Below are 56,571 nucleotides of genomic sequence, written 5' to 3'. Positions count from 1 at the left end.
TCGGGCCGTGCTTGAGTTCACCTGCGGCGAATCCCTCGGCGTGCATGTACGCCAGTTCCTTGAGTTTGAGCGCACCTTCGAGCGCCACCGGGTAGCCCACATGACGTCCCAGGAACAGCACGGCCGAGGAATCGGCGAACCGGCGCGCCAACTCGGTGACCGAGTCCATGCACGTCAGCACGCGGGCGACCTGCTCGGGCATCGCCTCCAGGTCGTGATATTCGCGGGCCACCTCGTCGGCGTACTTCGTGCCGCGCGCCTGTGCCAGGGCCAGCCCCACCAGGTAATTGGCGGTCAGCTGCGCCAGGAACGTCTTGGTCGACGCCACCCCGATCTCGGGTCCGGCACGGGTGTAGAGCACCGCATCGGCCTCGCGCGGGATCTGGCTGCCGTTGGTGTTGCAGATGGCCAACACTTTGGCCTTCTGCTCCTTGGCATGCCGCACCGCCTCCAGGGTGTCGGCGGTCTCGCCGGACTGCGAGATCGCGATCACCAGGGTGCTGCGATCCAATACCGGGTCGCGATAACGGAATTCGCTGGCCAGTTCCACCTCGACGGGCAGCCGGGTCCAGTGCTCGATGGCGTACTTGGCCAACATGCCGGAGTGGTAGGCGGTGCCGCAGGCGACGATGAAGACCTTGTCGACCTCGCGAAGCTCCTGATCCGACAGCCGCTGCTCGTCGAGCACGATGCGACCGTCCTCGAAGTGCCCCAGCAGCGTCTCGGCGACGGCGGTGGGCTGCTCGGCGATCTCCTTGAGCATGAAGAACTCGTAGCCGCCCTTCTCGGCGGCACTGAGGTCCCAGTCGATATGAAAGTGCCGGGCAGGTGCGTCGTTCCCGGCGAAGTCGGTGACCCGGTAGCCGTCGGCGGTAATCACCACGGCCTGGTCCTGGCCCAGTTCCACGGCCTCGCGGGTGTGCTCGATGAACGCGGCGACATCCGAGCCGATGAACATCTCGCCGTCGCCGACGCCGACCACCAGCGGTGTCGAGCGGCGCGCCGCGACGATGGTGCCGGGCTCGTCGGCGAAGGCGAACACCAGCGTGAAGTGACCCTCCAGGCGGCGCAGCACCGCCAGCACCGAGGCCACGAAGTCACCGGCGGTCGCGCCGTGGGCATGGGCGTGCGCCACCAGGTGGACGGCCACCTCGGTGTCGGTGTCGCTGGCGAACTCGACGCCTGCGGCCTCCAGCTCGGCGCGCAGGACCGCGAAGTTCTCGATGATCCCGTTGTGCACGACGGCGAACTTGCCGCTGTTGTCGCGGTGCGGGTGAGCGTTGCGGTCGGTGGGCCGGCCGTGGGTGGCCCAGCGAGTGTGTCCCATCCCGGTGGTGCCGCCGAGCACATCGTCACCGGCCTCGTCGAGCGCCGCCTCCAGATTGGCCAGCCGGCCGGCCTTGCGCTGCACGGTCAGCCCACCGGAGCCGTCGAGCAGGGCGACGCCCGATGAGTCGTATCCGCGGTACTCCATCCGGCGCAACGCATCGACGACGATCTCGCAGGCAGGGCGCTGCCCGACGTAGCCGACGATTCCACACATAGCGTCCCAGGGTAGTGCAGTGCCGACGCCGCGCTCATCGACGCGCGTCGACTAGGGTCTATGCGTGGCCAAGACGAAGAAACTCTTCGCTGCTCTGACGCGGCGCGGCCCGCATCGCGTCCTGCGCGGAGACCTTGCCTTCGCCGGTCAACCCGGCGTCGTCTACACCCCGGAAACGGGGTTCAACCTGCCCGGTATCGCGTTCGGCCATGACTGGCTGACCGGCACCGATCGGTATGCAGGCACGCTGGAGCACCTGGCGTCCTGGGGCATCGTCGCGGCGGCGCCGAATACCGAGAAGTCGATCGCCCCGTCGGTGCTGAACCTGGCCGTCGACCTGGGCACCACGCTGGACATCATCGCCGGGGTGCGCCTGGGTCCGGGCAAGATCAGCGTCCATCCCGGCAAGCTCGGGGTGGTCGGCCACGGTTTCGGTGGCTCGGCGGCGGTGTTCACGGCCGCCGGCATGGGATCGAAGCTGAAAGCGGCCGCGGCCCTGTTCCCCGCGGTGTCCAGCCCGCCCGCCGAACAACCGGCCGCCGCGCTACAGCTGCCGGGATTGATCCTGCGCACGCAGTCGGACGCCAGCTCCATCCGGTCCAATGCCGATGCGCTGGCTCGAGTCTGGTCGGCGGCGGATCTGCGGATAGTCGCCAAGGCCGAACCGGGTGGCCTGGTCGAGGGCCGCCGGCTGGCCAAGGCCTTCGGTCTGCCCGGCGCGGACAAGAAGACCCAGAAGACGGTGCGCGCCCTACTGACCGGCTATCTGCTGTTCACGCTCGCCGGCGACAAGGCCTACCGCGATTTCGCCGATCCCGAGGTGACGCTGCCCCGGACGGTGCCCCTGGACCCGGAGGCCGAGCAACCGAGCCTGGAGGACAAGATCGTCGCTCTGCTCAAGGGCTGAGCCGCTCGACTGTCCCAACCAACCGGTTGGTGATATAAACGCTGCCATGCGGACAGGGATCTTTCTCAGCTATGCGGGCGGCTTCAAGGAGGCGGCCGACCAGGTCGCCCGGATGGAGAAGGTCGGCGTCGACATCGCGCTGGTGGCCGAGGCCTATTCCTACGACGCCATCAGCCAGCTCGGCTATCTGGCGGCCAAGACCTCGACGATCGAGCTCGGTACCGGCGTCGTCCCGATCTACGTGCGCACCCCCACCCTGCTGGCGATGACGGCCGCGGGCCTGGATTACGTCTCCGACGGCCGCTTCCGGCTCGGCATCGGCACCTCCGGCCCGCAGGTGATGGAGGGTTTCCACGGTGTGCCGTTCGAGGCGCCGATGGGCCGCACCCGCGAGGTCGTCGACATCTGCCGCCAGGTATGGCGCCGCGAGAAGGTCAACTACGACGGCAAGCACTACCAGATCCCGCTGCCCGCCGACCGCGGCACCGGCCTCGGCAAACCGCTGCGCTTGATCAATCACCCTGTGCGCGACAGCATTCCGATCACCATCGCGGCACTCGGCCCGAAGAACGTCGAGCTGACCGCGGAAATCGCGCAGGGTTGGCAGCCGGTGTTCTTCTACCCGGAGAAGGCCGACGACGTATGGGGCGACTCGCTGCGCGCGGGCTTCGCGAAGCGCGACCCGGGACTGGGCCCGCTGGACATCATGGTCAGCGCCAGCCTGGCCATCGGCGATGACGTCGAGGACCGGTTGGCCTGGGCCAAACCCCAACTGGCGCTCTACATCGGCGGAATGGGCGCGCGCGGCCAGAACTTCTATCACAAGCTGGCCACCCGATACGGCTTCGGCGAGGTGGCCGACCACATCCAGGATCTGTTCCTGGCCGGCAAGAAGGAAGAAGCCATCGCCGCGGTGCCCGACGAACTGGTGCGCCATGTATCGCTGGTCGGCCCGCGCGGTTTCGTCAAGGAACGACTGGCCGCCTACGCCGAGGCCGGTGCGACGACGATGCTGGTGCATCCGCTGGCGGTCGACGACGCCGAGGCGTTGCGGTTCACCGAGGAACTGGTGACGCTCGCCTCATAAACCGGGGATGACTTGGGGCCGCGACGCCCCATTGGGTAGGCTGTGTAACAGCGGCATCGTCTGTTCTGCCTTTTGCCGCTTCGCCAGGGCGACTTCTACGCCCTGCTCGATCGTCACACCGAGCGCCGCGGGAACTCCCGCGCCGGGCAGGACGACCGCACCCTATTCACTGGAGCTTTCACGTGCCCACCTTTGCCGACCTCGGGCTGCCCGAGGCCGTCGTCACCACGCTCGCTGCCAACGGCATCGAGTCCCCCTTCCCCATTCAGGCTGCGACGCTGCCCGATTCACTGGCCGGCCGCGATGTCCTCGGCCGCGGTAAGACCGGATCGGGTAAGACCTACGCGTTCCTGCTGCCCGTCGTCGGGCGGCTGTCCGCCGATCCGGCGCCGCGGCGCTCCGGGCGATTCCGCGCCCTGATCCTGGCCCCGACCCGCGAACTGGCCACCCAGATCGACGCCTCGCTGGCGCCGCTGGCCAAGGCCACCGGCCTGAAGTCGGTGACCGTGTTCGGCGGCGTCGGCGCCCAGCCGCAGATCCAGAAGCTGCGCGACGGTGTCGATATCGTCATCGCCTGCCCGGGCCGGTTGGAAGACCACGTCAAGTCGGGCCACGCCGACCTGTCCGGCGTGCAGATCACCGTGCTCGACGAGGCCGACCACATGGCCGACCTCGGCTTCCTGCCGCCGGTGAAGCGCCTGCTGGACCGCACCCCGCGTGACGGCCAGCGGCTGCTGTTCTCGGCGACCCTGGACAACGGAATCGACGTGCTCGTCGACCGCTACCTGCATGATCCCGTCGTGCACAGCGTGGACTCCGAGCAATCCCCGGTGTCGGCGATGGTGCACCATGTGCTGCACGTCGACGCAGCCGCCCGGTTCGAGGTGCTGGCCGACCTGGCGGCCTCGCCGGGACGCACCATCGTCTTCGCCCGCACCAAGTACGGCGCCAAAGGTCTTGCCCGCAAACTCAATTCGCGTGGCGTGCCGGCGGTCGAGCTGCACGGCAACCTCTCGCAGAACGCTCGCACCCGCAACCTCGGTGCCTTCTCCGACGGTGCGGCCACCGTGCTGGTCGCCACCGACATCGCCGCCCGCGGTATCCACGTCGACGATGTGAACCTCGTCGTGCACGCCGATCCGCCGGTCGAGCACAAGGCCTATCTACACCGGTCCGGCCGGACCGCACGCGCCGGCAGCGAGGGCACCGTGGTGACCCTGATGCTGGACAGCCAGGTGTCCGACGTTCGGGTGCTGACCCGCAAGGCCGGCGTCAAACCGACGGTGACCAAGTTCAGCGGCGCGAATCACCCGGTGCTGCAGGAGATCGCCCCCGGCGAGCGCAACTTCACCGGGCCGATCGTGCTGGAGACCCCGGAGCAGCCCGCGGCACGTCCGGCCGGCCAATCCACCCGTCGGCGTAAGCCGCAGCGGCACAACGGTTCCAGTGGCTCGGGCAATACCGGGTCGGCCGGTGGAGGTAACCCGCGCGCCCGCCGCGGCCGTCCGCGCCGCAGCGGTGCCGGTTCGCCGCGCTGATATTGCACCCAGACCCGCGAAATGGTTGCGTCTGACTCATGACGGCAACCATTTCGCGGGTTTCGGCCATTCTGCTGGTTCTCGGATTCCTGTCCGCTCCGGCAGCATCGGCCGAGCCCGACATCACCGTGACGCTGGTGCGCCACGCCCAATCCGCGGGCAACGCGTCCGGCCTGATCGACACCTCCACCCCCGGCCCGGCGGTCACCGAGCTGGGACAACGGCAGGCCGAAGCGGTGACCGCGCTGCTACGCGGCAAGGGCACCGTCTTCGACGGGATCTACGCCTCGACCATGATCCGCACCAAGCAGACGGCGCGACCGATGGCCGATGTGCTGGCCGAACCCATCGTGGTGCTGCCCGGTCTGCGGGAGATCGAGGCCGGCGTCTACGAGGGCAGGCCCGAGACCGACGCCGGCACCACCTACTTCCAGGCGCCGTTGCAGTGGTTGCGGGGCGATCGGGCCGCGCGCATCCCGGGTTCGGTCGACGGCAACGAGTTCGACGCCCGGTTCGACGAAGCCATGCGCGCGATCTACGACAGCGGCGACCACAATGCCGTCGCGTACTCCCATGGCGCGGCCATCATGACCTGGGTGGCATTGAACGTGCGCGGGATCGATCCCGCTGCCCTGGCGACCGAGCCGCTGCAGAACACCGGATACTTCGTGGTGCGCGGTAATCCCGCCGACGGCTGGATGTTGGTCGCCGAGCACAACGGCGCCTGATCACGGTCCGGCCTGCGGCAGTTCGTCGGCGGCGATCTCGCACGGCGTAGCCGCGGGTTCTGCGGTCACGGGTTCCGCGGGTGGCGGTACCGGGGCCGGTGCGGCGACGGGTTCGGGAACCGGAGTCGGTGCGGGTGCCGACTCCGCCGGCGGTGCTTCGGCGGCGCCGAAGGGGATCTCGGCGTCGACGGGCTCGGCGTCGGGCTCCTCGTCCTCGGGGGCCCCGCTCTCGAGGTCCTTGCTCTCGTCGGGTTCCTCACCCTCGACCTTCTCGTCGTCGGCTTCCTCGTCATCGGACCCGGGCTCATCCTCCGGGGGTTGGTCGCGCACCGGTTCGTCGAGCACCGGTTCGTCGAGGCCGTCCGGCGTGACGCCGCCAGCCGCACCCAGCAGCCCGCCGAGCATGTCCGCGAACGACTGACCGAGCCCGGAGACACCGGACATCCCCGAGCCCATCGACGGCAGGCCGCCGAAACCGCCACCACCCGGCAGCGACGGGACGCCCTCGGCGGCAACGGGTCCGGCAGGTCCGGCCGGCATCTCGAAGGCGGGCGCAGGTGGTGCAGCCGTCGCCGCCGCACCGGAATAGGCATTGCGGATCGCGTCCTCGGTCGCGCGCATCGACGACATCCAGTCGACACCCACATCGGCGGTCACGAACGGCGCCACCCGCTGGTCGACCAGTTCACTGGCCCCGGATTGATCGCCGGCACCCGTGGTCACAATGCGCGCCGCACTCAGCCATTCGCCCCGCATGGCGCGGGCCTCGACATCGAGGGTGGCGGCCACCTTGGCCTCGACCAACCGGCGCAGCTGATCGCGCAGATCCACCAAAGCATCGGTGGCACAACGCAACCCGTCGACAGTCTGAGACGAGGCCGCGGTGTGCCGGTCCAGGAAGTCGCCGGCCCCGTCGGCACCGACCCCCTGCCACGCCTCGGTGACGGCACGGCGGGCACCGTCCTGCAACAGCAGTGCCTCGTCAGCCGCGGAAACCAGCGCGGCCAGCGCCTGGCAGTCGGATTCCAGCACCGCCAGATCCATCGACTCCTCGGCGGTGTAGGCGGCCACCAATCCCGTCGGGTCGGGGGCGGCATGCCCGAGCTGTCGGCATGCCTGCGCGTATTCGGCGATCACCTCGACGGCCGGCCGGCCCTCGTCGAGCATCATCACCCGATCCGTCGCGCCGCACGCGCATCGACATCGGTGTACCGGCCCGCCGAGAACCGCAGCGCCGATGCGATATCGCGGTTGGCCGCGGCCCAGGACTGCAGCCGCCCCACGGTCGCGGCCACCGCGTGACGGACCTGGTCACCGCCGTCGCCGTAGTCGCGGCCGGCGCAGCCGGCACCGAAGGCCAACGACGTCTGGCAGCGGTGCACCGCGCTGTCGATGAGTCCGGCCACCCAGTCGTAACGATGCGCCGCTTCCAACAAGGCGGCAATGTCCACCCGGGCCGAGTCGATGTGTCCCATACCTGGATTGGACGCAGCAGCGGCCCGTTCGGTTCCGCCGATCTGGAAAAAACTAGCCGAGCTCGCTCACCGATTCGGCCACCCGCGCGGCCAACTGGCGTGCGGTATCAGCATCGGCGGCCTCCACCATGACGCGCACCACCTGCTCGGTTCCGGACGGGCGCAACAGGATTCGGCCGGTGTCCCCCAGCACTGCCTCGGCTTCGGCGACCGCGTTGCGCACCGAATCCGCACCCGCGACGGTGGCCTTGTCGGCGACCGCGACGTTGATCAACACCTGCGGCAGGGTCTGCATGGGGGCGCAGAGGCCGGCCAGCGCGGTCCTGGTCTGCGCCATTCGCGACATCAGCCGCAGACCGGTGACGATGCCGTCGCCGGTGGTGCCGAACGAGGGCAGCACGATATGACCGGACTGCTCGCCGCCCAGGGAGAACTCCCCGGCGCGCAACTCCTCCAGGACATAACGATCGCCGACGGCCGTGGTGCGCACCTCGATACCGGCCGCGCGCATCGCGATGTGCAGTCCGAGATTGCTCATGACCGTGGTGACCAGGGTGTTGGACGCAAGTTCCTGCGCCTCGTGCATGGCGAGTGCGAGCATCACCATGATGGCGTCACCGTCGATGACGTTCCCGTCGGCGTCGACCGCCAGGCACCGGTCGGCATCACCGTCGTGCGCGAGGCCCAGATCCGCACCGTGCGCGACGACGGCCTGCTGCAGCACCTCCATGTGCGTCGACCCGCAGTGGTCGTTGATGTTGAGACCGTTCGGCTCGGCATGCAGCGTGATGACCTCGGCGCCCGCCGCCCGATAGGCCATCGGCGCGGCGGCGTGGGCGGCGCCGTTGGCGCAGTCCACCACCACCTTGATGCCGTCCAGCCGGGTGGTGACGGCCTTGGCGACGTGCCGCAGGTAGCGGTCCAGGGCGTCTTCGGCGTCGACCACCCGGCCGATCCCGGCGCCGACCGGGCGCTCCCCCGGACCGGAGCTGACCAACTCCTCGATGCGGTCCTCGGTGGCGTCGTCGAGCTTGTGCCCACCGGGACCGAAGATCTTGATGCCGTTATCGGGCATGGGATTGTGCGAGGCGGAGATCATGATGCCGAAATCGGCGTCATACGCGCTGGTCAGGTAGGCCACCGCCGGAGTGGGCAGCACCCCGACGCGCAGCGCGTCGACCCCTTCGCTGGCCAGCCCGGCGATCACGGCCGCCTCCAGCATCTCGCCGCTGGCCCGCGGATCGCGTCCCACGACGGCCACCCGGCGCCCCGCCGACGATGTCGAGCTCAGCCTGCGCGCCGCCGCCGAACCCAGCGCCAGCGCCAGTTCAGCGGTCAGGTCGCGGTTGGCGACCCCGCGCACGCCGTCGGTGCCGAACAGTCGAGCCATGCCGACAAACTTCTCACATGACAGGGCCCCAGAGCCAACTGACAAGCCCCGCGGCCGGGTCGGTATGAAATCGATACACCACAGCCCGCGTCGAGGGACGCGGGCTGTGGCGGTATCAGCTGGTGGTTACCCGGCCGGGGCACCCTCGGGGACCGTGGTCGTGGTGGTCACCGGGGCCTCACCGGTGGTCCCGTCCTCGACGGTCTCATCGGTCGGCTCGGCAGGCTCCTCGGAGAACGAGGCACCCTCGGCGGTGCCGGGCTCTTCGGTCATGCCCTGCTGCTCCATGCCGTTCTGACGGAAGTCGACAGCGCCCAGTGCATTGGTGCACGCGCTCTGCTGCGCTCCGGCCGTGTCCACGCTCTCCGCGGTCACGGTCAGCTCGCCGAGGTCACCCTTGCAGACATCCGCGGCGATCTGCGAGGCCGCGTCGATGGGCACATCGGTCAGCACACCTGCGGTGCCGATCGCCAGGTCCACCCGGCCGTCACCCGGCTGCGCGCTCGCAACGGCGGCGCCACCGAACAGCAGCAGGGCCCCGCTCATGGCGGCGCCGGCGGTCATACGCATCACAGTGTTGTTCTTCATCCATCATCCTTTCAGTCAGTGGAAGCGGTCCGGTCCCCCAACGAGCTGACTGACTCGCACCGACGGCAGATTCGGTCTGCCTGGACGCGCGAAAACGCCCCCGCTCCTCCACCTCCAAGGTTCACCAAACCCCGCCGAGATCAAACCCGGCCCAGCCGGATCGTGCGGTTCGGCCGGACATGGCAACGGGTCGGATTCGGGCCTCACCAGTGCCGGCGCGGAAGTCGGCAAAGAACATCACAATAAAAAGAGACCGCCGGGTGTGGATTGCTCCACACCCGGCGGCCGAGAAGACGAACAGATCAGCGCTTGCTGTACTGAGGCGCCTTACGGGCCTTCTTGAGGCCGTACTTCTTGCGCTCGATGGCACGCGGGTCGCGGGTCAGGAACCCGGCCTTCTTCAGCGCCGGACGATCCTCGGGCTGCACCAGGATCAGTGCGCGCGCGATCGCCAGACGCAGTGCGCCGGCCTGCCCGGACGGGCCGCCACCATCGAGGTGGGCGTAGATGTCGAAGCTCTCCAGCCGGTCGACGGTCACCAGCGGAGCCTTGATCAGCTGCTGGTGCACCTTGTTGGGGAAGTAGTCCTCCAACGAGCGACCGTCGAGGTTGAACTTGCCGGTGCCGGGCACCAGGCGCACCCGCACCACGGCCTCCTTGCGGCGGCCGACGGTCTGGATCGGGCGGTCGATGTAGACCGGCTCGCGCGGAGCGGCTTCCTCGACGAAGGTCTCCTCGTAGGTGACCTCACCCTCGGGGGTCTCGACGACGTCGTCGATCACTTCAGTCACTTCAGACTCGGTCACTGCGCCACCTGCTTGATCTCGAACGGAATCGGCTGCTGCGCGGCGTGCGGATGCTCGGGGCCCGCGTACACCTTCAGCTTCTTCTGCACCTGACGGCTCAGCTTGTTGTGCGGCAGCATCCCGACGATGGCGTTCTCGACGACACGGGTGGGGTGCTTCTCCAGCAGCTCGCCGATGGTGCGCTTGCGCAGGCCACCGGGGTAACCCGAGTGACGGTAAGCGAACTTCTTGGTGAGCTTGTCGCCGCTGAGGGAGACCTTCTCGGCGTTGATGACGATGACGAAGTCGCCACCGTCGACGTTGGGGGTGAATGTCGGCTTGTGCTTGCCGCGCAGCAGCTTGGCTGCTTCCACGGCGAGCCGGCCGAGCACCACGTCTTGGGCATCGATGACGTACCACGAACGCGTGGTGTCACCCGCCTTCGGCGTGTAAGTAGGCATGTTGCTTACCTTCTTCTCTCGGGTTGAATGCCGGTCAGGCGGATGCGGATGAGGATTCCCGGCGACCGACGTTGACCCGGGACCCGTATGCCCCGAAGGACAGCACACGCCAGCGAGGGAGCTTACCGGGCGGTGTCCGTGCAGGTCAAAACGCCCGAAGCGCGGCCAGGGTGGCCGTGGTTTCACACCTGGTCGAGGTGCGCACCAGACTGAGGTGAGGCAGGTCCAAGCACCCGCTAGGAGATCTCACGATCCGCGCGTGGCGCGCCGAGTTGCAACCGCGAGGTGTCCTTGAGGTCCACCCCGGAACGGCCGAGCGCCACCGCGCCGTCCACCAGCCCGGCGGCCACCCGCGCGGCCTGCTCATACCCCAGGCCGTCGGGCGGATGGATATTGGAGATGCAGTTGCGGTCGGCGTCGGTGCGGCCCACCCGCGGCAGATGCGTCAGGTAGATACCCAGGCTGTCGGCGACGCTCAGGCCGGGCCGCTCCCCGATGATCACCAGCAATGTGCGCACGCCTTGAGCAGCGGCGATGTGGTCACCCAGGGCGACGCGAGCCTGGGTCGCGATCACCGGCGGGGCCAGCGTGTGACGCTCGCCGAGGACCTCGGCCAGGGCGGCCAGCAGCTTGGCGCCGTGGTGGCTCAGCGCCGTCGGCGAGAGCCCGTCGGCCAGCACGAAGCCGATATCGGCCGGCGTCCGCGCGACGGCCGGCGACTCCGCCGGGATGCGGCCCAAATCGGGGCGGCGCAGATACTCGTCGCGGGAACCGGCCCGGCTGGTCACCACGACCGGTTCACCGATCCCCACCGCGCGAACGGCACGGCCGAGGTCGTCGACATCGAGCGGGATGTGCACCGCATCGCGGGCGGCGGCATGCGCGGCGGCCAGTTCCAGCACCTGCCGGGTGGGCAACGCGGTGCCGGCGCGGCCCAGCCCGATGCGGGCCTGGGTGGTCTTGCGGAGGTCGGCCCAGAACTCCTGGACCGCGGGGTCACTGCTCAAAGCGCTCCTCATGGTGCGGAGGTGAGCGCACGCAACGGTGAGTGCGTCAGGTCGAACGGGGTCAGCCGCCCGGCGTCGTCGACCATGCCGACGCGCTGCAGCCAGGCCTCGAATTCCGGTGCCGGGTGCAGCCCCAGGGTGCGGCGGGTGGTCAGCACGTCGTGGAACGACAGGCTCTGGTAGCCGAGCATGACGTCATCGGCGCCGGGCACCGTGATGACGAAGGCCGCACCGGCCGCCGCCAACAACGTCAGCAGCGTGTCCATGTCGTTCTGGTCGGCTTCGGCGTGGTTGGTGTAGCAGACGTCGACGCCCATCGGCAGGCCCAGCAGCTTGCCGCAGAAGTGGTCTTCCAGACCGGCGCGGATGATCTGCTTGCCGTCATAGAGATACTCCGGTCCGATGAAACCCACCACGGTGTTCACCAGCAGCGGATCCAGATCACGCGCGACGGCGTAGGCGCGGGTCTCCAGCGTCTGCTGATCGACCGGCTTACCGCCCACCCCCAGATGGGTGTGCGAGCTGAGCGCCGAGCCCTGCCCGGTCTCCAGATACATGACGTTGGTGCCGACGGTGCCGCGCTGCAGGCTCAGAGCCGCCTCGCGCCCCTCGCGCAGCAACGAGATGTCAACGCCGAACGCCGAATTGGCACCCTCGGTGCCGGCGATGGACTGGAACACCAGATCCACCGGGGCGCCGGTTTCGATCAGCCCGATGGTGGTGGTGATGTGCGACAGCACGCACGACTGCACCGGGATGTCGTAGCGGGTGCGGATCGAGTCCAGCAGCGCCAGCAGGTCGGCGGTGGCCTGCGGTGAATCGGTCGCGGGGTTGATCCCGATGACGGCGTCCCCACACCCCAGCAGTAGCCCGTCCAGCACCGCCGCGGCGATACCGCGCGGGTCGTCGGTGGGATGGTTGGGCTGCAGCCGGGTCGCCAGGGTGCCGGGTAGGCCGACGGTGGTGCGGAACGCCGCGGTGACGGTGCACGCCGCCGCCACCGCGATCAGATCCTGGTTGCGCATGATCTTGCTGACCGCGGCGACCATCTCCGGGGTGAGCCCCGACGAGATCGCCGCGATCCGTGCCGCGCTGTCGGCATGCGACGACGTCTCCAGCAGCCAGTCCCGCAGGCCGCCCACCGTCAGACCCGACAGGGGCGAAAAGGCCTGCCGGTCATGGCTGTCCATGATCAGCCGGGTGACCTCGTCGGTGTCGTAGTCGACGATGTCGGTGTGCAGGAAGGTTTCCAGCGGCAGGTCGGCGAGCACCCACGCGGCGGCCGCGCGTTCGGCGTCGTGTTCGGCGGCACACCCGGCGAGTTGGTCGCCCGAGCGCAGCGGCGTGGCCTTGGCCATCACCTCCACGAGTCCGTCGAAGGCGTAGTTCACGCCCGAGACCTGCTGCCGGTAGATCACCGCAGTTCGCTCTCCGCCTTCGCCAGCATGGCGAATTCCTCGTCGGGCGAGTTGGCCACCAGCTTGTGCCGGCTGTAGACGGCGAAGTACAGCATGAACAACGCGAACACGCCCAGGCACCAGCCGGCGGCGACCGGGTCGACCAGGAACGTCGCGATGACCGCGAACACGCCGATGACCAGGGCGAAGCCGGTGGTCGCGACGCCGCCCGGGGTGCGGTACGGACGCGGCATGTCCGGTTCCCGGCGGCGCAGCACGATGTGGCTGACCATCATCAGCACGTAGCTCAACGCCGCGCCGAAGACCGCCATGTTCAGCAGCGTGGCGCCCTGCCCGGTCAGCGACAGCGCGAAGCCGATGAGTCCCGGCACGATCAGCGCCAGGGTGGGCGCCTTGCGGGAGTTGGTCACCGACAGGGTCTTGGGCAGGTAACCAGCGCGCGACAGCGCGAACAGCTGACGCGAGTAGGCGTAGATGATGGAGAAGAAGCTCGCGATCAGACCGGCCAGGCCGATGTAGTTGACCACGGTGGCCGCGGTGCTGTCACCGAGTGCTTCCACCAACGGGTTGCCCGAGGCCTTCATCTCGTCCGCGCCACCGGCTCCGGTGGTCAGGATCAGCACCGCCGCGCAGGTCACCAGCAGCACGCCCATGCCGGCGATGATGCCGCGCGGGACGTTGCGCTCAGGGTTGGCGGTTTCCTCGGCCGCCAGCGGCACACCCTCGATGGCCAGGAAGAACCAGATGGCGAACGGGAAGGCGGCCCAGATGCCGAGGTAGCCGTTGGGCAGCCAGCTCGACGCTCCCGCGGCGCTCTCGTCGACGGCGATATTGGTCAGGTTGGCGACATCGAAGTGACCGATGGCCGCGATGGCGAAGACGATGAGCCCGACCAGTGCGATGGCGGTGATCACGAACATCACCTTCAGCGCCTCGCCGACGCCGGCGAGGTGGATGCCGATGAACAACGCGTAGGCGGCCAGGTACACCCACCAGCCGTCGGTGATACCGAACAGGCCCAGCGATTCGACATAGGCGCCGATGAAGGTGGCGATGGCCGCGGGCGCGATGGCGTATTCGATGAGAATGGCTGTGCCGGTGGCGAATCCGCCCCACGGCCCCATGGCACGGCGGGCGAAGGTGTAGCCACCGCCGGCGGCCGGCAGCGCCGAGGACAGCTCAGCCATGCCCAACACCAACGCCAGGTACATGCCCGCGATGATGACCGCGGCGATCGCCAGACCGCCGAAGCCGCCCTGCTCCAACCCGAAGTTCCAACCCGAGTAGTCGCCGGAAATCACATAGCTGACACCCAGTCCGGCCAGCAGCAGCCAGCCCGCGGTGCCCGATTTGAGTTGACGCTTCTGCAGATAGTCTGCGCTCTCGAGGTGCTCTTCGACACCGGCCACTTCACAACTCCTTTGTTGACAGTGCAATTGCGGTCGATCAATGGTGATCGGGGCGCCGGGTCGGCGCCTGAAGCATCTGCCAGCCTCGGGCTGACCGGGGCACGTTCGACTGCCTAAACACGAGTCAGCCTAAAGGTCGGATACCCGACCTTTGATAGAGCAGTATTGTCGGTAAACGCCGCGCTGTCCACCCCAACACGGCCTCAAAAGCGCGTCAGTCAGCCACGAAGGTCCGCAGCGGGAGACCCGCCACGATGCGGGCGGCGTTGTGCCCCAGAGTCCGCAGCTGCGCCGGGCTGGATCCACCCGCCAGCTCGAAAACCGGTTGTTCGAGCTTGGCATGACAGACACTGACCTCGCCGGCGGCGTCGACACCGACGCCCACCTGCAGCGACGACTGGGCCGCGGCCCGCTGCGCCAGCGCGGTCGCCGACTGCCCGGTCACAGATTCGACCGTGAAGGGCACGCCTTCTTCCTCGATACCGGCGACCACCTCACGCACCGTCGGATCCGGACCGTCCGATGCCACCACGACCGTGGGCGGTTGCGGCTGCGATGGGGCGGACCGGAAGCCGTCAGCCACGGCCGGCGACCTTCACGGCGTAGGCCGCCACCAGCCCCGATGCCACCGCGTTACGGGGACCCTCGGTGCCGCGGACGTTCCCTGTGCCGCAGACGATCCCGTATGGGGCCAGGGCATCGGCGATCTGATCGGGGATCTCGAAGTCCAGCGCGCAACCGCCGAGCAGCACCACGAACCCGATCTGACGCAGGTCACCCCCGGGTGCCACGCTGCGCAGCGACCGCAGCGCGTTGACGACGAAGATACGTTCCTTGGCGGTGCGACGCACCGTGGCGATCCGCTCCATCGAATGACGGCCCGGGATCGGGTTCATCCCCGAACCGTCCAGGGTCACCACCCGGGCGAACGCGGTTGCCGGCAGCGGTTTCTCGAAGAACTGCACGGTGCCGTTCTCCAGCCGGACATGAAAGAAGCTCTCCGCTTTGCCCAGCGGGAAGCGTTTGATGTCCTCGGCCAGCTCCAGGTTGTTCAGCCCCAGTTCGGCATCGATGAGTTTGGTGACCAGGTCACCGGCGCCCGCCAGATGCACCGCGGTGATCGTGTCATCGGTCTCGATCAACGCGGCGTCTGTCGATCCCCCACCGAGATCCAGCACCACCAGCGGCTTGTCGGTTCCGGGCGTGGTCAGCGCGCCCCGGACCGCCATCTCGGCCTCGACACCACCGACGACGACCTCGACCCGTTCGGCACCCGCGTCGCGCAACCGGTCGGCCACCGCGGTGGCCACGGCCTGCATCCCGCTCTCGCGGGTACGCACCATCGCGGCCAGCGCGACCGCGTTCTCCAGCGCCACCTCACCGGCGACGCCACCGCGAACCTCCTGCGGCACAAAGGTATCGACGGCCAGCAGATCCTTGATGTGCACATCGGCGATCGCATGGTCGGACAGATCGGCCATGCTCTGGCGCACGTTGGCGATCATGCCGCCGGTGTTGGTGCCGGCCTCACCGCTGACGTCGACCAGTGGGCTGACGCGTTCGACGGCCGCCATGATCTCCACCGCGCCGCGGGAGACGTCGATGCTCGCGCGCCGACTCTGCCCGTTGAGCTCCAGCGATCCCGCCGGGATGGTGCGGTCGGCGACGTCACCGGCCGGGGTGCGCACCACCACCGCCGACCGATTACCGGTCAGTGCCCGTGCGACCGGCGAGACCACCCGGGTGGCGGCGGCATCGAGTTCGAAGATCGTGGCCAGCCCATAGGCATTGGACAGCGTGCGGATCGACTGCGCCGGTCCGGCCACCTCGACGGCAGCCAGCATGCCCAGCGGCACCGCGTCGATGCGCGACACCTCGTCGATCACCGGGATCATCGTATCGAGCCGGTTGACCACCAGGACCGCGTCATCGTTGCCCAGGATGGCGCCCGCGACGGCGATCCCGCGTCCGACCGCGGTGTTGATCGTCTGCGCGGCGACTTCGAAGTCGACGCCGCTGGGGACGACGACGATGACCGGTTCCGAACCGGTGGCCTCGGTGAGCGACTCGAAGGCCACCGTGGTGCCCACGCCCAGACCGCGACCGCCCGGCGTGCGCGGATCGTGCCCGATCATCGTCGACTCGGTGATGATGGTCTCGGTGATGGTTTCCATCGCCATCCCGCTGATCACCGGCGTTGCCTCGTTGAGCAGGACGGTGTCCAGATCGCCCACGGCGACTCCGGCCGCGCGAAGCGCCCGGTCCACCACATCGGCAACACCGTCGACGTTGCGCGGGGTGCCCTTGACGCCGGTGGTCGGCGCCAGGGCTGCCCCGAGAAACGTTATCGACCCGTCGGGACCGATGGTCGCTGCGCTGGCCTCCGTCGTCGAGTTGCCGATGTCGACACCGACAACGGTGACCATCAGTTCGTCGCCAGCGCTTGCGCGAACTGCGGAATCACCTCGACCGGCTTGGCGCCCTTGACGATCTGCTCGGTCTCCTTCAGGTGCAGCAGCGCGGCCTTGGCCTGCCAGCGCGGACGCGCCATCTGATCGTTGAGCGTCGGAACCGGTTCGGGTGACTCGCCTTTGGCGTACTGCGCCGCATTGGAGCCGACCTGCCGATAGGTCTCCAGGGTCATCAGCGGGCACTGCGGGAACAGCTCCAAGCTGGACAACCGGGGCAGGTCGCGCTGATGGATCATGGTGGTACCGCGCGACAACAGCCCGATCGCGATGCCCGAACCCGACAACTTGGCCGCCGTGTGGGCGACGACCGCAAGATCGCTGCTGTGCCGGACCCGCACGATCCTGGCCGAGACCTCCTGCTCCTCGATACCGGCCAGGATCTGGCGGATCACATCGGCATGGGACAGCCCGGTGATGGTCTGGGTGAAGAAGTCGGCGAAGGCCGGCGAGATGCCGACCAGCACCTCGTCGGTCCGCTTACCCGGCTCGGCCGGCTTCTCGTCGGCGAAAGTCAGGACTCTGTCGGTCATTTCACTCCACCTCAACTTCGGGGTTCTCGGCGCTCGTCACGTGACGCAGCCGCTTCATCTCCTCCCAGCGCGCCCCGGTCGGGCGATAACCGGTGCCAGGTCCGGCGTAGTCGTTGCGGTCGTTGACCGCCGACAACGGCTGCAGATCGCGCGTCATGATGGCCGAGGTCTGCAGCAGATCACCCGAGACACGTTGGCGCAGAACGGTCAGCAGGTTCTCGGCGATATCGGAGAAGCCGGTGGACTCCAGCGCCTTCACCAGATCCAGACCCGTCACGTTGCGATCCATCACCTGCTGGGCGCCCTTGAGGTCCTCCAGCACATCGCGCGGGATCAACTCCCGGCTGCCGTGGGCGTAGACCGCCGCCTCGATCTCGGCATCGCTGATGGCCGGCAGATCCAGGTAGCGGAACACCGCCTGCAGGGCCTTGCCGGCGCGGTGGCGCGCCGCGAGGATATCGGCCTCTTTCACATGCTGCAGACCGCCGTCGATCTGCAGATCCCGCTGGATGGTGTTGAAGTCGTCGAAGTCCTCGGCATCGACGTTCGATCCGGCGAACATGTTGTCGTAGTTCGGTGTCGCCGAGTAGCCCGAGGTGATGAAGTCGGTGCCCGGCATCAGCTGGGGCAGCAGTCGGGCCACGCGCCGCATCGGCGAATGCGAGAACGACTGGTCGTTACCGGAGGCGCATTCCAGATCGACCGCGGAGGCGATCAGGTTCTCGGCGGCCACCGCCCGGATACCGGCGGGTACCGCACCCGGGACACCGATGCAGGAGATCGAACCGTTCTGCAGGCCCTGCACACCGGCACCCTTGGTCACCAGGATGCAGCGGATCTCCAGGTAGAGCATCGAGCGACCCTCGGCGTTGCCCATCTGCACCTCCGAACCGGTGCCCGAGGTGAAGCGCATCTTGATACCGCGCGAGGCGTAGGCCGCGGCCAGGAACGCCTTCGAGTACGGGGTGTCGTCACCGTCGACGAACACCGACTCGGTGCCGTAGACCGAGATCGTCTCGGCGTAGGCGGTGATACCGCGCATGCCGAGTTCGAGTTCGGTGGCCTCCTCCAGCGCGCACTGGGTCAGCCGACCGCCCGTGCCCACCTGACTGCCGATCTGCAGGGCCATCGCGACCAGCGGTGCATAGCGCACGACGCCCAACGTGGTCTCCACTTCGGAGAATCCGCGCAGCGATGCCTCGGCGGCCTCGCAGGCCACCTGCAGCGGGTTGTCCCGGGCGCTGGTGCAGTGCGCCTGGTTCGCCGGGGTGCGGCGGGCCCGCATCTTCTGCATGCCCATCATGATCTCGACGATGTTCATCGTCTTGACGACCTCGAGCAGCTTGGCCGGGGTCAGACCGCGGGTCACCGCGATGACCTCGTCGCGGGTGACCCGGGGATCGACCAGCATCGCGGCGATCTCCTGGGCGGGAATGGCCATCGACGCCTCGGTGCTGTCCACGTCGATCGCATGATCGGCGATGAACTGGTCCAGGAAGTCGAAGTCGGCGCGGGCCCGGCCGTCCATCTCGACGATGACGCCGTCGACCACCTTGACGCTGGGCTCGGGGTCGAATGCGCTGTCGAGGGCGACCATGCCGACCTCGGGCCACTCCTGCACGAATCCGTCCAGGTTGACCGGACGTTCCTCGAGCACCCTGGTCCGCTCGGACTGCCGCTTCTGTGCTGGCGCCTGTTCAGGCGAAACTGCGGTCACCGGTTTAACTCCTATTCGTTGGTGGCCAGGATGTCGCGACGCTCGTAGACGTCGGCGGCTTCGCGGACGAGCCCGGCCAGCATGGTGGCCCCGTGCTGGTTTTCCAGTTCGTCGGCGATCGCGTCGAGCTCCGGCTTGGTCGAAGCGTTGGGGCGCAACGCGTTATAGATCTGCAGCACACGCTCATCGCTGATGGCGGTCATCTCGGCCGCCCGGCGGAGGTTCGCACCCAGCTGATTGCGCCCCACCTTCTCGGCGATCTGCGCCTGCAGACGCAGTGTCTGCGGGGTGATGCGCAGATCCGAGGCGGTGACGTCCCCGGACATCACCGCCTCCATGGTGATGTCGGCGATCGGCTTGCCGTTGGGGGTGAACAGCAGATCCTGCCGATTCAGGCTCAACGGGTAATCCACCGTTGGATCAAGGGTCGGTTCTGTCATGCACTGCTCCCAGGTGAGGGATGACCCAGGTGAGGTCACCTGACTGTGTTCTTGTGGCGCGGGGCTTCCGCGGTGCGCCCATTGTGTCTCCCGTCACGTTGCAACAACGTTGCAGACAGTTGCCGACCTCGCCGGGCGGTCGGGATTGCGCTGTCTACTCGGCCAGTTCCGGTCGTCCGCGGGCGTCGGTTCGCCATCCGCGGCTAACCTGCAAGCACCGTGAAACTCCCACTCGACACCGCAGGCCACCTGGCGACACTGGCAGACCTGGGCGGCTACTTCGCACTGCCTGTCGCCTCCGGACAGCCCCAATGGCGGTCGCTGCCAGAACTTTTCGATACGGCGGTGATATCCGGGCATGTCGAGGCAACCCGGTCGGCGATCGCGGCCGCCGCCGGCTGTGGGCCGGATCGGGTGCCGGTGCGGATGGCGGCGTCGTCGTTCCAACTGGGGGTGGCCGCCCGCCTGCTCTCCCCCGTGATCGGTGCCGCGGTCTGTCTGCACGCCGTCCCGGTGCTCGATGCCGCCACCATCCGCTGGCGACCTTCGGACACCCATGCGCCGCTGTTCGCCGTCGCCGAGCCGCAGTGGCGGCCCGCCGGCGCGGCCGCCATCGTCGACACCGTGGTGCCGGTGCTGGTGGACCTCGGCGCCAGGTTGGCCACACTGGTGTCGCTTTCACCCCAGGTCAGCCTGGGCAACATCGCCTCCGCTTCCAATGGCGCGGTGACCGTGCTGGCGATGTCGCGGCCGGAACTGGAGGGTGCGGGCCGGCAACTGGTGCGCCAACTGTTGCAACTCGACCCGTTGATCGGGACGGGCTCGTTCACCGGCGGTCAGTTTCGCCGCAACAGCTGCTGCCTGTACTACCAGGGACCCGGCGGCGGGCTGTGCGGGGATTGTGTGCTGGTTCCCGGGTCCACTCGCTGATCACCCGTTGCAACGTCTTTGCAACGCTGGCTGCATTACCATTCGCCGCTCAGCAGCAGGACGGAGTTGACCATGGGCTGGCCACAGACCCGCGTTGCACCGACCGAGCGGGACAGCGGCACCGTCGATACCGATGGTGAAAGCGAAAACCTCAGCATTGCACTACCTTTCACGACCCACGATGCGCCGCGCGCAGTGTTCGTCATGAACGACGAGCTGCTGCGGCACGGGCTGATCCACGTGATGTCCCACGGTGCCGGTGTCGCGCTGGCCGGTGATCTTGCGCACGGTCCCGGCCTGCTGGAGCGACTGCTCGAGCTGACCCCCGAACTTCTCGTCATCGACGCCGCGATGAACGCCGCACTGCCGGCCGTCCTGGCCGGGCTGGACCCGCGGCCCAGGGTGATCGCGGTGATCGACGGTGAGGACCCCCGTGAACGGGCGCTACCGCTGATCACCGCCGGGGCCGACGCCGTGGTCGACCGCCGATCATCGGCGGCCGAATTGCGCCGCGCCGTCGCACGGGTCATCGACGGCCACCGCGCCCTCGACGCCCGCAGCGCCGAAACCCTCATCGACGAACTGCGTCGTCAGTCCGACCCCGGCGACACCGGTACCCTGACCCGTCGCGAACGCGAGGTGCTCGACCTGGTGGTCGAGGGCCTGGACAACCGCGCCATCGCCGGTTCCCTGTTCATCTCGGAGGCCACCGTGAAATTCCATCTGCACAACATCAAGACGAAGTTCGACGTGCACAGTCGGGCGGCGCTGGTAGCCACCGTGCTGCGGGCTCGCGACCATGGGTGAGGGTATTGCCGTCCAGCTCCCGGTGCGCGGTCGCACGGTGGCGGTACTCGGGTCGGCCGAGCACGCGGTCACCGTCGTCGGTGGGCTGGTGTCCGCCGGTGCTCACGTGCGGGTGTTCTCGCCCGAGGCCTCGCCCTATGTGTCCGATCTCGCCGATCGGAATCTGATCGATTGGCAGCGAAGAGCTTTCGACACCGACGACCTCGACGATGTCGAGGTGCTCTTTGACTGCGGTGGTCTGACAGACACCGAACACCGGGCCGTCGCACAGGGTGGCGCCCGCGGTCTGTTCTGCATCGACGCGCACCAGGGCCGGCGGCCGACCACGGCGCATCCACGCACCGGACGGGTCGTCATCGTCGGCGGTGGCCCGGGTGATCCGGGATTGCTGACGGTGGCCGGACGGGCCGCGCTCGCGTGTGCCGATGTGATCGTCACCGACCGCCTGGCACCGGTCGGTGTGCTCAACGAGATTGCGCCGCAGGCACAGATCATCGATGTGGCGAAGATCCCCGGCGGCCGCCGGACCGAGCAGAGCACCATCAACGCACTGCTGGTCGAACACGCGGGCGCCGGGCGCACGGTGGTGCGACTCAAGGGCGGCGACGGTTTCGTCTTCGGCCGCGGCGGCGAGGAGATCGACGATTGTGTGCGGGCCGGCATCGCGGTGGAGGTGATACCCGGTGTCAGTTCGGCCATCGCGGCACCGGCCGCGGCACTCATCCCCGTCACCCACCGGGGCCTCACGCAGGGATTCACCGTCGTGTCCGGCCATGTGCCGCCCGATGATCCGCAGTGCACGGTGAACTACGCGGCGCTGGCGTCGGCCAACACCACCATCGTGCTGATGATGGCCGTGGCCAATCTGGAGGCGATCACCAGAGCCCTGCTGGACGCCGGGATGCCCGCCGAGACGCCGGCCGCGGTGATCGCCGACGGCACCCTGGCCGGACAGCATGAGATCCGTGCCGAACTGGACACCATCGCCGCCGTCGCGCGCGAGGCCGGGGTACGTCCGCCGGCCACCACCGTCATCGGAGCGGTGGCCGGTTTCGTACCGGGCCTGGCCACCGAAACGACGAGACGCCCGCAGAGCGCTCTGGCGCTCTGACGGGCGTCCCGTCCGTCTACCGGCGGCCCTATCCCAGTGCACCCACCAGTCCGGCGGCCAGTGCGGCACCGATCAGTGGTGCCACCACCGGCACCCAGGAATAACCCCAGTCGGCGTTCGCCTTGCCGCGAATCGGCAACAGTGCGTAGGCAATACGCGGGCCGAGGTCACGGGCGGGGTTGATGGCGTAACCGGTCGGGCCGCCCAGGCCGAACCCGATGGTGATCACGACGAAGGACACCGCCGCATAGCCCAGCGTGGTGTTGACCTCGGGGGTGGTCAGGATCCACAGGATCAGCACGAAGGTGGCGATGACCTCGGTGACGATGTTCCAGCCGATCTTGCGCACCGCCGGTGAGGTGCAGAAGATGCCGCGGGTTCCGGAATTGTCGTCGTTGTTGTCGAACTGCAGTTTGAACGCCGCCCAGGCCAGCGAGGCACCGACGAACGCACCGGTCAACTGCGCGATCCAGTAGATCGGCACCTGCGTCCACGGCACCCCGCCGGATATCGCCAGGGCCAAAGTCACGGCCGGGTTGATATGTGCGCCTGCCGGCGCGGCCACGCTGGCGCCGGTGAAGACCGCGAAGCCCCACCCGAGCACGATGATCACCCAATCACCGCCGCCGCCATGGGAAAAGGAATTCTTGAGCACGACCGCGGCCACCGCGCCGCTACCGAGCAGACACAGCACCGCGGTGCCGAGGAATTCCCATACGAGGATGTCGATGTTCGCCACTGAACCACCTAACTCAATTGGCAGAGAACGCTTTGCCACCAGTGTTTGTCGCGCACCCGATGTTGGGGCGGCTTCGCGCGGTTCCACGTCGCCAACCATCCGGAAGCACTGCCGCAACACAACTTTGGGCCAGTATTTGGCTAGGGTATGGCGACCGCCGGTGCGTGCGGCGCAAACGACCGCGCGGGCGGCGATGTTCCGATTATGATCGAACTGCGGCAGAACACCCCGCGAACGTCAAAATTCGTTGCGGGAAAACCGATTCGAAAGGTTCGTCATGAGTGCCATCAGCCTGACCAGTGCAACCAAGGTGGTCAACGCGGCCATCGAGAAGGCCGGCGAGATCGGCCAGCCGATGAACATCGCCGTCGTCGACGACGGCGGACACCTGGTGGCGTTCGCCAGGATGGACGGCGCCATCAAGGCCAGCATCGACATCTCGATCAAGAAGGCGCGCACGTCGATCCTGATGAATGCGCCCACCGGTGCGCTGATGCCGCTGGCGCAGCCCGGTGCCGAGCTCTACGGTCTGGAGCAGACCTGCGGCGGTCTGGTGATCTTCGGCGGCGGCATCCCGCTGACCGTCGACGGTGTCGTCGTCGGCGCCATCGGCGTCAGCGCGGGCAGCGTCGAGCAGGATGTCACCGTGGCCGAGGCCGGTGTGGCCGCGCTCTGATTCCCCGCGAGCAGTCGTGAATGGCCCCGGAATCTCAGGATTCCGGGGCCATTCACGACTGCTCGCGCAATATATGGTGACGTTCCCGCCCCGCAGCTCTCCTTCCGCGAGGCGGGAACGTAGCTCTTTCTAGGACACGTCCACCCAGTCCAGCGTGCGTTGCACGGCCTTCTGCCAGCCGGCGTAGCCGTCGGTTCGCTGTTGGTCGGACCACTGTGCGCTCCACCGCTGGCCCTCCTGCCAGTTGGCGCGCAGGTCGTCGGCGTTGTCCCAGAAACCGACCGCCAGACCCGCGGCATACGCCGCGCCGAGCGCGGTGGTCTCGGCCACCACCGGCTTGACCACGTCCACGCCCAGCACGTCGGCCTGGATCTGCATGCACAGGCTGTTGGCGGTGATACCACCGTCGACCTTCAGAACATCAAGGTGCACACCGGAATCGGCTTCCATCGCATCGATCACGTCGCGGCTCTGGTAGCAGATGGCCTCCAGCGTCGCACGGGCCACATGGGCGTTGGTGTTGAACCGGCTCAACCCGACGATCGCGCCGCGGGCATCCGAGCGCCAGTACGGTGCGAAGAGGCCGGAGAACGCCGGCACGAAGTACACCCCGCCGTTGTCTTGCACCTGCCGAGCCAGCGCCTCGCTCTGCGCGGCACCGCTGATGATGCCCAGCTGGTCGCGCAACCACTGCACGGCCGACCCGGTGACGGCGATCGAGCCCTCCAGCGCGTATACCGGCTTGGCGTCGCCGAACTGGTAGCACACCGTGGTGAGCAGGCCGTTCTCCGAACGCACCATCTTCTCACCGGTGTTGAGCAGCAGGAAATTCCCTGTGCCATAGGTGTTCTTGGCCTCGCCGGCCTTCAGGCACACCTGCCCCACCATCGCGGCCTGCTGGTCACCGAGGATGCCGGTCACCGGTACCTCACCACCCATCGGCCCGGTGGACAGTGTCATACCGTAGGGCTCCGGGGACGAGGACGGGCGGATCTGCGGCAGCATCTGGCGCGGAATCCTGAAGAACGACAACAGTTCGTCGTCCCAGTCCAGGGTCTCCAGGTTCATCAGCATGGTGCGACTGGCGTTGGTCACGTCGGTGACGTGCACACCGCCGCGCGGACCCCCGGTCAGGTTCCACACCACCCAGCTGTCGCTGTTGCCGAAGATGGCGTCACCCTTCTCGGCCGCCTCGCGCACACCGTCGACGTTCTCCAGGATCCACTGGATCTTGCCGCCGGAGAAGTAGGTGGCCGGAGGCAGGCCAGCCTTGCGGCGGATCACGTCCCCGCGACCGTCCCGGTCCAGTGCGGTAGCGATCCGGTCGGTGCGGGTGTCCTGCCAGACGATGGCGTTGTAGTACGGCCGCCCGGTGTGCCGGTTCCAAACCAGTGTGGTTTCACGCTGATTCGTGATACCCAGTGCCGCAATGTCTTCCGGTTGCAGGTTGGTGTTGTTGAGCACCGAGGTCAACACCGAGGAGGTGCGCTCCCAGATCTCCACCGGAGAGTGCTCCACCCAGCCCGCCCGAGGCATGATCTGCTCGTGCTCGAGCTGGTGACGCCCCACCTCGGCACCCGCATGATCGAAGATCATGGCTCGGGTACTCGTGGTGCCTTGGTCGATGGCCGCGACGAATCTGGGCAACGCTGCTCCTGACGCGAGAGGGATTATTTACTTGGAAGGGTAAGCCGCGGACGTGAGCTTGAGCCGGAGATCGGGGGGAGTTTCGTCCCAAGCTCACGTCCGCGGAGATCAGGGAGGGATCAGAAGAAGCCCTGCGCCTTGTTGCTGTAGGACACCAGCAGGTTCTTGGTCTGTTGGTAGTGGTCGAGCATCATCAGGTGGTTCTCGCGGCCGATACCGGACTGCTTGTAACCACCGAAGGCGGCGTGCGCCGGGTACTGGTGGTAGCAGTTGGTCCACACTCGGCCGGCCTTGATATCGCGACCTGCACGGTAGGCGGTGTTGCCGTCGCGGCTCCAGACGCCGGCACCCAGACCGTAGAGGGTGTCGTTGGCCAGGTCGATGGCGTCGTCGTAATCCTTGAACGACGTCACCGCGACGACGGGACCGAAGATCTCCTCCTGGAAGATGCGCATCTTGTTGTTACCGGTGAAGATCGTCGGCGCCACGTAGTAACCGCCGTTCAGATCTCCACCCAGATCGGCACGCTCACCACCGGTGATGACTTGAGCGCCCTCGCTCTTGCCGATCTCGATGTAGGACAGGATCTTCTCCAGCTGATCGTTGGAGGCCTGTGCACCGATCATCGTCTCGGTGTCCAGCGGATCACCCTGGCGCACCGCCTTGGTGCGGATGGCGGCCATCGCGAGGAACTCGTCGAAGATGTCGGCCTGCACCAGGCTGCGCGACGGGCAGGTGCACACCTCGCCCTGGTTCAGGGCGAACATGGTGAAGCCCTCGAGCGCCTTGTCCTGGTAGTCGTCGTTGGCGGCCAGCACATCGTTGAAGAAGATGTTGGGGCTCTTGCCGCCGAGTTCCAGGGTGACCGGGATCAGGTTCTGGCTGGCGTACTGCATGATCAGCCGGCCGGTGGTGGTCTCACCGGTGAAGGCGATCTTGGCGATCCGGTTGGACGAGGCCAGCGGCTTGCCCGCCTCGACACCGAAACCGTTGACCACGTTGACCACACCGGCGGGCAGCAGGTCGCCGATCAGCTTGAACAGGTACAGCACCGAGACCGGGGTCTGCTCGGCGGGCTTCAGCACGATCGCGTTGCCCGCGGCCAGCGCCGGGGCCAGCTTCCACACGGCCATCAGGATCGGGAAGTTCCACGGAATGATCTGGCCGACGACGCCGAGCGGCTCGTGGAAGTGGTAGGCCACCGTGTCCTGGTCGATCTCGGACAGCGAGCCTTCCTGCGCCCGGATCGCGCCGGCGTAGTAGCGGAAGTGATCGACGGCCAGCGGGATGTCGGCGTTGAGGGTCTCGCGGATCGGCTTGCCGTTGTCCCACGACTCGGCCAGCGCGATCGATTCGAGGTTCTCCTCGATCCGGTCGGCGATCTTGTTGAGGATCAGCGCGCGCTCGGCTGCTGAGGTCTTACCCCAGGCCGGTGCGGCGGCATGCGCGGCGTCCAACGCCTTCTCGATATCGGACTCGTCGGAGCGGGCGACCTCGCAGAACACCTCACCGGTGACGGGAGTGCGGTTCTCGAAGTACCGGCCCGCGTTGGGGGCGACCCACTGGCCGCCGATGTAGTTGTCGTAGCGGGCGTCGAACGACATCAGGGCGCCGTCGGCACCCGGCCGTGCGTAAACAGTCATGAGGATCTCCTGCGTTCGGACACATGGGTGTGTCGGCCGTCACTCAATTTAGGGGTTGCAACGTTGCATCACGGTTGCAACTGGCGAAGAATCGCCGTATCGGCACCACTCGCAGGAATCCCCGCCAGGCCCGGTCCAAAGAGACGCTGGCCGTTCTGGTGGAGGCGGCCGCGCAGATGTTCTCCCGCGAGGGGCTGGCCGCCACCACCAACCGGATCGCCGAACGCGCCGGTGTCTCCATCGGCACGCTGTACCAATACTTTCCGGACAAGAATGCTCTGCTTCACGCGGTCGCGGCCCGACATGTCCGCGAGGCCGACGCCCGCCTGACCGCGCTGTTCGACCGGTTGCGGGTCACCGAGCCGCCCTTCGACGAGACGATGCATCAACTACTGGCCGAATTGGTGGATCTGCACAGCGGACAACCCCGGTTGCACGCGGTGCTGCACCGGGTCGCGATGAGCGCCGCCGACCTCGCGGTGATGCAGCTGTTCGAGGACCGGGTATGCGCGGAGGTGGCCTATCACCTCAAACGCTGTGACCGCGACGTCGACGATGATCCCGAGCTGGCCGCCCGCATCCTGGTGCACGCGCTGGACGCGCAGCTGCACCGGGTGATGCCGCAGCACGGTTATGAGGTGGACCAGTTGCGGCTCACGGTCGAGCGGCTTGCTCCGCCACGTCCCTGACGGTCTCGCGCCCGACTTCTTCGAGGCGGGTCAGGCCAGGCTCCTCGATCGGGTAGTGCCCACAGTTGTCCAGCAGGACCATCCGGGTGGGCGCGCAAATCCGTTGCAGGAAACGCTGACTCAGCTTGGGTGGGGTCCAGGTGTCGGCCGCCGGCGCGACCAGGGTGACCGGCGCCCCGCGGTACCGTTCGGGCCGGGTGTGCCGATGGTTCAGCCAGCTGGACAGGAAGCCGATGGGTGCGCGCACCCCGCCGCCGCGCGGATCGGCGGCGCACAGCGCCGACAGCGCCGGGGTGTTGCTCATCGCCGACATGTCGGCCAACCACCGCATCGGTACCCGCACCCGGCCCACCACCGGGGTGATGGCGCGCAGCGCGCCGGCGCTGGGACGGCCGAGCATCCTGAACCGGGATGCCGCGCGGCGGGCCGCCGGGTCGGCGGTGTCCAGCAGACAGGTGGCCAGCACGGCGTCGACCAGGCCGGTGCGATGGGCGACCTCGTAGGCCATCATGCCGCCCATGCTGGCGCCGAACAGGATGATCGGGCGGTCGTGTTCGGTGGCCACGATATCGCTCAGCAGATCCAGCCAGTCCGGGTACCGGACGGCGGCCGGGTCGGGTTCGTCGGTGTAGCCGTAGAGCGGCATGTCCGGCGCGAGCACCTGCACTCCGATATCGCCGTGGACACCGGTGGCCAGGCCGGCCAGGGGCCACAGCGCGCCGGAGTAGCCACCGCCGCCGTGCACGAGGATGGCCTTGACCGGGGCATCCGGGTCACCGGCGCGGGCGATGTGGATGCGCCGACCGCGCCACGGCAGCCAGCTGCTCTGCGGCGTGGCGATCTGTGCCCGGCGATGTTCGGGAAGGAAGGCGGCGTAGCGCTCGAAGTCCATGCATCGATGCTGCGGCGACGCGCGCGGCCTGACAACTCGCGTTCGGTGATGCCGTTCGCCCAGGTCAAGGATGCTTTCGCCGAGGTTGCTCAGGTTTCAGCCGAGTTCGGCGTCGAGTCCGACCAGATGTGCGCGGGCCCGGGCCCGCAGGATCGGGTCGGCTGCGGCGTGCTCGGCCAGCAGCTGCCAGCCCCGGCGGTCATCGCGGCCGTCGGGCAGTTGCAGCCACCGCCGCAACAGGGCGAGGTTCCCGCGGGCCGCCTCGGCCAGTACCGCACCACGCAGGCTGGTCGTCAGCTCGGTGCGCAGCCGCGCGATGGCCGGGGAAACCGACTGCGGCAGCAGCGCACCGCCGTAGGCCGACAGCGCACCGGCGACGTCATTGGCCTGCAGGGCGTCCAACACATCACTCATGTCGCTGGAAACCGGGCCCAGCAACCGGTACGGCCGCGAGGCGATGTGGTCACCGCCGATCACCCGGCGCAGTCGCGACATCTCGGCGCGGATGGTGACGACGTCGAGATCCTTGTCGTCGAGCAGCATCGCGAGATGGTCGGCGCTCAGCCCCTCCGGATGGCGGAGCAACAGCACCAGGATGTCGGCGTGCCTGCCGGTGAGGGCGACGGCATTGGCGTCGCCGGCCTGCCAGCGCGGACGGTCGGCGCCCAGAACCGAGAGGGTGGCGGGCCGGTCGGTGGCGTCGGGCGAGCCGGACAGGCGCAGCAGGGCCAACTGGTTCTCCACCGCGACCGCGGTGGCCCGCACCAGCGCCAGGGTCTGCGGGGTGGCGACCGAGGGACCGCCGGTCAGGTCGATGGCACCAAGCAGCGCACCGGTGCCGGGGTCGTGCACGGGCACCGCGGTGCAGTTCCACGGGTGCACGATGCGCGAGAAGTGCTCCGACCCGCGGATCTGCAGTTCGCGGTCCAGGGCCAGCGCGGTGCCGGGCGCGTTGGTCCCGGCGGTGTGCTCGCTCCAGTCGGTGCCGGGCACGAAGTTCATCCCCTCGGCCTTGCGGATCGCCCGGCGATCACCTTCGACCCACAGCAGCGTGCCGTCGGCGGCGGTGATCGCGACGACCACACCGGCGTCGACGGCATCCTCCACCAGCAGCCGGCGGATCAGCGGCAGGGTCGGCGCCAAGGGATGTGACCTGCGCAGTTCTTCCAGCGCCTTGGCCGCCTCGGTGGCCTGGCCGACCGTATCGGGGTCGACGCCGGTGGCCAGGCTGCGCTGCCAGCTCTCCGCGACGATGCGGCGCAGCGGAACCGAATCGAGGTAGGAGGCATCGACCTGACCCGCGACGAACAGGTCGTGGACGGCGCGCACCTTCGCCGGCGGCACCCGGCCGCCGTTCGTCCTCGATAAAGCCACCATGCTCACACTCCCCGCGAGGCGCCGATCACCGGACGCGTCGCATCTCTGCGAGCCAGGATAGTGGACCGCGTCACACTGGTTCGGCGTTCGCCCGGTGGCGGCGGGGCGACGGACCCAAACCTGACCGTGCGTCCCCGCCGAGCTCTCCTCTCGGCGGGGACGCACAGGACCCGAATGGCCGGTGTCAGCCCCAGGCGCCGGCGGCGCGGCGATCGGTGGCCGCCACCTCATCGGCGCCGTCTCGGACCGCGTTGCCCAGCCTGATCAGGATGTCGTTGAGGGCGGCCGCCGACTGGTTCCAGCGCAGTTGCTCGGCGCGGTAGGCCTCGGCGGCCTGTGCGGTCCAGGTCTGCTGCAGCGGCGCGATCTGCCCGCGCAGCTCGTCCAGTGCGGCGTTGAACCGGGCCGAGACGGTGTGGATCTCCTGACGCACGTTGTGCTCGATCTCGTCGAAGTTGTAGGTCAGCATCATGTCCATGGCGTGGCTCCTCTCTACAGGTGACCGGCGACGGCGCCGATCTGCTGGGAATGGCCGTCGGCGGCCTCGCGCAGGGTGTGCTCGTTGAGGCGGATGGTCTCGGCGATGCGTCCGAGGGCGGCGTGCAGCGCGACCGATTCGGCATTCCACCGGTCGACCACCTCGCGGAACCGCAGCGCCGCCGCGCCACCCCACACCGAGGCGGGCACACTGCACATTCGTCCGATGAACGCGCCGAGCATGGCTCGGACCTCCTCGTTGCGGGCGTCGATCTGACCGGATACCGCGTGCATCAGTTCCAGGTCGGTGTTCAGAGCGGGCATTGGCGATGTCCTCCTCATTTGGTGGTTATGGGATTAGACGCAGCGGGTGCCGGATCGGTTCCACCGTTTTCCGAACCGTCCCGCCGGCGCGCGGACCGGATGGCCTCATCACAGTGGCCGCGGATCAGATCGGGCCGCTGCGCGGGCTGTTGGCAGCCGATGGCGATGCGGACGGGACCGTCCACGAACACCGCCCAGGTGATCGCGCGCCCCGTACGGATCTCGGTGTAGGCGGCCACTTCTCGGCCCGCCACCACGCGGGGGTGATCGAAATCGACGAACACACCGGCCGGTTGCGCCGCCAGCGTGGCGGCCAGCACCGCGGCCCAGTCCGGCGCCACCGGCGATTGGGTGAGCAGGATCGCGGCATCCGGGTGCTCCGGCGATGTCAGCTGCAGGCGGGGCGATCCACCGCCGGCAACCACGCGCACCGCCGACCACGAGTCCGGAACCCGCACGGCGACCGCCCCTTCGGTGACCAGTACGGCCGGCGTCGGTTCGACATCGGCGGTGGTGCGCGGGACCAGGAAGCCGGCGACCGGCAGCGCAGCGGCCGCCAGCGTCGCAGCGATCCGGTGCGTGTGGCGCCGCGGCGCCCGGGCCGGCGGAGTGGCTTCCCGTAGCAGGGTGTGATCGTCGACGACGGTGACGGCGCCGCCGCGGGAACGCACGCGTGCGGCGACGGCGGCGGCCAACTGCGCCGCTCCGGGCACCCCGAGTGGGGCATCGACCAGCACCGCGACGGCCGCACCGACCCGCGCCATGACCGCCTCGGATGTCGCCGCGGTGTCCCCCAGCCGCGGCACCGCCTGACCGGTCCGGCCGGCGTCATGGACGAGGACGAACTCGGCGGCGATCTCCACGACGGTGTGACCCGGTGCCGGGTGGCAGTGATGTCGTTGTCGCACCACGTGACCTTTCCCCGGCGCGGCCCGCCGGATCCGGTCGATGCGGGCCGGGTGCCACCAGCCCGGACAGATCAGCACCTCCGGTGGTGCGCCGCCGGTGGCGGTCCGCAGGACGGTGCGCCACAACTCGTCGACGTCGACGAACCGGGCGTCGACTATCGCGTAGGGATCATCGATTGCGGCGCAGGCGGTCTCGGCCAGATCGGCGGGCACCGGCCGGGATCCGTGTACCGTCCCCGGACCGGCCACCACGACCGTCACGGTGGCTCGGTCCAACCGACCTGGATCCGTTCGTCGGGGTGACCGCGCCGGATCAGGATGGCGCGCCCGGGTGGCAGCACCGCCGGTCGCGCCGTTCCGAGCAGCACGCCGTCGTCGGCGCCGGCGCTCATCATCAACCCGGCGGCGCCGAGTTCGCGCATCATCGCGGGTACCGGGTTGAACAGCGCCCGGGCCGCTCCCCCGGCGCGGCGGGCTATCACCACGTGCAGACCGATATCGCGGGTGTAGGGCAGAAATTCCAGCAGGGCGGCGAGTGGATCGGTGGAGCCGGCAAGTAGCTCGTAGTCATCGACCAGGAGATAGATCTCCGGTCCGGTCCACCACGAGCGGTCCCGCAATTGCTGCTGGGTGACCTCGGCGCCGGGGAGGCGGGCGCGCAATGTGTCGACGAGCGAGAGCACCTGCGTCTGCAGGATGTTCGCCGAGATGGCATACCCGCCCAGATGCGCGGATCCCACCGCACCGAGCATGGTCCGCCGCACATCGGCCACGTACAGCCGTACCCGATCGGGCCCACCGGCGCGGGTCAGCTGGGTGCACAGGGCGCGCAGGGTCGCGGTCTTGCCACACCCGGGGTCACCGAGTACCAGCAGATGGCCGCATTCGGCGAAGTCGACGGTGACCGGCCGGAATTCGCTGTCGTCGATACCGATGACGACGGCCGACGGTGTGCATCCGGTCGAGGGCAGGGTCGACAGCGGCAACATCGCAGGCAGCAGCCGGACCGGTACCGCGCGCCGCTGCGGGTGCTGTGCTGCCAGCGCGGCGACGGAGCTGGCCAGGTCCGGCCCGTGCAACCGGGGCAACGCCAGCATCGCCTCCCGGCCGTCGCGGGTGAGCGCGGTGCCCGGCGGGCGGTCCGACAGCCGGCGGGCGGCTCTGCGGTCCATCTCCGATTCACCGGGTTCGCCCAGACGCAGCTCGATGCGGGTGCCGAGCTGGTCCTTGAGTGCGGGCCGCAGCTCGGCCCATCTGGCCGCAGTGATGACGACGTGCACGCCGTGGGCCAGCCCGTGCGCCGCGATGTCGGTGATCGCCTCCTCGAGACCGTCGCCGTCGGAACGCAGCGCCGCCCATCCGTCGACCACCAGGAACACCTCACCGTAACCGTCTGACCCGTAACGGTTTCCGGACTGCATCCGCCGTCGGATCAGGTGCTGCAACGAAGCGACGGTACGGCCGATCAGCTCTCGGTCGCTGCGCCCGGCGACCACCCCGACGTGCGGCAGTTCGCGCAGCCCCGTCAGTAGCCCACCCCCGAGATCCAGACAGTAGAACTGGATCTCGGTCGGATCGTGTCGAGCGGCCAGGCCCAGCATCAGCGTGCACAGTGCGGTGGACTTTCCGGATCGGGTGGCACCCACCACCGCGACGTGTCCGCCGGCACCGTTCACATCGACGATCAACCCATCACGTCGCTGCGCGAACGGGTTGTCCACCAGTCCCAGCACGGTGGTCAGCGGCGGCCCGTCAGCGGCCGGCATCTCGGCGAGGGCAGGTGCTGCCGGCAAGGGCGCCAACCAGACCGGGTGGGCCCGTGCGCCCTGTCCGGCCAGCCGGTCCAGGGCCGCGCCCAGCACGGTGCGCTCCGATGGGTCGGGTGCGCGCGTCTCCTGAATCAGGGCCGTGAACCGTTGCACGGTCGGCGTATCGCCGCTCGGGGGCGGCTCGGTGAGTGGACCGGACACGTACGCGGTGCGCAACCGGACGAGATCGCCGTCCGCCGTCTTGAGGTAGGCCGCACCGGGGTCGCTGGGAAGTTCGTAGGCGTCCGGGACGCCGAGAACCGCGCGGGACTCCGCGGCGGAGAACGTCTTCAGACAGATCCGGTAGGACAGGTGGTTCTCCAGTCCACGCAGTCTGCCCTCGTCGAGGCGTTGGCTGGCCAGCAGCAGGTGCATTCCGAGTGATCGGCCCAGCCGACCGACCGCCACGAACACCTCGGCGAAATCGGGATGCCGGCTGAGCAGTTCGGAGAACTCGTCGATCACGATCAGCAGATCGGCGAGCGCCGGCAGGTGATCGCCGTGCGTGCGGGAGCGCCGATAGTGCGCGACGCTGTCCACGCCTGCCGTCCGCAACAGCTGCTGACGGCGGTGCATCTCACCGGTCAGGGCGTCACGCATCCGATCCACCAGATGAGCGGCATCGGCCAGGTTCGTGATCACGGCGGCCACATGGTGCACGCGTTCGAACCCGAGGAACGTCGCCCCACCCTTGAAGTCGATCAGCACCAGGTTGAGCTCGTCGGAGGTGTGGGTGGCGGCCAGCCCGAGGATGAGCGTGCGCAGGAACTCCGATTTGCCCGAGCCGGTGGCTCCCACGCACAGCCCATGCGGGCCCATCCCGCCCTGGGCGGCCTCCTTGAGGTCCAGATACACCGGCGCGCCGCGGTTCTCGGTGTCCGCACCGGTCCCGATGGGTACCCGCAGCCGGCCGCCGCGACCCGGACGCACGGCACCCGGGTGGTCGATGCCGAGCAGACCGGCCCAATCCGGGGCGCCGTCGGGACCGGGTCCGCCCGCGCGCCATCGGGCCAACCGCCGCGCACAGATCAGCGCCTGCGCCTCGGTCAGCGCATCGGTGTCCGGCCCGGCCGCCAGGCTTCGGTCGCCGGACGCGCCGAGATGCAGCACCGCGGTATCGGCGCCCTCGGGGGCGGGGCCGTCATCGTCGATGACGAGCACGGTGCGCGCCGCGCCATGGCGTGCGCCGTGGTGCGGTAACCATTTCAGCCAGTCCCAGTGACCATCGGCGGGTCGTGCCACGATCCGCACGTCGGCGGGACTGTGCAGGACGGCGACCTGGCAGATGATGGCACGCGCCAACGCTCGTACCGCCTCCCGCTGCCCGGTGATGCCCAGGTGCCCATCGAGGTCGACCGTGACGGGAAGCGCGGGGACGACCGACCACGCCGCCAACACATCGTCGAGTGCGGTTTCGGTGACGGGATCGGGTTCACCGACCGGGTCTCCGTCGGGCACGGTCAGCGGGGTCGCCAGCACGGCCGGCCCCAGGCCCACCCGGACCGAACAGAAGTCGGGATCGGCGCGGCGCCGCTCCCACATCCGATGCCCGCCCACCAGGGTCCACAGCGTCACCGGGTCGGGATGCGTCCAGCATCGCTGTGCGCGTTGCGCGGCGGCGGTACGGGCGGCGTCATCGGCCACCGCGTCCAGATAGCGCAGGTAGTCGCGCCGGTTCGCGTCGAGATCGCCTGCACCGCTGCGCGCGCCGTGGGCGAGGCTGCCCAGCACCGATACCGCCATCAGCACCGGGAACAGCAGATACATCGGGCTGCGGGTGGTCGAGATGCCATCGGCGGACAGGTAGAGGATCATCATGGCGCCGGCGGCGACGAGCATCACCACCGGCAACAGCCGCGCCAACGGACCGACCGGCGGTGTGCGCGCTATCTCCGGCGGCCTGCGCACCTGAACCGACCCCGACGGTGCTTCCGGTGCCGCGGCGCGGCGGTCCCGCACGAACTCCATTCTTGTTTCGACGCGACGGGACGCCGTTCGGTTCCATCGAATTCTGGTGCGCAACAGCGGTCTGCGGGCCGGTTAGGGTGTCCGCAGGGAATGTAGCGGGGGGCTGCGATGGATGATCCGCTGTGTCGGGTGACCGTTCAGTGTGCGCGCGACGCACGCGCCGTCGATCTGATGCTGCCCCGGCACGCCCGGCTCGGTCTGCTGGTGGCCGACATCGTCGGCATGGTGGTCGATGAGGAGCCCGGGACGCACGGGTGGCGGGTGGATCGGCTCGACGGCGTCCGGTGCGACGAGTCGGTGAGCCTGCACGACAGCGGTGTGCGTGACGGCGACGTCATCGTGCTGGCCCCCCAGAGCGCGGTGAGCCCCGGTCCGCTGCACGATGATGTCTTCCGCGCGCTGACGCAACCCGTGGACGGTCCACCCGTCGGACCGCTACCGGCCGCCGGCTGGACCGCCGCGGGCATGGTCGCGGTCGCGGCGCTGATTCTCTCCGGGCTGTTCGGCGGCCAGACTCTGCTGGCGGCGATGATCGCGGTCGGTGCCGCCCTCGGCTGCCTGACGGTGAGCATGCGCACCGGACATTCGTCGGCTACCTGCCTGTTCATCGGATTCGGCTGTGCTGCGGCGGTTCTGGTGGTTCCCGGTCCACCGGGACAGCCACACCTGCTGCTCACCGCCGCGGTGGGCGGCACCGCGGCCGTGGTGTCGGCGCGCATCGCGGGCGCGGACACCCGGTTGTGTGCCGCGCTCGCCACCTGCGGTGCGTCGCTGGCGGTGGTGACCGCGGCGGCATCGGCGTTGTCGGTCGATATCGCCGGCCAGGGCGCCGCGACGGCGGTGGTCGCACTGGGCGTGCTCGGCGCCTCGGGGCGGGTGGCGTTGGGACTGGGCAAGATACGGCCGAGACGCGGCGCCGCACCGGGTGTGGTGGTCCGCGGCCGACACCTGCTCGCCGGTCTGGTGACGGGCAGTGCGGTGGCGGCCGCCGCCGGTCTCGCCATGGTGGCGGCGGGTTGTCTGCACGGTCGGGTGCCCTGGTCACCGGCCGCGTTGTTCGGCGGGATCGTCAGCGCGATCCTGCTGCTGCGGATGAGACTTCATGTCGATCCGCGCTGCCGCGGGGCGCTCGGGTGGTGCGGGTTGGCCGGCGTCGCGGCGACGCTCGTCCCCGTGCTGGAGTCCGCACCCCGGCATGCCGGATGGCTTGCCGTGGCGGTGTTCGCCGCAGCAGTGTGGTGTCACGTCAGGGGCTCGGCCACCGATCCGGTGCTGGCGCGCACCATCGAGATCGTCGAGTACGGCCTGTTGGCAGCCGTTGTGCCACTTGCGTGCTGGGTGGGCGGTGGGTACGACGTGGTGCGGTCGGCGAGCCTGGTGTGAATGGGTTGGCCCGGATGGCCGCGGCGGTGCTGCTGACCGCCGCGCCCGTCGTCTTCGCGATCCCCGCCGGTGCCGTGGGCCCGCCACCGGTGGATCGCACCCTGCTGCCGCCGCCGGGACCGGCGACCCCACGGGTACCGACCGAACAGGACCGGCCGTGTGTGTCCCCGCCGTCCGCCGGGTCGCCCACCCCGATGACACGTCCCGACCTGCGTGCCGCGTGGGAACGCACCCGCGGCGCCGGTCAGGTCGTGGCCGTCATCGACACCGGGGTCGCACGGCACCGCTCACTCCCCCACCTGATGCCGGGAGGTGACTATGTGGCGACGGGCGACGGTACCGACGACTGCGACGGACACGGCACCATCGTGGCCGGGATCATCGGGGCTGCACCCGATCCTGAGACCGGATTCAGCGGCGTCGCACCGGATGTCACGATCGTGGCGATCCGCCAGTCCAGCATGATGTTCCGCGCCGCCGACGGTGGCGGGGGCGGCGGGGTCGGCGATGTCGAGTCACTGGCGGCGGCGGTGCGATCCGCCGCGGATCAGGGTGCGACGGTCATCAACATCGCGTCGGTCGCCTGCCTGGATTCCGCGGCCGATCTCGACGACCGGATGCTGGGGGCGGCACTGGCCTACGCGGTCGACGTGCGCAACGCGGTGGTGGTGGCCGCGGCCGGCAACGTCGGTGGGCGAGGTACCTGTCCGCGGCAGAATCCGGTGCCGGACGCCGGCGCGGTGGGTGCTCCGGATTGGGATCGGGTCGACGTCGTGGTGAGCCCGAGTTGGTATGACGACCTGGTGCTCACGGTCGGCTCGGTGGATGGCGACGGCCGGCCGTCCCGATTCAGTCTGGCCGGTCCGTGGGTGGACGTGGCGGCACCGGGTGAGGCGGTGCTGTCGCTGAGCCCGACGGGCGAGGGCCTCATCGACGCGATGCCGGGAGAGCAGTCACCGCAGCCGATCTCGGGGACCAGCTACGCCACACCGGCGGTGTCGGGGGTCGTCGCGCTGCTGCGGTCGGTGGCGCCACAGCTGACGGCGCGACAGGTGATGCAGCGCATCGAGAGCACGGCCCGCAGGCCGGGTTCGGGGTGGGATCCGGTGGTCGGGCACGGTGTCGTCGACGTGCTGGCCGCGCTGGACGGGCTCGGCGGACCGGCACCGGCCGTCACGCGCCGGGTGGCTGCGGGGGAGGCTCCGACCACGCCGGACACCGGCCGGGTGGCGGTGATCGGAGCGGCGGTGTGCGCGGTGATCGCCCTGGCGGCCGCAATGGCCCCGTCGAGGTCCTCACGGCGCCGCCACGCTGTCGCGGACGAGAGTGGCTCGGTCGATGGAGAGTTCGGGGCCGCGCGGGAGTGAGGCCAGCACGGGCCACGGCGCGCCGACCGGTACCTGGGGCAGGCCGAGGGCTTCGGCGGATTCGTCATCACCGATGCCGAATGCCACGCCGGCACCGGTGATCAGATACCGGGGCCCGTTCATCGCACCATCGCCGGCCACACCGGCGGCGTGCGCATAGACACTGTGCCCAGCGGGCACGATGACCGCGTCGAGGTGTGGACCCGCGCCGTCGGCCTGGACGAGTTCGATTGAATCCGGCTCGTCGGCAGGGGTTTTCGCGGTGAACACCGCGGTGTCGGGCACCCGGCCGGTACCGGTCCACATCCACCGGGCGCACAGCACGCCGTCGAAGTCCGCACCCGCCGGGGTGGCATCCACCCGCAGCGGATCACCCTCGGGAAGGATGTCGACAACCGCCCGCGAAACATGCAGCGGAACAAGACCGTCGAGCCGGAAGGCGGTCACCACCGCACGATCCCGCATGTCGACCGCGACGCGATACCCGTCGTGCAGCAGGTAGGTGCGGTTGGACCCGCGGGCGGTCACCAGGACCGGCGGCGCACCCCGATGATGCTCTGGCGCACCGATGCTCAGCACCGTTCGCCGCCGCGGACCGCCCTCGCAGACGGTCCACGCGAGCTGCTCACCGGTCAGCACCGGGTCGAGGGTGCCCGGCGCGCCCGGGATACCCATCATCGGACCGGTTCGGGCATCGGCGATCATCGCCGCGCTGACCAGTCGCGGCTGCGCGGGAGTGCGCGCGATCAGCCTGGCCGAGGCCAGGTTCAGCGCCGGGTGCACGGTGTCGCCGACCCGCACGTACACCGCGCCGGACTCGCGCACCACCACGATGGGGTCCTGCCCCAGCGTCCCGTGCGGTCGAAGCAACGCGAGCACCGCGCACACCGCCAGCGCGATCGCCGTGATCGCGACACCACCGGCCAGTGCTCGGCCCTGGCCGCGGATGGGATCGTCGAGCATCCGGGTGTCCCGGCACACCAGCGCGTATTCCATTCTGCGCGTCAGGAAGCGGTGACCGCTGACCTGTTGCCGTGTGACCGACCGCCGTCCCATGCCGAACCCCCGACTCTCGACCCTAGCCGGGGTGCCGGACGGTCCGGTGCACGAATTTTCAGTCCTTGGCGCGTCGTTCCCGATACGCCGCGACATGCTGGCGGTTACCGCAGTTGCCGGTGTCGCAGAAGATCTTCGACCGGTTCCGGGAGACATCGAAGAGCGCAGCACTGCAATCGGGCGCGGCGCACAGCTTGAGCCGTCGCAGTTCGCCGCCGCGGATCAGGTCGGCCAGCGCCATGGCCATCTCGGCGCCCATGCGCTGGGCCAGCGGATCGTGGATGGACGCCAGGTGCAGATGCCATTCGGGCATCTCGGCGTGCCGAGTCAGCCACGGCGAGGCGTTCGTGTCCGCCAGCAGCGCGTTGACCTGTCCGACGGTGCGCTCCTCGTCGTCGGCTCCCTCCCACAACCGGCCGAGCCGTTCCCGAAGTCGGTGCACCGCGGCCAGCTCGGCGGCGTCGCGGTCGCGTCGGCCGGTCCAGCCGAACTCGTCGAGGTAGGCATCCAGCCCGTCGAGGTCGGCGAAGGCGTCGCCGTCGACGCGATCGCTGTTGATCAGCACGCAGGTAGCGCGCAGTGTGAGTTCCGTGTCATGAGTGAAAATCATTTGACGCATGACTCCCGTCGCCGATAGCGTCATGTGCAATATCCATTTTACTCATTACAACCCGGAGTGCCTCATGACGGCGATCGACGCGCGCGCCACGAATCGGTTTCGGATCGGCCTGCTGTTCGCCGTCACCTCTGCCTTCACCTTCGGGATGTCCGGCCCGCTGGCCAAGGCGCTCATGGAGGCCGGCTGGACGCCGACTGCCGCGGTCACCGCCCGGCTGGCCGGCGGCGCCCTGGCGATGGCCGCATTCGCCACGTTCGCCCGACCGGGATGGGTCCGCGAGGCGATCGCCCACCGCGGCACGGTGATCGCCTACGGCCTGATCCCCATCGCCGGCGCCCAGCTCTGCTACTACAACGCGGTCTCGCACCTGTCGGTCGCCGTGGCACTGCTGCTGGAGTACACCGCTCCCATCATCGTCGTGGCATGGCTGTGGGCGACCACCCGCCGCCGGCCCGCGGTCATGACGCTGGCCGGTGCCGCGCTGGCCGTCATCGGGATCATGCTGGTGCTCGACGTCTTCGCCGGCGCGCACATCAACTCGACGGGCGTGGCCTGGGGCCTGGCGGCCGCGATCTGTGCGGCCTGCTATTTCATGATGTCGGAGAAGGCCAGCTCCGACGGCACCGGCCTGAGCCCGATCACGCTGGCCGCGGCCGGCCTGATCGTCGGTGCGCTGGCCGTCGCGGCACTCGGGATCTCCGGGGTGATGCCGTTGCGGTTCACCGCCGCCGACACCATCGTCGCCGGCGCCACCGTGCCGTGGTACCTGCCCGTCATCGCCCTGGCAGTGATCCCGACCGCGATCGCCTACACCCTCGGCATCATGGGCGTGGCGCGGCTGCGTCCCCGGTTCGCCTCCCTGGTCGGGCTGTCCGAGGTGCTGTTCGCCGTGCTCATCGCGTGGGTGGTGCTCGGTGAGGCCATCTCGCCGACCCAGGCCATCGGCGGCGCCGTGGTGCTCGTCGGGCTGGCCCTGGCCCGTCAAGGGGACCGTTCCGATGAGGTCGCGCAAGCCAATTGGCCCGAGGTACCCCCGCCGGCGGAACGGCCGATTGCCCATACCTGACGATCAAATGTGAAGATGTTGATCGTGAAGTTGCGCACGATGGCCGCGCTGGGCTCGGCCCTGGTCTCCACCCTCGCCGTTCTGGCCGCCCCCGCACCGCTCGCAGCGGCCGAACCGGCGTGCTCGGATGTCGAGTTGATCTTTGCCCGCGGTACCAGCGAACCGCCCGGCATCGGTCGGGTCGGCTTTGCCCTGGAGAACGCGCTGCGCCCCCAACTCGGCGGCCGCACCCTGAGCACATACGGGGTCAACTACCCGGCCACCTACGACTTCTTCCGCGCCGCCGACGGCGCCTTCGACGCCAGCGGGCGCGTGGCCTACCTGGCCCAGAACTGCCCCAACACCCGCGTCGTGATCGGCGGCTACTCGCAGGGCGCGGCCATCGTCAGCATGCTGGTCGGTCTTCCGCCGGTCGGCGACCGGATCGGCGATATGGGCTCGGCGCCACCCCTGCCGGCCAATCTGGCCGGCAACGTCGCCGCCGTGGTGGGCTTCGGCAACGCCGGCGCCAAGTTCGGGCACCCGCTGACCGCGGCGGGCCCGCCCTTCAGCGGGCGCGGCCTGGACCTGTGCGCCGACGGGGACCCGATCTGCTCGCGCGGGCGCAACCCGTTCGCGCACACCCGCTACGAGTCCTCCGGCTTCATCCCGCAGGCCGCCGGGTTCATCGCCGGCCGGGTGTAGCTGCGACGGGACTTGTTTAGCCCGCCTTCGCGTTATGATTTGGCGTGCGCATTGATCTTGTTCGTCGCTGCTCGGTCCTGCTCGCCGCCGTCGCCACCGCGGCCGGATCCCTGATCCTGGCCCCGGCGGCCGCCGCCGAACCCTCCTGTCCCGATATCGAGGTCGTCTTCGCCCGCGGGACGAACGAGGATCCCGGACTGGGCCGCATCGGCAACGCCTTCGTCAACTCGCTGCGCGGCAAGGTCGGCGGCCGGTCGGTGGGCACCTACGCGGTGAACTACCCCGCCAGCTACGACTTCCTGGCCGCCGCCAACGGCGCCAACGATGCCAGCGCCCACATCCAGTGGATGATCAACAACTGCCCGAACACCCGCCTCGTGCTGGGCGGCTACTCACAGGGCGCTGCCGTCATCGACGTCATCGCCGCGGTGCCGGTGCCGGCCATCGGGTTCAACGCGCCGCTGCCCCCGAACACGCCCGCGCATGTCGCCGCGCTCGCGGTGTTCGGCAACCCGTCGGCGAAGGTCGGCCTGCCGCTGACGGTCAGCCCGGTGTGGGGTTCGCGCTCGATCGACCTGTGCAACCCGGGCGACCCGGTGTGCACCAGCGGCGAGGACGTCGCGGCGCACCGCGCCTATGACGGCGGCCCCGCCGATCAGGCCGCCAGCTTCGTCGCCGGTCTGCTCTGAGCGACCCCGTACACTTTCTCTGTGTTCACCGCATCGCTGTCAGCAAAGCGCCGTGCGCGTAAGTTCGCCGCCACCGTCGCCGCGGTAGCGGCCGTCGCCGGTGGATTTCTGGCGACGACGACGGCCGGGCCTGCTGCTCAGGTCCCCACCGCCTCGGCGGAGCCGTGCGCGCCCGTGGAACTGATCTTCGCGCGCGGCCGCAACGAGGCTCCCGGCGTCGGCCGGCTCGGCAACAACCTGGTGGGCGCCCTCAACGCGCGGCTGCCCCAGCCCGTCGGGGTATACGGGGTCAACTACCCGGCCAACACCGAGATCCCCGCGGGCGCCAACGACATCAGCAACCGCATCCAGTACATGGCCGGCGCCTGCCCGCAGACCAAGCTGATCGTCGGCGGGTACTCGCTGGGCGCCGCGGCGGCCGTGTTGGCGCTGTCGGCCAACCAGCCCGGGCTCGGCTTCAACCGGCCGCTGCCGCCCGGGATGGACCGCCACATCGCTGCGGTCGTCCTCGTCGGCAACTTCTCCAAATCGCTTCCCGGACACCAGATCGCCGCCCAGTACGCCGACCGCACCATCGACGTCTGCAATGCCGAGGATCCGGTGTGCTCGGGCGGTCTGCCGAACGACATCAATGATCTGCAACGGGTCTGGGGCGATCATCTGCAGGACGGCTACATCGGATCCGGTCTGATCGAGCAGGCCGCCGACTTCGCCGCAGCGCGCGTTCGCTGACCGGCGAACTTTCGCCTCACAGACGTCAATTCCGGCCGCTACAATCGGCACGGTGATCTTGAAGCCGAGGGGTCGGGGCCGCCGCTTCACGGTGCTGGCAGCCGCCATGGTCGTCGCGTTGGCCACCCTGACCACACCATCGCTGACCGCACCCGCGCTGCTACCGGTCGCCGGGGCCGCTTCCTGCCCCGACGCCGAGCTCATCTTCGCCCGCGGCCGCGTCGAATCCCCCGGAGCGGGTCAGATCGGCAATGCTCTGATCAGCGCGCTGCGCTCCAAGACGGGCAAGAACGTCGCGCTGTACGCGGTGAAGTACCCGGCCGACACCGAGATCGACATCGGCGCCAACGACATGAGTGCGCGCGTACAACACATGGCGGCCACCTGCCCCGACACCCGGCTGGTGCTGGGCGGGTATTCGCTGGGCGCCGCGGTCACCGATGTGGTGCTCGCGGTCCCGTTCTCGGCGTTCGGATTCAACAAGCCGTTGCCCCCGGGTGCCGATCAGAAGATCGCCGCCGTCGCACTGTTCGGCAACGGCATCGCCTGGGTCGGGCCGATCTCGAACTTCAATCCGCTGTACCAGGAACGCACCATCGAGCTGTGCCACGGCGATGATCCGATCTGCAATCCGACCGATCCGGAGAATTGGCAGGACTACTGGGCCGACCATCTGGCGCCGGCCTATATCAACGCCGGCATGGTCAACCAGGCGGCCGACTTCGTGGCACCGCGGATTTAGAGGGTGCGCAGATCCCGGGTGATCTGGATGCGTGCCGCCAATTCGTCGTCGGCGGGGTAATCGACGCCGACCAACGTCAGGCCTCGGGCCGGGGCCGCGGCGAAATCGCTGGAGCGTTTCGGCGCATCCAGCAGTCCGGCGCACCAGTGCGGATCTCGGCGGCCCTCCCCGACCGCCAGCAGCGCGCCGACCAGCGAGCGCACCATCGACCAGCAGAAGGCGTCGGCACTGACGTGCGCGGTGATCAGGTCACCGTCGCACACCCAGTCGAGCCGCTGTAGATCCCGGATCGTGGTGGCGCCCTCGCGGTGCCGGCAGAATGCCGCGAAATCGTGCAGACCCACCAGCTGCCGGGAGGCCTCGGCCATCGCCTCGACATCCAGCGGTCGCAGCCAGGGTGTGACGAACCGGGCCTGCTGGGGCAGCACCCCGAAAGGCGCGGTACCCAACCGGTATTCGTAGTGCCTGCGCAGGGCCGAGAAGCGCGCATCGAAGCCCTGCGGGGCGCGCGCCACGCGTAGCACCCGGATCTCTTCGGGCACGAAGCGGCTCAGCCGTCGGGTCAGCGGCGCGAACTCCGGTTCGCCGGCCGGGCGTGGGCTTCGCGGAAAGGCATGTCCCAGTGCGTCGGTCGGCACATCGAGGTGGGCCACCTGTCCGGTGGCGTGCACACCGGCGTCGGTGCGGCCGGCCGCCCGCAGCACCACCGGGGTACGGAACACCGTCGAGAGCGCGTCCTCGAGTACACCGGCCACCGTCCGCTGCCCGGCCTGGGTGGCCCAGCCGGCGAAATCGGTGCCGTCGTAGGCGATGTCGAGCCGCAAACGAACAAACCCGCCACCTGTTGGGGTGGCGGGTTCGTTCACAGCTCGACTACTTTGCGTCGTCAGCCTTCTCGTCCTTGGCTTCCTCGGCCTCGGTGGCCTCCTCGACCGGGGCCTCGGTGGCCTCGGCTTCGGTGGTCTCCTCGGTCACGGCCTCGTCGGCGCCCGTCGACTCCTCGGCCGAGGCCTCGTCGGCGGTGGGACCCTCGGCAGCCTCGGGCTCGACAGCAGCCTGGGGTGCCGCGGCGGCGGCGACCTTCTGAGCGGCATCCGCGCGGCGGGCGCGGTTGGCCTCAGACGTCACGGTCTTCTCCCGCACCAGTTCGATGACCGCCATCGGGGCGTTGTCGCCCTTGCGGTTCTCGATCTTGATGATGCGGGTGTAGCCACCGTTGCGGTCGGCGAAGAAGGGACCGATCTCGGCGAACAGGGTGTGCACCACATCCTTGTCGCGGATCTTCTTCATCACCTCGCGGCGGTTGTGCAGCTGGCCCTTCTTGGCGTGGGTGATCAGCTTCTCGGCGTACGGACGCAACGCCCGTGCCTTGGGCTCGGTCGTCTTGATCCGGCCGTGCTCGAACAGCGAGGTGGCCAGGTTGGCCAGCAGGGCCTTCTGGTGCGAGGACGAACCGCCGAGGCGGGCACCCTTGGTGGGCTTGGGCATTGCGACTATCTCCTTGTGGGGCCGACCCCCGTGTCAGGTAGGGCCGGGACGGACGTTCTGTTCTTAGAGCTGTTCGGTTTCGGCGAAGTCCTGGTCGGTGTCCAGGTCGTAGCCGGTGTCACCGGTCCAGGTGCCGGTGGCCACGTCGTACCCGGCCACCTCGGACGGATCGAAGGTGGCGGGTGAGTCCTTGAGCGACAGACCGAGCTGGTGCAGCTTGATCTTCACCTCGTCGATGGACTTCTGGCCGAAGTTGCGGATGTCCAGCAGATCCGACTCGGTCCGCGAGACCAGCTCGCCGACGGTGTGCACACCCTCGCGCTTGAGGCAGTTGTACGAACGCACGGTCAGGTCCAGATCATCGATCGGCAGCGCGAAGCTGGCGATGTGATCGGCCTCGGCCGGCGACGGGCCGATCTCGATGCCCTCGGCCGCCTCGTTGAGCTCGCGAGCCAGACCGAACAGCTCGACCAGGGTCTTACCGGCCGAGGCCAGCGCGTCGCGCGGGCTGATCGAGTTCTTGGTCTCGACGTCGAGGATGAGCTTGTCGAAGTCGGTGCGCTGCTCGACGCGGGTGGCCTCCACCTTGTAGGTCACCTTGAGCACCGGCGAGTAGATCGAGTCGACCGGGATGCGGCCGATCTCGGCGCCGGAGGCCTTGTTCTGCACGGCCGGCACGTAGCCGCGGCCACGCTCGACGACCAGCTCGACCTCGAGCTTGCCCTTGTCGTTCAGGGCCGCGATGTGCAGATCCGGGTTGTGCACCGTCACACCGGCCGGCGGCACGATGTCACCGGCGGTGACCGCACCCGGGCCCTGCTTGCGCAGGTACATGGTGACCGGCTCGTCCTCCTCGGAGGACACGACCAGACCCTTGAGGTTCAGGATGATGTCGGTGACGTCTTCCTTCACACCGGGGACGGTGGTGAACTCGTGCAGCACACCATCGATGCGGATGCTGGTGACCGCCGCGCCCGGGATGGACGACAGCAGCGTGCGCCGCAGCGAGTTGCCCAGGGTGTAACCGAAGCCGGGCTCCAGCGGTTCGATGGTGAACCGGGACCGGTTCTCGGCCAACGACTCTTCGGACAGGGTGGGTCGCTGAGAGATCAGCATTTTCTATCTCCTTCTCGGCACCCGCTATTTGATGCCGTCTGGTCGGTTGCAGCGGACGCTGCAACCGATTACTTCGAGTAGAACTCGACGATGAGCTGCTCGGTCAGCGGCACCTGGATCTGCGCCCGCTCGGGCAGCTGATGAACCAGGATGCGCTGGCGCTCGCCCACGACCTGCAGCCAGGACGGGATCGGGCGCTCGCCGGCGGTCTGCCGGGCCACCTCGAACGGGAAGGTGTTCAGCGACTTCTCTTTGACGTCGATGATGTCGTACTGCGACACCCGGTAGCTCGGGATGTTGACCTTCACACCGTTGACGGTGAAGTGGCCGTGGCTGACCAGCTGGCGCGCCATCCGCCGGGTGCGGGCCAGGCCGGCCCGGTAGATGACGTTGTCCAGCCGACTCTCCAGGATCTGGAGCAGGTTCTCACCGGTCTTGCCGGTCTGCCGGTTGGCCTCTTCGTAGTACTTGCGGAACTGCTTCTCCATGACGCCGTAGGTGAAGCGAGCCTTCTGCTTCTCCTGCAGCTGGGTGCGGTATTCGCTCTCCTTGATCCGCGCACGGCCGTGCTGGCCGGGCGGGTAGGGGCGCTTCTCGAACGACTGATCGCCGCCGACGAGGTCGACGCCGAGGCGGCGCGACTTGCGGGTTGCGGGTCCGGTATAACGAGCCATTTTCTAGATCCTCCCTAGACCCGGCGCCGCTTGGGCGGACGGCAGCCGTTGTGCGGCTGCGGGGTGACATCGGAAATCGCGCCGACCTCGAGGCCGGCGGCCTGCAGCGAACGGATCGCGGTCTCGCGGCCCGAACCCGGGCCCTTCACGAAGACGTCGACCTTCTTGACGCCGTGCTCCTGCGCCTTGCGGGCAGCGTTCTCGGCGGCCAGCTGCGCGGCGAACGGGGTCGACTTGCGCGAACCCTTGAAGCCGACGTGACCCGACGAGGCCCAGGCGATGACGTTGCCCTGGGGATCGGTGATCGAGACGATCGTGTTGTTGAAGGTGCTCTTGATGTGAGCAGCGCCGTGCGGGACGTTCTTCTTCTCCCTGCGGCGGGTCTTCTGACCCTTCTTGGCGGCGGTGCCGCCCTTCTTTGCCTGTGCCATCCGGGGTTACCTGGCCTTCTTCTTGCCGGCGATGGTGCGCTTGGGGCCCTTGCGGGTACGCGCGTTGGTCTTGGTGCGCTGTCCACGCACGGGCAGGCCACGACGGTGGCGCAGGCCCTGGTAGCAGCCGATCTCGATCTTGCGACGGATATCGGCCTGAACCTCGCGGCGCAGGTCACCCTCCACCTTGAGATTGGCTTCGATGTAGTCGCGCAGCTGGGTCACCTGGTCATCGGTGAGGTCCTTGGTGCGCAGGTCCCGGCTGATGCCGGTGGCTTCCAGGATCTCCTGGGAGCGGGTACGGCCGACGCCGTAGATGTAGGTCAGCGCGATCTCCATGCGCTTGTCGCGCGGGAGATCAACGCCCATGAGACGTGCCATCGGGCAGTGTTCCTTTTCGTTGCGGAGGTCTGATCCCAGTCCGTTCCCCTCACGGGGTCCGGCCTCCGTGCCGGACGTGGTGAGCAGCCAATCTGCTCAGTGGTACTGGGAGGTCTGCATTCAGTTGTGGGTGGTGCTGGTCTCTAGCCCTGACGCTGCTTGTGGCGCGGGTCGGAGCAGATCACCATGACGCGCCGATGCCGGCGGATCACCCTGCACTTGTCGCAGATCGGCTTGACGCTCGGGTTCACCTTCACGGCTTCGCGATCCTGTTCTGTCGTCTGTCGATTGCTGGTGGGCGGTCTTTACTTGTACCGGTACACGATGCGGCCCCGGGACAGGTCGTAGGGAGAGAGCTCCACCACGACGCGGTCCTCGGGCAGGATGCGGATGTAGTGCTGCCGCATCTTGCCGCTGATGTGGGCCAGAACCTTGTGTCCGTTCTCCAGCTCAATGCGGAACATCGCATTGGGCAGAGGCTCGACCACGCGGCCCTCGACCTCGATGGCACCGTCTTTCTTGGCCATACTGTCTTAGCGATCCTTGCCTTCGTTTTCGTATCTCTACGCCCCGGCACGACCGGACTCACCGACTACATGACGTGTGAGCCGGATCCGAAATCGGTAAGGTTTCCAGACGAGGCACGCAAAGAGTCGGCGCGGAGGCCGCACCGTTGGTCTACGATACCCGCTGTCCTGGTCTGCGCCAAAATCGTGCGTGAAATGGCGTTCCTTTCAGCCGCACGTCAGAAGTCGGCCGACCGCTTCGGCCGTTCCATGCGGGTCACAAACGCCGCCGCCTGCGTCCTGCGTTCCATCCCGAGCTTGGTCAGAAGACGCGACACGTAATTCTTCACCGTCTTCTCGGCAAGGAACATGCGATCGGCGATCTGCTTGTTGGTCAGGCCATCCCCGAGCAGATCCAGCAGCACCCGCTCCTGACCGCTCAGCCCCGACAATGGATCCGCGTGTTCGGCGTCATTTCGCAACCGCGCCATCAGCGCCGCTGCGGCCCGGTTGTCCAACAATGATCGGCCCGCGCCGACGTCCTTGATCGCCTTGGCGAGTTCCATACCCCGAATGTCTTTGACCACGTAGCCGCTGGCGCCGGCGAGGATGGCGTCGAGCATCGCCTCCTCGGTGGTGAACGAGGTCAACATCAAACAGCGCAGACCGGCCACCTTGGACAAGAGGTCACGGCACAATTCGATGCCGTTTCCGTCCGGCAGCCGGATGTCCAGTACCGCCACATCCGGACGCAGCGCAGGTATGCGCGCCATCGCCTCCGAGACCGAGCCCGCCTCGCCGATCACCTCCAACTCGGGATCGCTGCTGAGCAGATCGATCAGGCCGCGGCGCACCAACTCGTGGTCGTCGACCAGGAAAACGCGGACCATGGAGCACCTTTCTCCGACGTCCCCCCATTCTGAGCTTGCCGACACACCGCGGGAAGAGGCCACAGGTCCTCAATGGACAGGGACCTCGGACTCTGACATCAGGCGTAAGCCGAGTCGATAGTGATGCAGGTGGAGCGTCTCAACGCCTTTGATGCGGGATTCCTCGACGCCGAGGATGCCGATCCGCACATCAGCCTGGCCGTCGGTGCCATCGCGGTCCTGGCGGGCCCAGCCCCCGAACATGACGAACTGACAGCCGCGATCGGCGACCGGATCTTGGCCCTACCTCGCCTGCGTCAAGTGGTCCGCAGGCACGCCATGGACCTGTCGGCGCCGGAGTGGATGGATGACCCTGCGTTGGACCTGGCCCATCACATCCGCCGCGCGGCCCTACCGGCCCCCGGTGACGACGCTGCGTTGTTCACCTTCGCCGCCGAAGCCATGGAACCCAGACTCGACCGGGAACGTCCGCTCTGGCAGTGCTGGATCATCGAAGGGCTCTCCGAAGGTCGGTGGGCACTGTTGATGAAGGTGCACCACTGCATCGCCGATGGCATCGCGACCATGCACATGTTGGCCGGACTGAGCGACGGCGGCGAGGGTGAGACATACGTCGGCGCCATTCGCGCTGCGCGGATCGCCGACGACACCCGGCAACCCGGCGCGCTCCTGACGCTGAACCCGCTGCGGTGGGCACGCACCATCTGGGATACCGCATCGGCGGCATCGACGGCGGCGGCATTGACCATCGGCGGCACCGTCCAGATCATCGACAGCCTGCTTCGCGCGGGCCCGAAGAACACGCTGAACGGCCCGGTGACCACGATGCGGCGCTACAGTGCCGTCCGGGTGCCGCTGACCGACGTCGCTGCGGTGTGCCACGCGTTCGATGTCACCCTCAATGATGTGGCGCTGTCCGCCATCACCGACAGCTTCCGGGCAGCACTCAAGCGCCGCGGTGAGGTGCCACAACCCAAATCGCTACGGACACTCGTGCCCGTATCGGTGAGAGCCGACGACAGGGCCGATGCTGCCGGCAACCGGGTCTCGGTGATGCTGCCCTATCTGCCGGTCGACGAACCCGACCCGGTGCAACAACTCCATAGTGTGCATCGGCGGCTGGACAAGGCCAAGTCCAGCGGTCAGCGACAAGCCGGCAGTAATGCGGTCGCCGCACTCAAGCTGGTGCCGTTCGCCATCGCGACCCGGGCAGTCCGCGTCCTGACGTCGCTGCCGCAGCGCGGCGTCGTCACATTGGCGACCAATGTTCCCGGACCCCGTGATCATCTGCATGTGTTGGGAAGAGAAGTCGTTCAGATGCTGCCCATTCCGCCGGTGGCGTTACGACTCCGCGCCGCCGTGGCGATCCTGAGCTACGGTGACGATCTGGTGTTCGGAATAACCGGCGACTTCGACGCTTTCCCCGATGTCGATGCACTGACGGCGGGCATCGCACGGGCGGTGGCACACCTCACCGCGGTCGCTCGGCACCCGCATCCGGGTCGGCGTGCACTTGCCCTGATCGAATCGACCGAAGCCGCCAGATAGCTCGACGGACGTACGAGCAGCCGAAAGGAACGAGATGACCGAACCGGTAACAGTCGACAAGATCATTGTCGGGATTGATGATTCGGATCATTCCCAACCGGCCCTCGAGTGGGCCGTCAGGGAGGCGAAGCTACGCGGGGTGCCCTTGTCCGTGCTGCACGCCAGCACGCTACCGGTCGATGCCTGGCCGGTCGCCCCGATGCCGACCGGATATCTGGATTGGCGTGTGAAGATGGGCCGAGAACTTCTCGCGGACGCCGCCGAGCGTGTCGAGAAGATCGTCGAGGATGCCGTACCGGTGACGACCGAACTCGTCGTGGCGACCCCGACCGCGGCGCTGGTGGATGCGTCGCGGACGGCAGGGATGGTCGTGGTGGGATCGCGGGGAAAGGGAGCGCTGTCGCGCTGGGTGCTGGGCAGCGTCAGCTCGGGACTACTGCACCGCGCGCATTGCCCGGTGGTCGTGGTTCACGATGCGGCCCCGACGCCCACCGCCGATGCGCCGGTGTTGCTCGGCTTCGACGGGTCGCCGGCCTCGCAGTCGGCTATTGCGCTGGCTTTCGACGAGGCATCCCGGCGCGGGGTGGGTTTGGTCGCCATGCACGCATGGTGGTCCCCCGGCGCCTTCGAGATGCCCGGTTTCGATTGGGAGACCCTGCGCCCCGAGGTGAACCGGCAGATCCAGGAGATGCTGACGACGTGGCAGCACCGCTTCCCCGACGTGACGGTCGAACGCGTCGTGGTCGCCGACCAGCCGGCCGGACGGCTGGTGGAACGCTCGAGCTCCTGCCAGTTGATCGTGGTGGGCAGCCACGGACATGGGGCTGTTGCGGGTGCGCTGCTCGGCTCGGTCAGCAACGCGGTGGTGCACGCAGCCAGGGTTCCGGTGCTGGTCGCTCGTCCGCAATGACATCACCTGACCAGGGTGACCGATCCGCAGCGGTAGCGGGCTGATCGCGCCCGCCCCATACCCAGCACGGCGCCGCCGCAGGGACCTTGGTCACCATCGAAGCGGGACAAAGACACTCACGAATCCAGATCCAGACCGCTACCGTCGAAAAATGGATGTCGGTCATGTCACACAGGACGTACATTTCCATTCTGGTGGTTCGCGTGTCGCGGCGGTTCTGTATATCCCGATCGCCGGTGCAGGGCCCTTCCCGTGTGTGGTGCTCGCCCATGGTTTCTCCGGAACGATGGACTGGATACTGCCGGATTTTGCACGGGTGTTCGCCGATGCCGGCAGCGCGGTTCTGATCTTCGATTACCGCCACTTCGGCGCGAGTGAGGGAATGCCCCGCCAGCTGGTCGATTCCCGACGCCAGCTCGACGACATAAGAGCAGCGTTGGCCTACGCGCGATCTCACCCCGCCATCGACGAGCGGCGAATCGCTCTTTGGGGCACCTCACTCGGCGGGAGTCACGTCATCACCATCGCCGCCGAAGACTCCCGTCTGGCCGCTGTGGTCGCGAATGTCCCGGCACTGGACATGTACCGCGGACTGCGCCGACGGCACCGGTCGGCCACCTACCGACCGGGCCCGGCGGCGATCGCGCGGGCGGTTGGGTGGCTCGTCTGCTGCGCAGCACTCGACGAAGTGCGCGGATGGCTGGGGCTCAGCCCACTTTACCTTCCGGTGTACGGCCCGTTGGGACATGCCGCCTTCAGCGATCCCGAACTGGCACAACGCTTCCGGTATGTCGAAGCAAGTGCCCCGACCTGGCGCAACCGGATGACACCACGGTTTCTGTTCCACGCTCCGCGGTACCGTGACGGGACGGCCGAGCGGATCCGATGCCCGCTGATGGTGACACTCGCGCACGACGATGCCGAGGTCTCGTCGCCGTTCGTCAAAGAGAAGGTCGCCGGTGCAGTGCATCTGACGACCATCGAGTATCCGGTCGGCCATTTCGACCTGTACCACGGCGCGGCACGCGATCAGCTCGCCCAGGACCACTGTCGCTTCCTGAGTCGAATTCTCGGACTCTCGCCGGATCCGACCGATCGTGACGACCACCTCGATGGCCAACGGCCCTATCCGCGTTCCGTCGTGCGGTAGAAGGGGCAAGGCATCATGACGACTCCGATGATGAAGGCGTGGCGAGTGCGCACACCAGGCCCGGTGAGCACACACCCCCTGGAATTCGTCGACACCCCGATACCGGTACCGGCCGACGACGAGGTTCTGATTGCCGTGCAAACCTGCGGCGTGTGCCGCACCGATCTGCACGTTGCCGAAGGTGACCTCCCGGTGCACCGGCCTCTCGTGACGCCCGGGCACGAAGTGGTCGGAGAGGTTGTGTCGCTCGGAACGAACGTCACCAACTTGACTGCGGGGGCGCGGGTCGGTGTCGCATGGCTTCGGCATACCTGCGGACGATGCCGCTATTGCGCGGCCGGCCGAGAGAACCTCTGCCCGGACAGTCGGTACACCGGTTGGGATGCCGATGGTGGCTACGCGGAATTCCTCACCGCGCCAGCCGCCTACGTCTACTCACTGCCCGACGGATACAGCGACGACGAACTCGCCCCGCTGCTGTGCGCGGGCATCATCGGATACCGGTCGCTGCGCCGCGCAAGTCTGCCGGCCGGCGGCCGATTGGGCATATACGGTTTCGGCGGCAGCGCCCACATCACCGCCCAGGTTGCCCTTGCCGAAGGCGCCGAGGTCCATGTGATGACCCGCGGCGAGGATGCCCGCAAACTCGCCCTGGAACTCGGGGCGGCCTCCGCTCAAGGACCTGCGGACCGGCCCCCCGTCGCCCTGGACTCGGCAATTCTGTTCGCCCCGGTGGGCGACCTGGTGCCGCCTGCAATGGCAGCACTCGACCGCGGAGGCACATTGGCCATCGCAGGCATCCATCTCAGCGACATTCCCGTACTCAACTACCAACGCCACCTGTTTCAGGAACGCCAAGTGCGTTCGGTGACTTCGAATACCCGCGTCGATGCTGTCGAGTTCCTGGCGTTCGCGGGCCGGCACCGGCTCGACGTCACCGGGCCGCGCTATCCGCTCGCACACGCCGACCGCGCCCTCGAAGACCTCGGATCGGGCGCCATCACCGGCGCAGCAACACTGAGAGTCGGGTCCTGAGAGGCGATCACATGGAGACGAGCCGCCCCGACGACACCCCGGCCATCGTGGTCGCCGTCGACGGATCAGAGGCGAGTGCGGCCGCAGTTGCGTGGGCCGCTGACGAGGCGCTCCTGTGTAGCAGACGACTCGTATTGGCACATGCCTGCCCGACCGTCATCATCGACACTCCTGATCCGGCACTTCGTGATCGTCTGCAGAAGCTGCGCATGCACCATGCCAGGGACTATCTCAGCGATATCAGATCCGGGCTGACCCGAGACACCGCGTTGCGCGCTGCCGATATCACGATCGCTTTGCATCTCGGTAACCCGGTCAAGATCCTCATCGAACTTTCGACCCGAGCGTGGATGCTCGTGGTGGGCAGCCGCTTTCGCGGGTCGTTGGGCGGACGCAGGATTGGATCGGTGAGCTCGGCGTTGTGCAGCAGGGCACATTGTCCGGTCGCCGTCATCCATTCCTATGATGCCGACCGCGCCGGCAAGCCGGTCGTCGTGGGAGTCGACGGCTCGCCGATATCGAACCACGCGGTCACCTTCGCTTTCGCCGAGGCTCAGCGGCGACATGTCGGGCTGGTTGCCGTGCACGCTTGGAGTGATGTCGGTGTGCTCGAAATTCTGGGCCCCGAATGGGAGGACTACCGCCGACACGCACACGCCGCGCTGACCCGGGCACTCGCTGAGAGTCGACTGAGCTACCCCGATGTCACCGTCGCCGAGCGCGTGTACTGCGACCGTCCGGCACATTGGCTCACCGAAAGCGCGGCCGAAGCCGGTCTCGTCGTCGTCGGCGGTCACGGCAGAGGGCGCCTGTCCACGTTGATCGCCGGCTCCGTCGCGGTCGCGGTGGCCGAGGCGACGGTCACCCCGGTCGTCGTCGTTCGTGGCACCTAGTGCGTTTGCAGCGCAGCGCGCAGCGCGTCGGTGTCACGGGTAGACGTCTCCCCCGGTGATCCGCATGCCCCTGAAGGGCCGCCGTGCTGGGAGTCCCGGAAGATCAACAATGAGCAGTCGGTTCCGCGCAGGATATTCGTGGATCGCGTGCTGAGCAGCTGATTGACCAGGCCAGGGTCATCGGGCCAGGTGATGACAAGCTGGTCGATCTGGGCGCTCAATGCCAGCAGATCGACGATGTCATCGGGCCGCTGAAGGACGCACCGCAAGGTGTCCTTGCCTGCTCCTTCGCGGAACGTCGCCGCCAGCGCGTGCCGGATACCTGCTGTCCGTTTCGAATCGGTCGGCCAAGGCGACAGCGCGAGAATCGATGCGGTGCGCGATCTTGCCTCCGCACCGGCAACCTGCAGCAGACCGGTCGAATCGAACCGATCATCGAGAACCGCGACCACCCATCGGTGCGGCCCGACAGGATGATGCGCATGTCGCCTGTGCACAATGGCCACCGACGACTTCGCCGTACGCGCCACCCTCGCCGCTGTCGATCCCCGTCGGCCGGGTCCGGAATCGTGCGTTCCCTTCCACCCGACGCACAACAGCTGCGCAGAACGTGACGCCTCGGCCAACACGTCGGCCGGATCGCCTGTCAGCAGGTCGGTTTCGACGTCGAGAGCGGGCTGGTAGGCCTGCAGCGCGGCCTTGAGTTCGCGGAGCTCCTTGCCGGCGTTTGCCGTGTCCGTGCTCGGGTTTCGATCATGCCGGACGAGCACGGTCACCAGGCGCAGCGGCGCGTTTCGGGTCACCGCCTCCTCCGCGGCCCAAAAGGCAGCACGGAAAGCTGTTTTCGAACCATCGACACCGACGACGACGGGTTGCGAGTCCGATACGGTCATCATCTGCCTTCACGTTTGCCGATCCAGGGATGCCTCCGAGGCTAGGGGGCTGACCACGACATCGGCATGGTCTTTGGTCCTCGACACCGCGCCATCGGTCCTTTCGCATCACCCGTGCCGGATGAGTTGCGAGGCGCGATGGTCGAAGCGGCATGTGGGCTGTCGGGGTACTGAGCCACCCTGCAGGGGAGGTTGACCCTATCTATTGAACGGCAGCAGGACTACCGTCGGTGCTGTCATGCTCGAGCAGCCGGGTCTGACGGTTTCGCTGGTCCGCACGACCAGAGGCAGGAGGGTTCATCGAGCCTGCCGGACATGGCACGCCGTCGGATCCGGAGCCGGCGGCGTCGCTGCGGCCGGAGACGATTCGCGTTGGAGCGTTCATCGATCCCTTTTCTCGCCCGGGGCACCAGACGTGTGCTCGGGCGGCGTTTCTGACGCCGCGCGGTCAGCGCACTTGCGCATGCTGCGCAATAGTTCCGTTGCCCACGACAGTTGCATCCACCGCCGATTCGTTCACCCGTTGTTTGCTTGCACCTCGATTCGATAATTGTCAATATCGATGGGTGTCGAATTCATCCGCAGGCGCTCCCCCTCCGGATGCCTGCTGCGCGCCGGGTGCGCTGCTGCGCGAGCCACTGACAGCCGCCGAGGCCACCGACATGGCCGTCAAACTCAAGGCTCTCGCCGATCCGGTTCGGCTGCAACTGTTCTCGGCGATCGCCAGCCGCGCCGGTGGCCAGGCGTGCGTCTGCGACGTCGCCGACGGCGTCGCGGTATCGCAGCCGACGGTGTCACATCACCTCAAGGTGCTGCGCGACGCCGGCC

58 protein-coding genes (1 of these 58 only partly in view) are annotated in these 56,571 nt (G+C 68.3%); 22 read left to right on the top strand and 36 right to left on the bottom strand.

The window, feature by feature from the left end:
* Positions 1-1,543: the 5' portion of a glutamine--fructose-6-phosphate transaminase (isomerizing) gene (glmS, locus tag ACWDUN_RS19875; RefSeq protein ID WP_449931674.1), read on the bottom strand. Its footprint begins 320 nt before the window's first position; only the first 1,543 of its 1,863 coding nucleotides appear in the window; it begins with the start codon at positions 1,541-1,543; the stop codon falls past the left edge of the window.
* A 64-nt stretch (positions 1,544-1,607) separates the two neighbouring features.
* Here glmS and ACWDUN_RS19870 point away from each other — a divergent pair, with 64 nt between their 5' ends.
* The 4 genes from ACWDUN_RS19870 (at position 1,608) to ACWDUN_RS19855 (ending at position 5,803) form a co-directional block, all read left to right on the top strand.
* Positions 1,608-2,450 carry a dienelactone hydrolase family protein gene (locus ACWDUN_RS19870; RefSeq protein ID WP_449931672.1) on the top strand — a complete coding sequence of 281 codons (843 nt, stop codon included), beginning with the start codon at positions 1,608-1,610 and terminating at the stop codon, positions 2,448-2,450.
* A 46-nt stretch (positions 2,451-2,496) separates the two neighbouring features.
* Positions 2,497-3,537 carry an LLM class F420-dependent oxidoreductase gene (locus ACWDUN_RS19865; RefSeq protein WP_449931670.1) on the top strand — a complete coding sequence of 347 codons (1,041 nt, stop codon included), beginning with the start codon at positions 2,497-2,499 and terminating at the stop codon, positions 3,535-3,537.
* Positions 3,538-3,719: 182 nt separating this feature from the next.
* On the top strand, positions 3,720-5,075 hold the full coding sequence (locus ACWDUN_RS19860) for a DEAD/DEAH box helicase (RefSeq protein WP_449931668.1): 1,356 nt from the start codon (positions 3,720-3,722) through the stop codon (positions 5,073-5,075).
* 38 nt (positions 5,076-5,113) lie between these two features.
* Positions 5,114-5,803, top strand: a complete 690-nt coding sequence (locus tag ACWDUN_RS19855; RefSeq protein WP_449931666.1) for a histidine phosphatase family protein — start codon at positions 5,114-5,116, stop codon at positions 5,801-5,803.
* On the opposite strand, the gene ACWDUN_RS19850 is transcribed toward ACWDUN_RS19855, so the two are convergent.
* The 14 genes from ACWDUN_RS19850 to ACWDUN_RS19785 form a co-directional block, all read right to left on the bottom strand.
* Entirely contained in the window at positions 5,804-6,973 is a 1,170-nt protein-coding gene (locus ACWDUN_RS19850) for a hypothetical protein (RefSeq protein WP_449931664.1), read from the bottom strand.
* A complete protein-coding gene (locus ACWDUN_RS19845) occupies positions 6,973-7,278 on the bottom strand; it encodes a type VII secretion target (protein ID WP_449931662.1) in 306 nt (101 codons plus the stop codon). The genes ACWDUN_RS19850 and ACWDUN_RS19845 overlap by 1 nt, the downstream gene beginning before the upstream one ends.
* A 52-nt stretch (positions 7,279-7,330) precedes the next feature.
* Entirely contained in the window at positions 7,331-8,668 is a 1,338-nt protein-coding gene (gene glmM, locus ACWDUN_RS19840) for a phosphoglucosamine mutase (RefSeq protein ID WP_449931660.1), read from the bottom strand.
* Between the two features lie 126 nt (positions 8,669-8,794).
* The gene (locus tag ACWDUN_RS19835) at positions 8,795-9,256 is read right to left on the bottom strand and encodes a hypothetical protein (RefSeq protein ID WP_449931658.1); all 462 of its coding nucleotides are present in this window, start codon (positions 9,254-9,256) and stop codon (positions 8,795-8,797) included.
* 302 nt (positions 9,257-9,558) lie between these two features.
* Positions 9,559-10,035 carry a 30S ribosomal protein S9 gene (gene rpsI / locus ACWDUN_RS19830; RefSeq protein ID WP_449931854.1) on the bottom strand — a complete coding sequence of 159 codons (477 nt, stop codon included), beginning with the start codon at positions 10,033-10,035 and terminating at the stop codon, positions 9,559-9,561.
* A gap of 23 nt (positions 10,036-10,058) precedes the next feature.
* Positions 10,059-10,502: a 50S ribosomal protein L13 gene (gene rplM, locus ACWDUN_RS19825; protein ID WP_440759247.1), complete on the bottom strand. Its 444-nt coding sequence runs from the start codon at positions 10,500-10,502 to the stop codon at positions 10,059-10,061.
* 236 nt (positions 10,503-10,738) lie between these two features.
* Positions 10,739-11,521, bottom strand: a complete 783-nt coding sequence (gene eutC, locus ACWDUN_RS19820) for an ethanolamine ammonia-lyase subunit EutC (RefSeq protein ID WP_449931656.1) — start codon at positions 11,519-11,521, stop codon at positions 10,739-10,741.
* On the bottom strand, positions 11,518-12,927 hold the full coding sequence (locus ACWDUN_RS19815; protein ID WP_449931654.1) for an ethanolamine ammonia-lyase subunit EutB: 1,410 nt from the start codon (positions 12,925-12,927) through the stop codon (positions 11,518-11,520). The genes eutC and ACWDUN_RS19815 overlap by 4 nt, the downstream gene beginning before the upstream one ends.
* Complete coding sequence (gene eat, locus ACWDUN_RS19810; RefSeq protein WP_449931652.1) at positions 12,924-14,336, bottom strand: ethanolamine permease; 1,413 nt, start codon at positions 14,334-14,336, stop codon at positions 12,924-12,926. Before eat ends, ACWDUN_RS19815 begins: the two co-directional genes overlap by 4 nt.
* Positions 14,337-14,550: 214 nt before the next feature.
* Positions 14,551-14,919, bottom strand: a complete 369-nt coding sequence (locus ACWDUN_RS19805) for a glycerol dehydratase reactivase beta/small subunit family protein (protein WP_449931650.1) — start codon at positions 14,917-14,919, stop codon at positions 14,551-14,553.
* A complete protein-coding gene (locus ACWDUN_RS19800) occupies positions 14,912-16,762 on the bottom strand; it encodes a diol dehydratase reactivase subunit alpha (RefSeq protein WP_449931648.1) in 1,851 nt (616 codons plus the stop codon). The genes ACWDUN_RS19805 and ACWDUN_RS19800 overlap by 8 nt, the downstream gene beginning before the upstream one ends.
* Entirely contained in the window at positions 16,762-17,337 is a 576-nt protein-coding gene (locus ACWDUN_RS19795; RefSeq protein ID WP_449931646.1) for a propanediol/glycerol family dehydratase medium subunit, read from the bottom strand. The genes ACWDUN_RS19800 and ACWDUN_RS19795 overlap by 1 nt, the downstream gene beginning before the upstream one ends.
* Position 17,338: 1 nt before the next feature.
* Entirely contained in the window at positions 17,339-19,054 is a 1,716-nt protein-coding gene (locus ACWDUN_RS19790; RefSeq protein ID WP_449931644.1) for a propanediol/glycerol family dehydratase large subunit, read from the bottom strand.
* A gap of 11 nt (positions 19,055-19,065) precedes the next feature.
* Positions 19,066-19,494 carry a diol dehydratase small subunit gene (locus ACWDUN_RS19785; RefSeq protein ID WP_449931642.1) on the bottom strand — a complete coding sequence of 143 codons (429 nt, stop codon included), beginning with the start codon at positions 19,492-19,494 and terminating at the stop codon, positions 19,066-19,068.
* A 219-nt stretch (positions 19,495-19,713) separates the two neighbouring features.
* Between ACWDUN_RS19785 and ACWDUN_RS19780 the strand changes: the two genes are divergently transcribed.
* From ACWDUN_RS19780 to cobA, 3 genes are all read left to right on the top strand, one after another.
* Positions 19,714-20,424, top strand: coding sequence for a (2Fe-2S)-binding protein (locus ACWDUN_RS19780; RefSeq protein WP_449931640.1), 711 nt, complete (start codon positions 19,714-19,716; stop codon positions 20,422-20,424).
* Between the two features lie 204 nt (positions 20,425-20,628).
* Positions 20,629-21,231 carry a LuxR C-terminal-related transcriptional regulator gene (locus tag ACWDUN_RS19775; protein ID WP_449931638.1) on the top strand — a complete coding sequence of 201 codons (603 nt, stop codon included), beginning with the start codon at positions 20,629-20,631 and terminating at the stop codon, positions 21,229-21,231.
* On the top strand, positions 21,224-22,342 hold the full coding sequence (gene cobA / locus ACWDUN_RS19770) for a uroporphyrinogen-III C-methyltransferase (RefSeq protein WP_449931636.1): 1,119 nt from the start codon (positions 21,224-21,226) through the stop codon (positions 22,340-22,342). The genes ACWDUN_RS19775 and cobA overlap by 8 nt, the downstream gene beginning before the upstream one ends.
* Before the next feature lie 28 nt (positions 22,343-22,370).
* Here cobA and ACWDUN_RS19765 read toward each other — a convergent pair whose 3' ends face one another.
* Positions 22,371-23,081, bottom strand: coding sequence for an MIP/aquaporin family protein (locus ACWDUN_RS19765; RefSeq protein WP_449931634.1), 711 nt, complete (start codon positions 23,079-23,081; stop codon positions 22,371-22,373).
* Between the two features lie 277 nt (positions 23,082-23,358).
* On the opposite strand from ACWDUN_RS19765, the gene ACWDUN_RS19760 reads away from it, so the two are divergent.
* A complete protein-coding gene (locus tag ACWDUN_RS19760) occupies positions 23,359-23,757 on the top strand; it encodes a GlcG/HbpS family heme-binding protein (protein ID WP_449931632.1) in 399 nt (132 codons plus the stop codon).
* A gap of 129 nt (positions 23,758-23,886) precedes the next feature.
* Here ACWDUN_RS19760 and glpK read toward each other — a convergent pair whose 3' ends face one another.
* Both glpK and adh read right to left on the bottom strand, forming a co-directional pair.
* On the bottom strand, positions 23,887-25,431 hold the full coding sequence (gene glpK, locus ACWDUN_RS19755; RefSeq protein WP_449931853.1) for a glycerol kinase GlpK: 1,545 nt from the start codon (positions 25,429-25,431) through the stop codon (positions 23,887-23,889).
* A 92-nt stretch (positions 25,432-25,523) separates the two neighbouring features.
* The gene (gene adh / locus ACWDUN_RS19750) at positions 25,524-27,047 is read right to left on the bottom strand and encodes an aldehyde dehydrogenase (protein WP_449931630.1); all 1,524 of its coding nucleotides are present in this window, start codon (positions 27,045-27,047) and stop codon (positions 25,524-25,526) included.
* 74 nt (positions 27,048-27,121) lie between these two features.
* Here adh and ACWDUN_RS19745 point away from each other — a divergent pair, with 74 nt between their 5' ends.
* The gene (locus ACWDUN_RS19745; RefSeq protein WP_449931628.1) at positions 27,122-27,736 is read left to right on the top strand and encodes a TetR/AcrR family transcriptional regulator; all 615 of its coding nucleotides are present in this window, start codon (positions 27,122-27,124) and stop codon (positions 27,734-27,736) included.
* On the opposite strand, the gene ACWDUN_RS19740 is transcribed toward ACWDUN_RS19745, so the two are convergent.
* The 6 genes from ACWDUN_RS19740 to eccCb form a co-directional block, all read right to left on the bottom strand.
* Positions 27,702-28,628, bottom strand: coding sequence for an alpha/beta hydrolase (locus tag ACWDUN_RS19740; RefSeq protein ID WP_449931626.1), 927 nt, complete (start codon positions 28,626-28,628; stop codon positions 27,702-27,704). The two genes, ACWDUN_RS19745 and ACWDUN_RS19740, sit on opposite strands and share 35 nt — an antisense overlap.
* 96 nt (positions 28,629-28,724) lie before the next feature.
* Positions 28,725-30,005 carry a GAF domain-containing protein gene (locus ACWDUN_RS19735; RefSeq protein WP_449931624.1) on the bottom strand — a complete coding sequence of 427 codons (1,281 nt, stop codon included), beginning with the start codon at positions 30,003-30,005 and terminating at the stop codon, positions 28,725-28,727.
* A gap of 184 nt (positions 30,006-30,189) precedes the next feature.
* On the bottom strand, positions 30,190-30,483 hold the full coding sequence (locus tag ACWDUN_RS19730) for a WXG100 family type VII secretion target (RefSeq protein WP_449931622.1): 294 nt from the start codon (positions 30,481-30,483) through the stop codon (positions 30,190-30,192).
* A gap of 14 nt (positions 30,484-30,497) precedes the next feature.
* Positions 30,498-30,806, bottom strand: a complete 309-nt coding sequence (locus ACWDUN_RS19725; RefSeq protein WP_449931620.1) for a WXG100 family type VII secretion target — start codon at positions 30,804-30,806, stop codon at positions 30,498-30,500.
* Positions 30,807-30,820: 14 nt separating this feature from the next.
* A complete protein-coding gene (locus tag ACWDUN_RS19720) occupies positions 30,821-31,975 on the bottom strand; it encodes a type VII secretion-associated protein (RefSeq protein WP_449931618.1) in 1,155 nt (384 codons plus the stop codon).
* Positions 31,972-35,490: a type VII secretion protein EccCb gene (gene eccCb, locus ACWDUN_RS19715; protein ID WP_449931616.1), complete on the bottom strand. Its 3,519-nt coding sequence runs from the start codon at positions 35,488-35,490 to the stop codon at positions 31,972-31,974. The genes ACWDUN_RS19720 and eccCb overlap by 4 nt, the downstream gene beginning before the upstream one ends.
* 129 nt (positions 35,491-35,619) lie before the next feature.
* Between eccCb and eccD the strand changes: the two genes are divergently transcribed.
* Entirely contained in the window at positions 35,620-36,873 is a 1,254-nt protein-coding gene (eccD, locus tag ACWDUN_RS19710) for a type VII secretion integral membrane protein EccD (protein ID WP_449931614.1), read from the top strand.
* Positions 36,874-36,887: 14 nt separating this feature from the next.
* Positions 36,888-38,240: a type VII secretion-associated serine protease mycosin gene (gene mycP, locus ACWDUN_RS19705; RefSeq protein WP_449931852.1), complete on the top strand. Its 1,353-nt coding sequence runs from the start codon at positions 36,888-36,890 to the stop codon at positions 38,238-38,240.
* On the opposite strand, the gene eccB is transcribed toward mycP, so the two are convergent.
* Both eccB and ACWDUN_RS19695 read right to left on the bottom strand, forming a co-directional pair.
* On the bottom strand, positions 38,169-39,296 hold the full coding sequence (gene eccB, locus ACWDUN_RS19700) for a type VII secretion protein EccB (RefSeq protein ID WP_449931612.1): 1,128 nt from the start codon (positions 39,294-39,296) through the stop codon (positions 38,169-38,171). The two genes, mycP and eccB, sit on opposite strands and share 72 nt — an antisense overlap.
* A 58-nt stretch (positions 39,297-39,354) precedes the next feature.
* Positions 39,355-39,906, bottom strand: coding sequence for a CGNR zinc finger domain-containing protein (locus ACWDUN_RS19695; RefSeq protein ID WP_449931610.1), 552 nt, complete (start codon positions 39,904-39,906; stop codon positions 39,355-39,357).
* Positions 39,907-39,979: 73 nt separating this feature from the next.
* Between ACWDUN_RS19695 and ACWDUN_RS19690 the strand changes: the two genes are divergently transcribed.
* The 5 genes from ACWDUN_RS19690 (at position 39,980) to ACWDUN_RS19670 (ending at position 43,828) form a co-directional block, all read left to right on the top strand.
* Positions 39,980-40,981, top strand: coding sequence for an EamA family transporter (locus tag ACWDUN_RS19690; protein ID WP_449931608.1), 1,002 nt, complete (start codon positions 39,980-39,982; stop codon positions 40,979-40,981).
* A gap of 15 nt (positions 40,982-40,996) precedes the next feature.
* A complete protein-coding gene (locus ACWDUN_RS19685; protein WP_449931606.1) occupies positions 40,997-41,665 on the top strand; it encodes a cutinase family protein in 669 nt (222 codons plus the stop codon).
* Between the two features lie 44 nt (positions 41,666-41,709).
* Positions 41,710-42,354 carry a cutinase family protein gene (locus tag ACWDUN_RS19680; protein ID WP_449931604.1) on the top strand — a complete coding sequence of 215 codons (645 nt, stop codon included), beginning with the start codon at positions 41,710-41,712 and terminating at the stop codon, positions 42,352-42,354.
* Between the two features lie 21 nt (positions 42,355-42,375).
* Positions 42,376-43,086 carry a cutinase family protein gene (locus ACWDUN_RS19675; protein ID WP_449931602.1) on the top strand — a complete coding sequence of 237 codons (711 nt, stop codon included), beginning with the start codon at positions 42,376-42,378 and terminating at the stop codon, positions 43,084-43,086.
* Positions 43,087-43,192: 106 nt separating this feature from the next.
* Positions 43,193-43,828: a cutinase family protein gene (locus tag ACWDUN_RS19670; protein WP_449931851.1), complete on the top strand. Its 636-nt coding sequence runs from the start codon at positions 43,193-43,195 to the stop codon at positions 43,826-43,828.
* Here the strand turns inward: ACWDUN_RS19670 and truA are convergent.
* From truA to ACWDUN_RS19625, 9 genes are all read right to left on the bottom strand, one after another.
* On the bottom strand, positions 43,825-44,694 hold the full coding sequence (truA, locus tag ACWDUN_RS19665; RefSeq protein WP_449931600.1) for a tRNA pseudouridine(38-40) synthase TruA: 870 nt from the start codon (positions 44,692-44,694) through the stop codon (positions 43,825-43,827). The genes ACWDUN_RS19670 and truA overlap by 4 nt on opposite strands.
* 7 nt (positions 44,695-44,701) lie before the next feature.
* Positions 44,702-45,316, bottom strand: coding sequence for a 50S ribosomal protein L17 (rplQ, locus tag ACWDUN_RS19660; RefSeq protein ID WP_449931598.1), 615 nt, complete (start codon positions 45,314-45,316; stop codon positions 44,702-44,704).
* 63 nt (positions 45,317-45,379) lie between these two features.
* Positions 45,380-46,432, bottom strand: coding sequence for a DNA-directed RNA polymerase subunit alpha (locus tag ACWDUN_RS19655; protein ID WP_440759207.1), 1,053 nt, complete (start codon positions 46,430-46,432; stop codon positions 45,380-45,382).
* 68 nt (positions 46,433-46,500) lie between these two features.
* Positions 46,501-47,106: a 30S ribosomal protein S4 gene (gene rpsD / locus ACWDUN_RS19650; protein ID WP_083055599.1), complete on the bottom strand. Its 606-nt coding sequence runs from the start codon at positions 47,104-47,106 to the stop codon at positions 46,501-46,503.
* 14 nt (positions 47,107-47,120) lie between these two features.
* Positions 47,121-47,537: a 30S ribosomal protein S11 gene (gene rpsK / locus ACWDUN_RS19645; protein WP_019512358.1), complete on the bottom strand. Its 417-nt coding sequence runs from the start codon at positions 47,535-47,537 to the stop codon at positions 47,121-47,123.
* A gap of 6 nt (positions 47,538-47,543) precedes the next feature.
* Positions 47,544-47,918, bottom strand: coding sequence for a 30S ribosomal protein S13 (gene rpsM / locus ACWDUN_RS19640; RefSeq protein WP_067963615.1), 375 nt, complete (start codon positions 47,916-47,918; stop codon positions 47,544-47,546).
* Between the two features lie 143 nt (positions 47,919-48,061).
* Positions 48,062-48,175: a 50S ribosomal protein L36 gene (gene rpmJ / locus ACWDUN_RS19635; RefSeq protein WP_079925868.1), complete on the bottom strand. Its 114-nt coding sequence runs from the start codon at positions 48,173-48,175 to the stop codon at positions 48,062-48,064.
* A 48-nt stretch (positions 48,176-48,223) separates the two neighbouring features.
* Complete coding sequence (infA, locus tag ACWDUN_RS19630) at positions 48,224-48,445, bottom strand: translation initiation factor IF-1 (RefSeq protein WP_003418601.1); 222 nt, start codon at positions 48,443-48,445, stop codon at positions 48,224-48,226.
* 218 nt (positions 48,446-48,663) lie between these two features.
* Positions 48,664-49,314, bottom strand: a complete 651-nt coding sequence (locus ACWDUN_RS19625; RefSeq protein ID WP_449931593.1) for a response regulator transcription factor — start codon at positions 49,312-49,314, stop codon at positions 48,664-48,666.
* Positions 49,315-49,443: 129 nt separating this feature from the next.
* Between ACWDUN_RS19625 and ACWDUN_RS19620 the strand changes: the two genes are divergently transcribed.
* From ACWDUN_RS19620 to ACWDUN_RS19600, 5 genes are all read left to right on the top strand, one after another.
* On the top strand, positions 49,444-50,862 hold the full coding sequence (locus tag ACWDUN_RS19620) for a wax ester/triacylglycerol synthase family O-acyltransferase (protein ID WP_449931591.1): 1,419 nt from the start codon (positions 49,444-49,446) through the stop codon (positions 50,860-50,862).
* A gap of 34 nt (positions 50,863-50,896) precedes the next feature.
* Complete coding sequence (locus ACWDUN_RS19615; RefSeq protein ID WP_449931589.1) at positions 50,897-51,772, top strand: universal stress protein; 876 nt, start codon at positions 50,897-50,899, stop codon at positions 51,770-51,772.
* 151 nt (positions 51,773-51,923) lie between these two features.
* Entirely contained in the window at positions 51,924-52,922 is a 999-nt protein-coding gene (locus tag ACWDUN_RS19610; RefSeq protein ID WP_449931587.1) for an alpha/beta hydrolase, read from the top strand.
* Positions 52,923-52,937: 15 nt separating this feature from the next.
* Complete coding sequence (locus tag ACWDUN_RS19605) at positions 52,938-53,957, top strand: zinc-binding alcohol dehydrogenase family protein (protein WP_449931585.1); 1,020 nt, start codon at positions 52,938-52,940, stop codon at positions 53,955-53,957.
* 11 nt (positions 53,958-53,968) lie between these two features.
* Positions 53,969-54,850, top strand: a complete 882-nt coding sequence (locus ACWDUN_RS19600; protein ID WP_449931583.1) for a universal stress protein — start codon at positions 53,969-53,971, stop codon at positions 54,848-54,850.
* On the opposite strand, the gene ACWDUN_RS19595 is transcribed toward ACWDUN_RS19600, so the two are convergent.
* Positions 54,847-55,743 carry a universal stress protein gene (locus tag ACWDUN_RS19595; protein ID WP_449931850.1) on the bottom strand — a complete coding sequence of 299 codons (897 nt, stop codon included), beginning with the start codon at positions 55,741-55,743 and terminating at the stop codon, positions 54,847-54,849. The two genes, ACWDUN_RS19600 and ACWDUN_RS19595, sit on opposite strands and share 4 nt — an antisense overlap.
* Positions 55,744-56,309: 566 nt before the next feature.
* Between ACWDUN_RS19595 and ACWDUN_RS19590 the strand changes: the two genes are divergently transcribed.
* The coding region (locus tag ACWDUN_RS19590) for a metalloregulator ArsR/SmtB family transcription factor (RefSeq protein WP_449931581.1) at positions 56,310-56,571 on the top strand (262 nt) is incomplete at its 3' end.

It is taken from the genome of Mycobacterium sp. NPDC003323 (assembly GCF_053589535.1).
The sequence above is the reverse complement of the archived record's forward strand: the minus strand, read 5'-3'. Positions and strand labels throughout refer to the sequence as shown.

What these genes read in the sequence shown, in the direction of transcription:
- eccCb (WP_449931616.1), bottom strand. Translation starts at nt 35,490, where the DNA reads ATGGAGTTCGTGCGGGACCGCCGCGCCGCGGCACCGGAAGCACCGTCG.
- rplM (WP_440759247.1), bottom strand. Translation starts at nt 10,502, where the DNA reads ATGCCTACTTACACGCCGAAGGCGGGTGACACCACGCGTTCGTGGTAC.
- mycP (WP_449931852.1), top strand. Translation starts at nt 36,888, where the DNA reads ATGGCCGCGGCGGTGCTGCTGACCGCCGCGCCCGTCGTCTTCGCGATC.
- ACWDUN_RS19795 (WP_449931646.1), bottom strand. Translation starts at nt 17,337, where the DNA reads ATGACCGACAGAGTCCTGACTTTCGCCGACGAGAAGCCGGCCGAGCCG.
- ACWDUN_RS19625 (WP_449931593.1), bottom strand. Translation starts at nt 49,314, where the DNA reads ATGGTCCGCGTTTTCCTGGTCGACGACCACGAGTTGGTGCGCCGCGGC.
- rplQ (WP_449931598.1), bottom strand. Translation starts at nt 45,316, where the DNA reads ATGCCCAAGCCCACCAAGGGTGCCCGCCTCGGCGGTTCGTCCTCGCAC.
- ACWDUN_RS19735 (WP_449931624.1), bottom strand. Translation starts at nt 30,005, where the DNA reads ATGGTGGCTTTATCGAGGACGAACGGCGGCCGGGTGCCGCCGGCGAAG.
- ACWDUN_RS19595 (WP_449931850.1), bottom strand. Translation starts at nt 55,743, where the DNA reads ATGACCGTATCGGACTCGCAACCCGTCGTCGTCGGTGTCGATGGTTCG.
- adh (WP_449931630.1), bottom strand. Translation starts at nt 27,047, where the DNA reads ATGACTGTTTACGCACGGCCGGGTGCCGACGGCGCCCTGATGTCGTTC.
- ACWDUN_RS19695 (WP_449931610.1), bottom strand. Translation starts at nt 39,906, where the DNA reads ATGATTTTCACTCATGACACGGAACTCACACTGCGCGCTACCTGCGTG.
- ACWDUN_RS19600 (WP_449931583.1), top strand. Translation starts at nt 53,969, where the DNA reads ATGGAGACGAGCCGCCCCGACGACACCCCGGCCATCGTGGTCGCCGTC.
- rpsK (WP_019512358.1), bottom strand. Translation starts at nt 47,537, where the DNA reads ATGGCACAGGCAAAGAAGGGCGGCACCGCCGCCAAGAAGGGTCAGAAG.
- ACWDUN_RS19605 (WP_449931585.1), top strand. Translation starts at nt 52,938, where the DNA reads ATGACGACTCCGATGATGAAGGCGTGGCGAGTGCGCACACCAGGCCCG.
- ACWDUN_RS19865 (WP_449931670.1), top strand. Translation starts at nt 2,497, where the DNA reads ATGCGGACAGGGATCTTTCTCAGCTATGCGGGCGGCTTCAAGGAGGCG.
- ACWDUN_RS19730 (WP_449931622.1), bottom strand. Translation starts at nt 30,483, where the DNA reads ATGGACATGATGCTGACCTACAACTTCGACGAGATCGAGCACAACGTG.
- eccB (WP_449931612.1), bottom strand. Translation starts at nt 39,296, where the DNA reads ATGGGACGGCGGTCGGTCACACGGCAACAGGTCAGCGGTCACCGCTTC.
- rpsD (WP_083055599.1), bottom strand. Translation starts at nt 47,106, where the DNA reads ATGGCTCGTTATACCGGACCCGCAACCCGCAAGTCGCGCCGCCTCGGC.
- ACWDUN_RS19855 (WP_449931666.1), top strand. Translation starts at nt 5,114, where the DNA reads ATGACGGCAACCATTTCGCGGGTTTCGGCCATTCTGCTGGTTCTCGGA.
- rpsM (WP_067963615.1), bottom strand. Translation starts at nt 47,918, where the DNA reads ATGGCACGTCTCATGGGCGTTGATCTCCCGCGCGACAAGCGCATGGAG.
- ACWDUN_RS19835 (WP_449931658.1), bottom strand. Translation starts at nt 9,256, where the DNA reads ATGAAGAACAACACTGTGATGCGTATGACCGCCGGCGCCGCCATGAGC.
- cobA (WP_449931636.1), top strand. Translation starts at nt 21,224, where the DNA reads ATGGGTGAGGGTATTGCCGTCCAGCTCCCGGTGCGCGGTCGCACGGTG.
- ACWDUN_RS19785 (WP_449931642.1), bottom strand. Translation starts at nt 19,494, where the DNA reads ATGACAGAACCGACCCTTGATCCAACGGTGGATTACCCGTTGAGCCTG.
- infA (WP_003418601.1), bottom strand. Translation starts at nt 48,445, where the DNA reads ATGGCCAAGAAAGACGGTGCCATCGAGGTCGAGGGCCGCGTGGTCGAG.
- ACWDUN_RS19775 (WP_449931638.1), top strand. Translation starts at nt 20,629, where the DNA reads ATGAACGACGAGCTGCTGCGGCACGGGCTGATCCACGTGATGTCCCAC.
- ACWDUN_RS19850 (WP_449931664.1), bottom strand. Translation starts at nt 6,973, where the DNA reads ATGATGCTCGACGAGGGCCGGCCGGCCGTCGAGGTGATCGCCGAATAC.
- ACWDUN_RS19610 (WP_449931587.1), top strand. Translation starts at nt 51,924, where the DNA reads ATGGATGTCGGTCATGTCACACAGGACGTACATTTCCATTCTGGTGGT.
- ACWDUN_RS19845 (WP_449931662.1), bottom strand. Translation starts at nt 7,278, where the DNA reads ATGGGACACATCGACTCGGCCCGGGTGGACATTGCCGCCTTGTTGGAA.
- ACWDUN_RS19725 (WP_449931620.1), bottom strand. Translation starts at nt 30,806, where the DNA reads ATGCCCGCTCTGAACACCGACCTGGAACTGATGCACGCGGTATCCGGT.
- ACWDUN_RS19685 (WP_449931606.1), top strand. Translation starts at nt 40,997, where the DNA reads ATGTTGATCGTGAAGTTGCGCACGATGGCCGCGCTGGGCTCGGCCCTG.
- ACWDUN_RS19760 (WP_449931632.1), top strand. Translation starts at nt 23,359, where the DNA reads ATGAGTGCCATCAGCCTGACCAGTGCAACCAAGGTGGTCAACGCGGCC.
- ACWDUN_RS19615 (WP_449931589.1), top strand. Translation starts at nt 50,897, where the DNA reads ATGACCGAACCGGTAACAGTCGACAAGATCATTGTCGGGATTGATGAT.
- ACWDUN_RS19690 (WP_449931608.1), top strand. Translation starts at nt 39,980, where the DNA reads ATGACGGCGATCGACGCGCGCGCCACGAATCGGTTTCGGATCGGCCTG.
- glmM (WP_449931660.1), bottom strand. Translation starts at nt 8,668, where the DNA reads ATGGCTCGACTGTTCGGCACCGACGGCGTGCGCGGGGTCGCCAACCGC.
- eutC (WP_449931656.1), bottom strand. Translation starts at nt 11,521, where the DNA reads ATGAGGAGCGCTTTGAGCAGTGACCCCGCGGTCCAGGAGTTCTGGGCC.
- ACWDUN_RS19800 (WP_449931648.1), bottom strand. Translation starts at nt 16,762, where the DNA reads ATGGTCACCGTTGTCGGTGTCGACATCGGCAACTCGACGACGGAGGCC.
- ACWDUN_RS19740 (WP_449931626.1), bottom strand. Translation starts at nt 28,628, where the DNA reads ATGGACTTCGAGCGCTACGCCGCCTTCCTTCCCGAACATCGCCGGGCA.
- ACWDUN_RS19655 (WP_440759207.1), bottom strand. Translation starts at nt 46,432, where the DNA reads ATGCTGATCTCTCAGCGACCCACCCTGTCCGAAGAGTCGTTGGCCGAG.
- ACWDUN_RS19670 (WP_449931851.1), top strand. Translation starts at nt 43,193, where the DNA reads ATGGTCGTCGCGTTGGCCACCCTGACCACACCATCGCTGACCGCACCC.